This window comes from Proteobacteria bacterium CG1_02_64_396 (assembly GCA_001872725.1).
In the GTDB taxonomy this organism is placed as follows: Bacteria; Pseudomonadota; MNWR01; order CG1-02-64-396; family CG1-02-64-396; genus CG1-02-64-396.
Genome location: MNWR01000105.1, coordinates 574 through 42,462, shown reverse-complemented (window position 1 = coordinate 42,462; position 41,889 = coordinate 574). Strand labels below are relative to the sequence as shown.

Sequence of the window (41,889 nt, the reverse complement as noted above, 5' to 3'; positions counted from 1 at the left end):
GATCATAGTGGTGGCTATGTGACGAAAAACCGGGGGAATTTGGACCGATTACCCGCCGGCGCAGTAGGACGATCTCAAGTCCGACAGACTCCTAGCGGTTAAGCGGTGATCAATGGGGGGGATACAGCGGAAGGGGCTATTGCCCCCCCTCAGCCGAAGATTTCGCGCAGGCGCACCGCTCGGCGGATCTTGGCTTTTTCGTGCCACTTGATCTCTTCGGCGCTTTCGGGGATCGCCTCGGGGACTGCCACCTTGTTGCCCTGATCGTCGACCGCCACCATGGTGAAGTAGCAGGAGTTGGTCGTGGTGATCTCCCGGGTATGGATGTCTTTGGCCTCGATCATGATCCCCACCTCCATGCTGGTTTTGCCCGCCAGGTTCACGTTGGCGTAGCAGGTCACCAGCTGCCCCACATGGATGGGGTGTTTGAAGTTCACCCGGTCGACCGAGGCGGTGACGGTGGTGGTGCCGGCATGTTTAACCGAGCAGACGTAGGCGACCTTGTCGGCCAGCGCCAGGATGTTGCCGCCAAAGATGGAGCCTGCGAAGTTGGTGGCGTTGGGCATCATGAGCTCGGTCATGATGGTCTGGGAATCGCGCATTGGCTTGGGGGCGGGACGGGACATGGGGGCTCCTGGGCTTCGGGATCACTCCCGGCTGGCAAGCAGGTTTTTCATCTTATCGAAGAAGACATCCTTCTCGATCTTGATTTCGTGTTCTTGGTGTTGCCGCGAGCGACCCCGTCCCATGCCGGTCGACTCCATCCCCTCGTCGGGCAGCTCATCCAAAAAGGGGGAGGGATAAGCCGGACCGTATTCCCGGCCCCGGCGGCGACGCTGACACTGGCTAATCGCCAAGCGGTAGCGGGCGCGGGTGATGGCAACGTAGAACAGCCGCCGTTCCTCCTCCACGCTGTCTTCGGCCAGGGCGTTGCGGTGGGGGAGTAGCTCCTCCTCGACCCCGACGATGAAGACATAGGGCCATTCCAGCCCCTTCGAGGCGTGAATGGTCGATAGGGTCACCTCGTCCCGCTCCTCCTCTTTTCTCCGGTCCAGGTCGCTTTGCAAGCTGATGCGCTGCAGAAAACCGGCCAGGGTCGGAGGATCCTCGCTGGTGTCGCGGTAATAGGCGACCGATTCGAGCAGGCTGTCGACGTTGCTCAGCCGTCGCTCGATGGTCTTCATATCTTCGCCCCCCCCCAGGATCGACTCCTTCAGGCCGGAGTTCTGAAAAAGGTCGGCCATGGTGTCGACCAGATCTTCACGCTCGAAGCGAAAGCTGAAATTGGCCAGCAGCTCCCCTAGCGATTTGGCTCCCTCCTGACCCGCCTTGGGCAGTGCCGCCAGCGCCTCATGATCGTAAAGTCCCTCGACCGGAGAGATTTTCTTGCGGTGGGAGGCCTGCACCAGATGACCCACCGCCACCGCCCCCAACCCCCGCTTCGGGGTATTGACGATGCGCAGCAGCGCCGAGGTGTCTTTGTCGTTGGCGATGGCCCGCAGGTACGAAATCAGATCGCGGATCTCGGCCCGTTCATAGAAACTGATCCCCCCCGAGACCTTGTAGGGGATTCCTGCAGCGCGGAAGTGTTGCTCTAAAATGCGGGCCTGCTGGTTGGAGCGGTACAAAACGGCAAAGTCTTTGTAGCGGGCGTTGTCTTTAAATTTGAAGGTCAGGATCTGCTCGGCGATCCACCGCGCCTCGTCGTCGTCGTCCTCGGCGCAGTGCAGGGTGACCGCGTCGCCGTCGCCTCGCTGGCTCCACAGGCTTTTCTCCATCCGTTCGGTGTTGTGGGAGATCACCCGGTTGGCGGCCCGCAAAATCCGGTTGGAGGAGCGGTAGTTCTCTTCGAGTTTGATGATGCGCAGGGCCGGGTAGTCGTCGTGGAGTTTGAGGATGTTCTGAATGTCGGCGCCGCGCCAACCGTAGATCGACTGGTCGTCGTCCCCCACGCAGGTCAGGTTGCCGTGGAACGAGACCAGCTGGCGCATCATCTGGTACTGGGCGCGGTTGGTATCTTGATACTCGTCGACCAGCATGTGCCGGATCCCCTCAGCGAGGTTTTGACGGATCTCCGGCTCTTGTTCAAAAAGGCGCATCGGCTGAATCAGCAGATCGTCGAAATCGACCGCGTTGATCTGCTGGAGCGCCTGCTGGTAGGCGGGGTACAGACGGGCCGCCATCGCCTCGACCGGGTTGTCGCCGGGGGTGAAGTTTTCGGGGTGGATCCCCGCCCCCTTGAGGTTGCTGATGATGTGCAGCAGCGGATCGGCCGGTTGGCGCCCCGGGTCGATCCCCTCATCCTTCATCACGTCGGTCAATAGTTTCTTTTGATCGGCGCTGGGAAGAACAGTCACCGGGGGGTGGTAACCGAGTAGGCGGCCATGGCGTTCGAGAATTTGCAGTCCAAGGGAGTGAAAGGTCGCCACCCGGATCCCCTTGAGGCTGGCGGCAGGGATCATCTCCTTGAGGCGGCGGCGCATCTCGTCGGCAGCCTTGTTGGTAAAGGTGACCGCCACAATGTTTCGGGCCGACATGCCTTGGCCGAGAATCATGTAGGCGATTTTATGGGTGATGACGCGGGTTTTGCCCGACCCGGCACCTGCCAATACGAGCAGGGGGCCTTGGGTCGAGTGGACGGCGTCGCTTTGTTGGGGATTGAGATGATCGGACATGCCGATAGGGTAGCGGATCGCTCGCGCCTGTGGGAGCAGCAACGATGATGCCGCAGCGCATCCTGGGCTTTAATCCCGGCCAGTGGCTGGGGATTGTGTTGCTGTTGGCGATCATGGGGGTGGGGTTGGTGGCGGTCTCCTCGGCCTCCCAAGAGATGGAGGCCGATCGTGCGTTCGATCAATTCCTGCGTATGTTGCTGGGGCTGGGGGCAATGCTGGTGGTAGCCAAGCTGCCGGTGGAGTTTCTACGCCGCTGGAGCGTGCCCTTGTTCATGGGGCTCCTGGTGTTGCTGATCCTGGTCCCCCTAGTGGGGCAGGTGCGGCTGGGGGCGCAGCGCTGGTTGGTGTTGGGGCCGCTGGTGCTGCAACCCTCCGAGCCGATGAAGATCGCCCTGATTTTGATGCTCGCCCGCCTGTTCGCTTGGTCCGAGGGTCCCCCCGTGCCGTTGCGGACCGTCGCCACCGCCATCGCCGTCATGACGATCCCTACGGTTCTTATCGCGCGGCAACCCGATCTGGGGACCGCCCTGCTGCTGTTCGGGGTAGGGAGCATCATCTTATTTGCTGCCGGGGTCAGTCGGCTCTTTTTTATGATTTCGGGGGCGCTGGCGATCACGGCGGCTCCGGTGATGTGGATGTTCGGGCTCAAGGATTACCAGAAACAGCGCATCCTGACCTTTATCAACCCCGAGTCGGACCCTTTCGGCTCGGGGTATCACATCCTGCAAAGCAAAATTGCGGTCGGCTCGGGGGGGGTCTGGGGCAAGGGGTACGGGGAGGGGACCCAAAGCCACCTGCAGTTTCTGCCCGAACGCCACACCGATTTCATCTTTTCGGTGTTCGCCGAAGAGTGGGGGTTGGTGGGGAGCATGTTTTTACTGGCGCTCTTTGGGCTGTTGATCTTGTGGGGGGTGCGCAGCGCCTGGCTGGCCCGTGACCGGTTCGGCGCCCTGATTGCGTCGGGGGTGACCGGCATGCTCGCCCTCTACATCGTCATTAACGTTGCCATGGTGTTGGGATTCGCCCCGGTGGTGGGGGTGCCTCTGCCGTTTATTAGTTATGGCGGATCGGCGATGTTGACCTTGTCTGTGGGGGTGGGGTTGCTCCTGAATGTGCGGCGGGGGGAGGTTTGGCTGCGGTGATGTTTGCTGTGGCCCAAAAAATCGTCACAAGGCGGTTGACGTCGCTTGGGTGGTGTGAACAATACGCGCCGCTGGTTCGGGGGGTCGTAGTTCAGTTGGTTAGAACGCCTGCCTGTCACGCAGGAGGTCGCGGGTTCGAGTCCCGTCGACCCCGCCACTCACCAGAAAAAAATGCCCCCGCAGTGCGGGGGTTTTTTTTTGTCCGGTTGTCCTGTGGCAGGTATCACCTCTCTTGGGTTGCTTCCAAGGGGCACGTTGCCGATCATCCCTCCACTCTTTTGGGGGTGGGACGATCAGTTCAGTGTGCTGGTACCGTTTTTGCCGTGCGCAAACAATGTTACTAAACAATGCCGAATTACTCGGCATTTTCTGGGTTACAGGAGGATGGTTCCATGAAAAACGCGTTGGTTCGGGTTGCTGCGGTCTCCTTGGTTGCTTCCGGGTTGGCATTCACCCCCCTCGCTTCGGCCCAGGCTGCCGATTTCGAGGTGAAGAATATGTTCGAAGATGCCATCTACGGTGCCGGGATCGGCGCAGCGGTTGGTTTGGGCCTGATGCTGGTGCAGAACAAGCCGACCGATCACTGGAACTACATCGTGAAAGGGGCCGGTATCGGCATCATCGGCGGCGCGATTTACGGCGCGGTGGTTGCCAGCAACGCCCTGGTCGAAGTTAAGGATGGCAAGATGATCGCCTCCGTCCCGACCCCCAAGGTGGGCTTTATCGTGGCGGGCAACGACATGGTGCCGGTGCTTTCCGCCGATCTGATTCACGTCGCTTTCTGAGTTGGATGTGACGGTCGCATTGAATCGTCATCTCGATGGGCTTGATGCCTCGATCCTGGCCGCTTGGGCGGGCGAAGCGCTGACCGAGCCGGACGGCATCGCGCTGTGGATCTTCGCCGCCGACGGGGGCCGCTGGGACGAGGTCAACATCGACGAGCCCCGGTTTGTGCACGACGCAGAGACTCTTAAGAAGGCGATTGCTGCTCTGGTGGCGCGATACCCCGAGGGGATGGAGGAGGTCGTGGACAACTGCCATGTCTACGGCGAGCCGATGGGTTTCGAGGAGCGGGTCGGTTTTTTCTTGGAACGTACCCCCGACATGCTCTACGGATTACTTCCCAGCCGGATCGAGGTTCCCAAGTGGGGCGAGGTGACGGTTCTGGGGGGCGACGGGGTCGACCTCTATGAAATAACTGCCGAAGGCCGGATGGTGATCGCGGCTTGGTCCCGTGTGGTGTATTCCGCCTGAGGAATCCATGTACTGAGATGTCCAACAAAAAAGGCGCCGATGGGCGCCTTTTTTGTTGTTTTGGTGTGCAAGGCGACTAGGCGGTGGCCTGCTGCTCTTGGCGCTGACGTCCCAGTAACTCGTCGAAGATGTCCCTAACCGAAACAATGGCCTCATGGCGATGGGCATTGCTCCCGGCAAAGTGGAGTCCGCTGAAGGTGTCTCCCTTTTGGGCCCGGTTGAGTACATCGGCGATGCAAAAATGGGTTTCGTCGTCGCGACAGAAACATTTTTGCAGACAGTTGGCTAAGCACTTGTGGGGCACCTCTTCCCCCTGGAAAAGCGCCCCGGTGAAGGGGGTGCGGATGGCGCGACTGGGCAGGCCGACAGGGGAGTCGACGATGACGATGTCGGAGGCCTTGGCCTTGATGTACTGCATTTTGAAGGCGGGCGAGGCGTCACACTCGTGGGTGCAGATGAAGCGGCTGGCCATTTGCACCCCGGCAGATCCAAGGGACATCGCCCAGTCGATATCTTTGCGATCCCAAATGCCGCCAGCTGAAACCACCGGGATCGGCTCCTGCCACTCTTTTTCGAGATAAGCGACCAGATCGGGGACCACGTTTTCAAGGTTGTAGGCCGGATCGAAGAGCGATTCCCGGTCGACCCCCAGGTGTCCGCCGGCGGTGTTGGGATCCTCGACCACCAGGGCATCGGGCAGTCGTTTGTAGACCTTGGCCCAGCGACGACACAACACCTGGGCCGCCTTCACCGACGATACGATGGGGACCAGGGCGACTTCGGGATTATCGGCGGCGTATTCGGGCAGGCGCAAAGGCAGGCCGGCGCCACTGACGATCACCTGGGCCCCACCCTCGACCGAGGTCCGAACCATCGCCTCGTAATCGCGCACGGCTACCATACAGTTGGTGCCGATGACCCCTTCGGGGCTCAGTTCGCGGGCGATCCGTAATTCGTCGAGCAAGGCCAGCTTGTTGGCGCGGTAATAGTCGCCCGGTTTCTTGTAGTGGGGGGAATTAAGCGAGAGCGCGACCGACGCAACCAACCCGATCCCCCCCTCGTTGGCCACGGCAGCAGCCAACCCCGAGGCGGAGACTCGGACGCCCATCCCACCCTGAATGATGGGAACCGATGCAGTCCAGCGACCGATTTTTAATGGGGGCAGTGCGGGCAGGGACAAATGGGACATAAAACCCTCTATGCGCAGCGGTGCGTCGACTTGGACGCACGATGTTTTACAGACAATAAGCGACAGAAATCACTTTGGGACGGTACAGTCCCAGGGTCGGAATCACAAGCACCGTCATGGGCTTGAGGCACCATGTCAATGTCACCTTCGTGGTGGCCGCTGTTCCAGCTCGGCGGGCTCCGGTATGCTTTTGGTGCGGATGAACGGCATTTTCTTTTTTTGGTTAGATCAGGGCGGGCTCAATGAACTGGTTGTCAAATTTGATGCGACCCAAAATCAAGACATCCAAGGTGGAGCGTAGCGACCGCGGCGCTCCGGACGGTTTATGGACCAAGTGCGACGAATGCAAAGCGATCCTTTATCGCAAAGAGATGGATCGCGAGGCCAATGTGTGTCCCCGCTGCGGCGCGCACCATCGCCTTGGGGCGCGTGGTCGGGCCGCCTTGCTGCTCGATCCCCACTTTACCGAATGTGATGCTGCGCTGGTCCCGGGCGATCCCCTCGGTTTTAAAGACAGCAAAAAATACCGGGATCGGGTGAAAGAGACCCAGAAAAAGACCGGCGAGAAAGAATCGGCGTTGGCCTTTTCGGGGGCATGCGCTGGCGTGCCGACCGAATTGGTCGTGTTCGAATTCGCTTTTCAGGGCGGCTCCATGGGGTCGGTTGTGGGTGAGAAGATCGTTCGCGCGGTGAATCGAGCGATTGCGCGACGGGCTGGGTTGGTGGTGGTTTCGGCATCGGGGGGGGCGCGCATGCAGGAGGGGACCCTGTCTCTGATGCAGATGGCCAAAACCTCGGCTGCCTTGCAGCGGTTGGAGCAAGCCAAACTGCCCTACATCTCGGTTTTGACCGATCCGACCATGGGTGGGGTTTCGGCCAGTTTTGCCATGCTGGGCGATGTGATTGTGGCCGAACCCAAGGCTCTTATTGGGTTTGCCGGTCCACGGGTGATCGAGCAAACCATCCGTCAAACCCTGCCTGAGGGTTTTCAGCGGGCAGAGTATCTTCTAGAACATGGCAATATCGATTTGATTGTCGACCGCCGACAAATGCGTGACCAACTTGCCCAATTGTTGGCCACCATGTTGGGGTTGCCCGAGGCAGCAACCGGCGATCAGGGATTTTCGGTCCCCGCCGCGCAGGCTTGAGCGCCCCTTGTCCGTTCCAGGCGACTCCCCCCTTTTGAGGAGGCTCGATGCGTTGGGGATGGATCGCCCGCAACCCGGCTTGGACCGGATGAAGGCGGTTCTGAACCGCCTCAATCACCCCGAACGATGTGCCCCTGCCGTTCACATTGCCGGCACCAATGGCAAAGGATCAACCCTGGCGTTTCTTGACGCTCTGGCCCAAGCGGCCGGGCGAAAAACCGCCCGTTTAACCTCCCCCCATTTGATTCATGTCGGCGAACGGCTGCGCATCGACGGCCAGATCACCCCCTTGGTTACAATGGAACAAGCTCTGGAGGAGGCATGGTCGACTCCGGGCGGCGAAGATTTGACCTACTTTGAATCGGTCGTTGTAGCCTCGTTTTTGTTGGCGCACGCTGCCAAACCAGACCTGCTGTTGGTTGAAACGGGGCTGGGCGGTCGTTGGGATGCGACCAATGTTGTCGACACCTGCCTGCATCTTTTTTCCCCCATCGACATTGACCACACCGCCTACTTGGGTGAAACCCTGGGCGCGATTGCTGCCGAGAAAGGGGGAATCATTCGCTGTTCCTCCCCGGCCATTAGTGCGCCCCAGGTTGAGTCGGTAGGGGGTGTCCTGCACCAAGCGGCGCAAAACCATGGTGCCCCTTGGCGTCGGCTCCAGCCCCAAATCGATTTCGGCGGTTCATGGCAGCATGCCCGATTTTGTTGGCGTGCCGATTGGCTGCCCGAAATCGAACTGCCCCTTCCCGGCGATCATCAGGTAGAAAACGCGGCATTGGCGATTGCCGCGGCAGAGCATTTATTCCCGAATCTTGCCCCCGAAACGATCAACGCGGCCCTTGGCCAGGTTCGATGGGAAGGTCGATTGGAGCGGTATCGATGGCGCTCGCCATCCGGCGATGAAATCGAAGTCATATTGGATGGGGCGCACAACCCCGCCGGAATGGACGCATTGGCAGGATTTTTGAGGGGTTATCCTGCTCTGGGAACGACCCGTATCCTACTGGGGGTGATGGGAGATAAGGATGTATCCCAGATGATCCGAATCCTGGAAGGGCTTTCTGCCGAGATGGCGGCGGTGGGCTGGGACGAGACACGCGCTCTGGATCGACAGGGCTGGCAGCGTATTGCGCCGCAGCTTCCCTTTATGGGTGATCCGGTCCTTGCTTTGGCGCAGATCCTGGGCAACTGCAGTCGAGGGGATCGGGTCGTTGTTGCGGGATCACTGCACCTGTTGGGTTTCATCCGGCGTCGGTGGTCATGTTCAAGCGCAACGTAAGCGGTTGGGGTCTATCCGCCGCTACCTTGATGGCAGGGGGGCTCGCCTGGGGACAGGAACCGCCTCCGGGCATGATCGATTTGCAAGCGCAGCAGATAGTGCAAAACCAGGCCTCTATCGAGGCCCGGGGCGATGTGGTTTTGCAGCGCGATGAGACGACATTGTCGGGCGGCTGCCTTCAGTTCGACCGAGGATCGGGTTGGATAGAGGCAGGCCAGGATCTGCTGTTGCAACGCCCTGACATCACCGTTGCGGCGCCGAAAGGCCATTACCACCCGAAAGATCGAGTGGGATCTGTCGAGCAGGCGAGTGGTACGATTCACGGGGCCGACGACATCTACTTCAGAGTTGATCTTCTCGAATTGGGGCCGCAATCCTGGACCCTGACCAATCCCTGGATTACCACCTGCGATCCCGGACGCAGCGACTGGGCACTTCGCGCCTCGATGGCCGATATTGATCCCGACCACTCGATGACCCTGCAAGACCTTCGCTTCGAGGTCGAGGGGATACCGGTCGCCTATTTACCGTGGTTACGCACTACCCTCAAACCCCGCGATTCCGGGCTGCTCTTTCCCCTTTTTTCTTCGGGTAACCGTCGCGGCAGCGAAATCGCTTGGCCTCTTTATTGGGCGACAACCCCGTGGATGGACATCACCTACACCCCCCACTGGATGAGCCGTTTAGGGTGGGGGCATGAGGGGGAGATCCGCTTGGCCCAGCCGGGGGATGGGATGTTGTTGTTGCGCGGTTTTCTGCTCAACGATGGAGGCCAAAGCCGTTCGTTGAAGGGATGGGAACAGCGCATTGTAGGGCCTGGGTGGCATTGGGAAACGAGGGGAGAGCTATTTTCAGATGTGGGCATGGCCAGCGATTTCGTGCTCCCTCTCCAGCGCGATGCGACTGGACGTTATGCGATGCAAACCGCGACATTGGCAGGTGCCGGGGAATGGGGGAATGGGGGCCTGTTTATGAACCACCGCCAAGATTTAATCGGCAGCAGCCAGGGACAGGTGGTATCGGACGCAGGCTGGATGTGGTCGATGAGCGGCATTGTGGATGCTCTATCGTTCCAGTGGGATGTGGAGATGACCCAGAAGCGGTGGTATGCCCCGCAAGGGGTCGATTTAAGCCGGTGGCAGGCGACTCCTAGCGTAGGTCAATCCATCAATGTGGACGGGTTCGCTGCACAGTGGCAGGCCCGCAGTTGGTTGGCGCATTATCGAGAGCGAGATGGTCGAGTTGTGCAGCGGGTGGTGCCGGCGGTGTCTGCAGATGTTTCAACAGGATTCGAAAAGGTTTTTCATGGCTCGACACAACAGGGTTGGAATCGGGTAAGACACCGGCTTCAACCACACATGCAGGCTGTGTGGATTCCATACGAAGATCAATCAACCCTTCCCGCCCAGGAAGCGGGTCCCTGGCAGCTGGGTTGGTCCAATCTATGGGCGCTCAACCGCTATGCCGGGGAGGACTATATCAACGGAGCTCGAAGAATCACCTTGGGCTTGTCGCAAAACCTGGATGGCGGGTACGGTCCAGTGGATGAGCGCAGGACTCGCCGATTTGGGGCACTTGAGGTGTTGCGCTCTTTCGAGGCCGACCCGAGTCGGGTGCTGAGCGACAATACGGGGGTTGTGGATCATTGGTCCCCTTGGTTCGTCCGAGTCATGTTGGGTTCGGATGAGGGGTGGTCGGCGGGTGGGGATATTCGATGGGACAATAGTGGGGTGCTCGACCGCCACCGAATGTTGCAATGGCGCTCGCAGCTTGCTCAAACGCGGTTAAGCGAATCGTGGATTCCGAATGTGCAACACTCGTGGATGTGGTCGGGGGCAGTAACCTCTGATATGGGGACGTTTAAAGCTCGATATGAATGGGATCCCGAGGGGGCCGGTTTTTTAAACTCAGGCATTTCTTGGCGAGGTGACTTCGGTTGCTGGGCGGTGGGGTTGGTCGCCGAGCGGCTTCGGTTGTTGGATGGTGGGTTGGATGTCCGTTTTGGATTCGGATTGACCCTGTTGGGCTTAGGCGGAGGAGGCAAACTTCCGGAGTTGTCAGACCTCTGATGGGTAGCCTTCGACGCGTTAAAGAAAGAAAGTGAGCCGATCTTGGCCCATGTTTTGGTCGAAGCTTTTCGCTGGAATTAAAAAAATAATTGCATAACAACAACTTAAGAAAATGGCACTCAAGTTGCAGAGTGGAGGGCGAGATGGACGTATCCCCAACCAAGGTGGCCAAGATGCAGCAAGCACGTGGGTTTACCTTGATCGAGTTGCTGATCACATTGGCCGTATTGGGTGTGGTGGCGGGAATCGCGATGCCAACAATTTCCGACATCATGGCCAGACAGCAGTTGAAGGGGGCGGCTAGGTTTGTGCTGGGCGATTTTAACAATGCCAGAATGTTGGCCGTGAAGGAGCGGCATGACGTCAGCTTTTTGTTTAATCAGAGTGTCACAGCTGGAGGGGTTGGGTATACGGCCGATGGCACCCACTACATTATTTGGTCGGATAAAGATGGCGATAATGTGAAGGATAGCGGTGAAGTTTCGGTACGGAGTATCGGAGAGAGCTTTCCGAGGATAGCGATTACCCAAGCGTCTTTTGGTGGTGGGTCGGTCTTCACATTTAAGTACATGGGAACCGCCACGCCTAATGGCCATGTTCAATTGTCGGATAGCAACGGTACTACGCGCCTAGTCAAGGTAAATGTGGCGGGCTCGAGCCATGTGGAGTGAGCGATGCGCGTAAACCACAACATGCGGTCTCAACATTCGAGCAGCAATTCGGCTGCGGGTTTTACGCTCATTGAAATGTTGGTAGCAATGGTGATTGTTGCGATCGGCATGCTTGGGATGGCGGGGATGATGGCCAGTGTTGCTAGGGCGTCCGTTTTTAGCAAACAAATGACCAATGCCGCGACCATGGCTAATGACAAGATGGAAGAGGCAATCTCTGTGGCGACTGCTGGCTCCGATCTTTATGCGTTTTATTCTGGACTGATTCCCAACCAGATCTGCGATCCAACGAATAGCTATTCCGGAGCAGTATATTTCAAAAACGATGCTACCACGGGAGGTGGGCTGATCGAGGGGGCTGCAGGCGATTGGGATTACCGCAGGTGTTTGGAGATCCAGAGTGCGCCGGCCGTTAGTGGGATTACGCTCACACGCATTAGCGTTAAAGTACAGTGGCTGTGGAATGGAAAAACCAAGGCGAATGGTGAGCCCTATTCCATCACCCTGCTCAGGGACGTCATGCCATGAACGATCAAACAAATCATCGTGTTGGCGGGTGTAGGGAAGGTGGTTTTACCCTCATTGAGATGATGATTACATTGGCGCTGGCAGGGATTTTTTTTGCCGCGATCACAAGCGCCTTCATTGCACAAAATAAAGGGTATCAGGTTCGTGATGAAATCACGGATATGATGCAAGGCGCGCGGGTCGCAATGGACATGATGACCCGAGAAATGAGAATGGCCAGCAGTTTTTCTTTTCCAAATCAGTCTTACAAAAATCAAGACGGAAGCTACAGCAAGGTGATTTTTCAGGCGGATGTTAATGGCCCAACAAATGGAGTGCTCGTGCCTGAAACCATTGTGTATGACCTTTACGACAGCACGCTCCTTGGGGGGGTTAAAGCCATAGGGCGCAAGAGGGGTACGGAAACGAAACAGCCTTTGGCTTTGAATGCGAGTAGCCTGTCTTTCACAATGTATTCGGACCCGTTGGATTTATCACAACAGGCAACAAACGAGGCTGATGTGGTTTTGATTGAAATTAACTTGACAGTGCGTACCGCAAATAAAGATGAAGGATATAGCCTGAACAATGGCTACCGAACCTACACCTTGACGAGTTTTGTTTCGCCTCGAAATTTGGCATTCAACTAGCTGCTTCGCTTCTAAAGCCTTTGAACACAATTCACCCGAACCCCACAGGGGGGGGCGGGGCAGGGCGGTCCGGCAAGGGCCTATCAAATCGACATCGCATGAAGGAGAACGGCCATGAACAAGAATGAGAACGGTCAAGAGAGCCGCCGTACCCAATGGCTCCACGGGGATAATCAAGTCGATCAGAACGGTTTCATTCTGGCGCTTGGCTTGGTGATGCTGGCTGCTGTTTCTGTGGTCGGCGTGGTGGCGATGCAATCGTCGCAGACCGATGTTTCGATCAGCGCCAACTATCGTGATTCCCAAATGGCTACATCAGCAGCAGAGTCCGGGATTGAGCTTGCACGTGCAGCGATTGCCCAGTATGTCTCTGCAAACGGAACCGACGCTGTTTTTAATGCAACTACGCTTGGGGTGGATGGGGAGCATTCCATTGGTGAGGCTAAATACACCCTCCAGATCACCTCGACGGCCAGCAACGACGACAACGGCAAGGATAACGACGACAACGGCAAGGATAACGACGACAACGGCAAGGATAACGACGACAACGGCAAGGACCAGTCTTCTATTGAACGCCTGTTGAATTTCCTGGTGCCAACGGCTGTAGCCGGCGACAGCAGCAAGGACAACGACGACAACGACAGCAGCAAGGACAACGACGACAACGACAGCAGCAAGGACAACGACGACAACGACAGCAGCAAGGACAACGACGACAACGACAGCAGCAAGGACAACGACGACAACGGTACCAAGATCACTATTTGCCATGTGACCGGTAATGGCTCAGGGCAGCACACCATCAGCATCTCTGAAAATGCTTGGTCTGCACACGAGGCCCATGGCGACATTCAAGGCGCATGTCCTGCTGGTGTTGATGTTGCCGACGTGACCTCGGTCGGCACCTACAATGGCGCGACTGCGACCGTTACCGTGACGTTGCAGTATCTGACCCCGAGCGGCGCCGTTGTTGCGGTCCCCGGCACCTACACTGCGCAGTAAGATAACGCACAGGCCAAGAATATTGTTGATGGGTAGGTTTAAACTAGCGCCGTAACAGGCTGAATAACAATAGCTTGTCTTGACTTGAAGCGATTCTCTGATAGCCTGCCAATGGGTCGAATAGCCCATTGGCAGGCTTTTTTCTTGTCGGCGTTCCTACGGGGGAGCTATGGAGCTGTTTGGTGGTAGGGCCTCGCAGCTAGTGGGGCTCGACATTGGGACTTCCGCAATCAAGGCGGTCGAGATTACCCAAGCGCGTCGCTCCAAAGGTGCTTCGGGCGTTATCCTGCGAAATATTGGCATTGAATACCTTCCTCCGGACACGATCGTCGAGGGTCAGGTCATGGATGCTAATCTCGTCGCAGAAGCCATCCGCAACCTGTTCGCACGGCGCCATTTTTCTTCAAAAAACGTTGTTTTGTCCGTTAGCGGAACGGCGGTGATTGTTAAGAAGCTTACCCTGCCGGATATGGGGCCATTGGAGTTAGAAGCGGTGGTGACCGATGAGGCTGAAAAAGCGGTTCCATTCGATATAAAAGATGTGAATATTGATTTTCAGGTATTGGGTAAAAAGCCCGAGAAAGATGAAGTAGATGTTTTACTGGTTGCCTGCAAGCGGGAGGCTGTTGAGGATCGTTTGTTTGTAGTTCGAGAGGCTGGGCTTGTGCCCAAGATCATGGATGTCGATTTATTTGCGGTTCAAAACATCTACCAAGAAATTATCGAGCCGACCTTGGGGTTTGATGATCTATCTGTTGTAGCGCATGAAGATGGAGAAGAAACCAAGGACCAGGACTTTATCGTGGCCCTGGTTGATATTGGCATTTCGTTAATGAATATCAATATTTTGGTGAATGGTGTCAGCCAGTTCACGCGCGATACCAACTTTGGGTTGCGGCAGTTTATTGAAGAGATCCAGGGGGAACTGGGAATTTCATACGAAGAGGCCGAAAGCATCTTGAGATCCCAGGGGGGCATGGACGACATCATGAACTTGCTGGGGGGCTTTTATGAATCGATGGCGATGGAAATTATTCGTTCAATCGACTATTTCTCATCAAGTCACGGTGGTATGTCTGTGAGCAGGGTGTCTGTAAGTGGCGGCGGTGCGGTTTTGCCGGATGCGCAAGCGCAACTTACCGAGCGAATTGGCGTGCCAGTTGTAATCGGGAATCCATTCTCCGGGATGGATATCCGCGTGCCAGACATGGAAGACGATAAGGTTCAGTCGGTAGGGCCGCTGTTCAATGTTGCCGCAGGCTTGGCTCTTCGGGGCATTTCGTAATGATTACCATCAATTTGCTTCCATACCGCGAGGCTTCCCGAAGACGGCTTTTGGTTTTTCATATGTCGGGGATGGCAGGGTTGGCGTTGATCGCCACAATGGCGTGTGCCGTGGCTTGGTGGTTTCAGGATCAAGAGATCGAAAACTTAAAGTCACAAAAGAACCAACAGCAAACGCAATTAACCTTTCTTACGGCTAAGGTTAAGTCGGTGGATCGAATTGAAAAGACAAAGAAAGAGGCCGAGCAAAAAATCACGATCATTGATTCCCTCCAGGTTGATCGTGGGAGCATGGTAAATCTCTGGAATGTTCTTGTCGCAAAGACGCCCGACCAGGTTTGGTATAGCAACTTGGTTCTCAGGGGGCGCGATCTAACGATGACTGGCTACGCACGAAGTAGTCAGGAGGTGTCGGATTTGGTTCGGGAGTTGGATGAGTCTGGCCTTTTTAGTGATGTGCCAAATATCAACTCGGTGGAAAAACAAGAAGTTCAAGGGGTTGCTGTAAGTCGGTTCAGGATTCTGGCCGTTATCAAGAAGCCGGAGGCGTAGCAATGAACGACCAGATTTTACGCTTTCTATTTTTGCCGATGTGGCAACGAATGTTGATGCTTACAGTACCGGCAGTGGTGGTGGTTGTTGGGTTCTTTTTTCTTGTGGTTCAGTCTTCATTTGAGGAAATCGAATCGTTAACGGCGGATGTTGAAAAAATAAAGGTACAGGTTGGGGATAAACTTAAAAAAGCCCAGCGCATGAAGGAACTTGAAAAAGAGCTTGAGATTATCGATAAGAGATTAAGTGTAGTTGTTACTCAATTGCCGCAAAGTAGAGAAGTAGCGTCCCTTTTGCGTGAAATATCGCGGGCAGGGCAACAGGTGGGGTTGACCTTTACAAGCTTCAGGCCGCAGCTGGAATCTAAAGAAGATTTTTATGCAAAAATTCCAGTTCAAATCGCTGTGGAAGGGCACTTTCACGATCTGGGGGGGTTTTTTGAGGCGGTATCAAATATGCCGCGGATCGTCAATATTTATGATTTTTCTATTACCGGAGGGGAAAATGTTGGGGGGGGGCAACTCAAAGCCTCTTTCCAAGCGGTCACGTTCAGATTTCTTGAAGAGGGTGAGCGCAAGGCCGCGCAAGCTGTACCATCATCTCAGGCAGGTGGGGGGAGGCGGAGGTGATGCGTTTTTTTCAAGCCGTATTGTTTGCGGCGATTTTCTTCATTGAAGGTTGTGGAGATGATGAAGCCGTTACCACAGCGGTTGCGCCTGCGCCGATAAAAAAATCGGTCCAAGAAGAAGTTCAACCTTCAGACTCAGAAATCATGGATCCAGTCGAAAACGACATCCCTGATGCCTCCCTGCCGCAATATTCTTACACGGGCGCGGCGGGTCGCGATCCGTTTGTCCCGTTTTTTTCAAAAAAACCCATCATTCCAGATAGCCAACATCAAGGCGGTGAGAAGGAAGCTCCAAGTCGCCCGAAAGAAGCATTGGAACAGTTCGATCTTTCAACACTAAAACTCGTTGCTGTTATCGGAAGGCAGGGGCACAGAATTGCGCTTGTGCGAGACATATCGGGTAGAAGCTACCAGGTTTTTGTAGGGAATCATGTCGGCATAAACGAGGGGAAAGTCGTTCGGATCGGCGCGAATGAGCTCATTATTCTTGAGCCCTACGTGGATCAGTTTGGTCAGCAGCAAGAGCGGTTAATCACAAAGTCAATTAAGGGAAATTGACGTCCAACGATGGGCTTGGTTTGTCATTGCTTTGATGTGCATCATGAGGCGACCCATGAGTCGAATATTTGAATGGTTTAAACTCAGAACAATGACCGTGGCCCTGCTCGTAGGCTCAACGGCTTTGCTTGGCTCGTGCGCAACGACTCAGCAAGAAGAGGAGACGGTAGTCTCCGTTCCTGAGGTTACCAATCTTGCCTTCATGGAGGATGGTGTCAGTCCGTACGTCCGTATTGATTGGCATGGTGATCTTACGTTTCAAGCTTTTGAAATGAATCAACCCCGCCGTATCGTGATTAATCTTCCTGGGGCAAGACTTAGTGAGAATGTAAATGCATTGTCTCAGCCGACAACATGGTTGAGCAGTGTGGTGCCCCAAGTAAGAAAAGAGCTATCGGGCTCCTCTGTGCGCATCGAGCTTGCGCTGGTGGGGCCGGTCGATTTTTCGACAGAGCCGGTACCGGGTGGTGGGCTAAAGGTTCGCTTGCAGACCCGGGTTATGGGGGCCAATGGAGATGACCGCCTGCAAGTTGGTGAATTTAGGTTGCGGGATGTAGTTGACGGTACGGAGATCGTTCTTCCTGTTTCGGGACAGTGGAGGAGCGATCCAAAGGTTTTTCAGCTGAAGGGGCCTCAACGACTGGTGATCGACCTGGATCACGCCGTCAGTCGCATGCAAGGCAATCGTTTTGTGGTCGAGAGCCCCAGGGTGAAAACGATTCAAATTGGGCAATACGATGATCGATTGCGCATTGTCGTAAGCCTTGCAGAAGATCGGGAATTGCCGTTTCAAGTTCAGAAAGAGGGCAATAATCTCAAGATTCGCTTGGGCTTGGGGGCGACCGCTTCTTCGGGAGAGGTGGTTTCCGTTGAAGACGTCAAATTTAAAAAGGTCGACGGTATCGCTCAAATTGAAATCAGCCTTAATAAAGCTGGCCCCACTGTGGAAGCCAAAAGGGATGGCGAAAACCTAATTTTAAATATTAGTAATTCTCGTCTCGGGATGAGACCAAAACGCATGACCGTCGCCGACTTCGAAACCGAAGTTTCAACACTGGATGTTTACCAGTCAGGTGAAAGTGTGCAGTTGGTTGCCCAGGTATCCAATAGAAACGCTCAGCACCAGTTGTTCACTCAAGGCAGAAAAATTCTGTTGCGTGTAATGACACCACAAAAGGCGAGGGAGTTGGCAGGTCTTCCGCCGACACCCGAATATGTTGGAGAGCCTCTTTCTTTGAACTTCAATGATTTGGAGATACACGAGGCTCTCAAGATTATTGCCGAATATTCCGGTCTAAACATTATTGCCTCGGACGAGGTAACGGGGTCGGTGACGCTTAAGCTGGATCAAGTGCCATGGGATCAAGCCTTGGATTTGATTTTAAGTGCAAAAGATCTCGTCAAAGAACGAATAGGTAATGTTATTCATGTGATGCGGGCTGCGGATCTGCAAAAAAGAAAAGCGACTCAAGCTCAAGCAGAGACAACACTTGATGCGTTGTATCAGCCGATGGTGATCGAGGTTGTCCCGGTCTTTCGGGCTAAAGCATCGGATCTCAAAGATGTCCTTGATTCCTTGATCCAAGCTGGAGCTAAAACCAAGGGCAAAACAACGGTTCAAGCAGGGGGCGCCACGGCAACAGGTGCCGCTGACGGACAACCCCAAGACGAAACAAATTTTGAGAGCGCGGTGATATCAGTCGATGCGCGTACCAATGCGCTAATTATTCGTGATCAGCCACGAAATATTGCCAAGCTCAGAGAATTGATCTCTAAACTGGACTCTCCGACGCCTCAGGTGTTAATTGAAGCGCGTATTGTGGAGGCTAGAAACAACTTCAATCAACAACTTGGCATCGCCTGGGGTGGTCAATTTTCACGGCAGAATAGCGTGTTTAATTTTCCCGCGTCTGTAGGAATTCAGGGCATCAATGGAACCTCTAGTAGTTCTTTGTCTGGAGGCGGAGGATTGTTGGTAAATTTACCGGCTTCATCGGGAAGTAGCGCGCTGGGGATTAGTCTTGCGTCGCTTGATGGGAAGATCTCATTGGATCTGGAGCTTTCCGCCATGGAGTCCGCGAATCAGGCAAAGATCGTGTCGAGCCCACGGGTCATTACCACCCAAAATGTTGAGGCAACGATCACTCAAGGACAGCAAGTTCCCTACCAAACCACATCAGCCGCTGGAACCCAGACACAATTCGCCGATGCGACCCTGACACTCAAGGCAACACCCACGGTGACCCCCGACCACCAAATCAGCCTTGACCTGAGCATCACGAAAAATTCGGTGGATACCGCGACTGCGGCGGGAGCGGCAGGACCTTCAATCAACACAAAAACCCTGACAACCCATGTGCTTGTAAAGAACGGTGATACCGTGGTGCTGGGGGGGATTTTTGAGCAAAACAAGTCGGAGCAGACTGAGGGGGTTCCCTTGCTTTCCCGCTTGCCGTTCTTTGGTTGGTTGTTCAAGAGAAATACCGATGCGGACATCAAGAGCGAGTTGTTGATCTTCATCACACCGAAAATCGTCAACATCCCTCAGAAAGTCGAACGGGCGGATACCTCGTTGTAACCAAGCAATGGGACTTGCGCGCTGTTTGCTGAACTCACTAAGCAGGAAAAAGACAAGGTGGCGGCTATGAATCGTCTTCGTAATTGGATGGTGCAGGGTTGGGGTGTTGCGTGGGTTGCAGCGATGTTGGTCGCTTCAGGCTGCGGCAATCAGAACCCTACATCGAGTTCCGGCTCTGGCGGAACGACGACGCCAACGGTTGCAGCCTTGGTAATGACAGCGAACCCTGCCTCAATCCAGGGTGATGGCGTCACGACTTCGACCATCACGGTCCTAGCTCAGGACAGCACGGGGGCCGCGGTCTCTGGGGCCACAATTGCACTGACTACGAGCAGTGCGACGGCAAGCCTCTCACCGCTCTCGGGGACAACTTCATCATCCGGCGTTTTCACCGCCACGATTAAAGATAATGTTGCCGGAACGGTCACCGTCACAGCAACAAGCGGATCGGTTTCCAGCACAACAAGTGTCATTGTAACCGCTGCGGGTACAACGGTATCGGCCATACCTGCGACCCTGTCGTTGGGCGCCACCATCTACAGCGTTAAATCCGACAACAGCAATACCTCAACCGTTTCGGCAACCGTTCTTGATACCGCCAATGCGGTGATCGCCGGAGTCCCGGTGACTTTTACGACGGATGCGGGCCAATTAAGCTCAGCTTCAGCGACGACCGATGTAAATGGCGTAGCCAGCGTGACGTTCTCATCGGGAACAGGTAATCGAAACAACCAACTCGCGACGATCACCGCTAACGTCGGCACCCTCCCCCAACAAACCCTCCAAATCGCGGTCGGGGGCTCGACCCTTTCGTTGGCGACGACGACCACCTCGCTGACCACGGCGGCACCCCCGACCAACCCGATCACAGACACGTTGAAAGCGACCGCCTTGGATGCGGGGGGCAACCCAATTGCGGGAGCACTGATCGATTTCACGGTTACTTCCCCAAGCATCCCACTGCCCGCCACGGGTACGATCACGGACGTAAACGCCTCTGCGCCCCAGCCACTTCAGACCCTTTCGGCGCAAACAGATGGGTTTGGTGTGGCCACCGTTACGATTGAGGGAACCGGCACTGGGAGCACAGGGAGCTTGGTGATTGAGGCTAAGGGTCTTGGGGATCAAACCAAAACGCAGAACTACACGGTGAGTGCGGCAGCCAATGCTTTTAGGATTACCTCTCCGGTCGTGAGCGCGACGCCCCCCGCGTTAGAAACAGCCGGTGCCCCGGTGGTTTTATGGACCCCCGCCACACCCAAAGCCAATGCCATCAAAATAGCGGTGAATAAAGCCGCAACGGGAACTCCTGTTCAAACAAGGATTGCCTTTGCAACGACATTAGGGACTTGGACCGCAGTCACAGGGAACGCTCCAGCTCCAGCTGCAACGGGGCTAGGTACAGCAGTTGTGGTTTGCACCCTTTCGGGGACAAGTGCGACTGCAACCTTGGCCTCCACCACTTCGGGCGTGGCCAATATAAGGGTTTACGATCCCGATCACCCCGATGTGTACAGCGATGTGCGTACGGTAGTCATTGCATCCCCCTTTGTGGCAAATCCAAGCATGACCCTGCAGTCTGATGTTTCTCAATTGCCAGCTAGCGTTGGGGGGGCATCCAATTCGACCATCCTTCGAGCCACGGTTCGAACCCCAGCACCCTCGCAGCCCATTGCGGGGGTGCCGGTTTTATTCTCGATCACCAATCCGACCGGTGGAGGGGAAACGGTTTCCCCGACGGTGGGCTTTACCGATGCATCGGGCGTCGTCCAGGCGACCTTCAAGGCAGGTTCGTTGGCCAGTGGTGCCAACGGGGTCACGGTTCAAGCCCAGATCATCGATCCAACGACGAACCTACTTGGAACGGCACAGCAAACCTCGATCATTATCGGGGGGGTACCTGCATCCATTGTTTTGGGCAGAAGCACGGTCGGGACCGCATCCAGCGACGATACCTATTACACCATGCCCATGATGGCGCTGGTGGTCGACGGTAGCGGCAGCCCCATGGCCAACACCGCAGTGAGCCTCAAAATCTGGCCGTCCTACTACCGCACGGGCTATTGGGCACAGGTTCCTGATTCGACGATCACAACGACCTCGGGTGGGACCAGCACCAGCGTTTCCACATTAAAATGGCAGGTGTTTCGGTCCAATCCCATCCCCAACGAAGACACCAACAAAAACCTTATTCATGATCGATCTCCGGTAGACGAAGACACCAATGGTGATGGGGTACTGACACCGCCTAACGCAGCCGGGGGCACGATTCCCGCCTCGGTGACCACCGACAAAAACGGGCTAGCCTCATTCGTGCTGATCTATCCCAAGGCGATGGCGGCGTGGATCGACGACGATATCAAGGCCAGCGTGCGCGTTTCGGGGACCGAATATTTTTACACCTATCCATTTAGCCTTCCTGTCTTGCAATCCGATGTCGATGCTGGATTGGTTTTGAATTCACCGTTTATCAGCGGTGGCTCGGGGACGATGACGATCACGGGGGGCAGCGGGAGAACAGACACCCCCTTGAGCTTCACCGTTAACTTGACGGATGCCCTTGGAAACTCGGCATCAAACGTTCCGGTTAGCATTTCAACCACCATGGGTGTGGTTGCCCCATTCCCTCTGCCTGCAACCGATGCCAGTGGTAACGTCACTTTTACGATTCAATCCTATTTGCCAGGCTCTGGGGTCGTTTCGGTCGTGGCATCCGGCTACCAAACCGGGATTAAGACATTTACGGTTGCTGCGGGGATTCCTGCAAAAAGCAGTATTTCGCTGACATCAACCAACACATTGTTGGGAAGTTCGGTGGGTGTAAGTGCGGTCGTCTCCGATCAGTATGGCAATCCGGTTGAGGATGGCACGGTCGTCAATTTTCAATCGACTGGGCTAGGCGGCCTGTGGAGCAAGCAATATGGGCAAACCTCAGGTGGAATCGCCACGGCTACATATACCCCGACTTCGGCTGGCAATGAGACTTTGTCTGCCAGCGTGGTCCAAAATCTTCCGTTAGGCATTGTCACAATCCCGCCGGGAACGGCGTCACTGAAGGTCGCCGCCCCTGTGGTGGGGGCCATTTCACTTCAACTCAACAGCAATGCCCCCTTGGTTGCGAATGGCGCCGCCAGTGTCGTCCTCGATATAGCGGTAACCGACGCAACCGGGGCGCCAATTGTGGGGATTGTGCCTGTTGTCTCAACGAATCTGGGGCTATTGAGTGCGCCGCTAGCGACCGATTCGTTTGGTCTGACCAGCGTGACGCTAACGACTCAAAACACAATAGGAACCGCAACGGTCACGGTTACATCTGGCGTGGTACAAACCAGCGCCGATGTACAATTTGTGGGGGGTGTTGCTGCAAACGGTACGTTGAGTTTCAGTCCGAACAACGTGGCGGTTGGCGATCCGACCCTGCCCGTCGTGTCGGCGAGATTCGTCGATGTCAACGGGAATCCGATTCCGGATGGAACCCAAATCAAATTCTCGGTGACGGCCGGCAGCGCAACATTGGGGGCCGTCTACACCACCACAACCGGTGGCGTCGCTTCGACAACCGTGACCCCAAACGCCACGGGAACCGTCACCATTCAGGCAGACGTGACGGGAACAGCCGCAACCGCATCTAATAACCTTACGGTGATGTCGCCGCAGGTGACCTCCGTGACGTTGTTGGCGTCGCAGCTCAGCCAATACGCGGACGGCACCCCGGTAACCTTGACGGCGACCTTGAAAGATTCATTAGGGAACTCCGCATCTGGGGTGACGGTGAGTTTTACTTCGACCTTCGGTGCACTTACTGCCCTAACGGCAGTAACGAATGCGGCGGGTCAAGCGAGCGTCGATTTGTCTTCGGCAGTGACGGGGAATGCGGTGGTTACCGCCTCGGTCACGGGTACGTCTCCTCAGACTGTTTCAGTCGATTTTGTTGCGGTGACTACGCCAGCGGTGCCCACCTCCCTTGGACTGGGTACGAGCCAAGTTTCGGTGAAGTCGGACGGCAGCGACTTTGCGACCCTGACCGCCACCGTGCTGGATGCCAACAACGTCGTCATCCCCAATGCCACGGTCAGCTTTGCAGCAGCGGCAGGTCAACTCGGCTCAGGAAACGCCGTGACCGACGCGTCAGGCAAGGCGACGGTGTCGTTCTCTGCTGGATCGGTCGATCCGCAAAATCAGGTGGTGCTCATCACCGCCACGATAGGTGTTTTGTCACGCCAAATCCCGGTTCAGATCAGCGGTTCCACCGTGTCGGCAACCGCCTCGGCCCCTTCTGTAACCGATAACGGGAGCGATAGCTCCAGCATAACCGTGACAGTGCTCGATGCGGGCGGGAAACCGGTTTACAACACCGCTGTGTCGTTGAAGGCGTCCATCAACAACAAGGTCTTAGCTGGAGTTACTCCGCTCACGACGGCGGCCATTGCACTGGGGACAACCGACATCAATGGTCAGGTTCAAACCGCAATTACCGGTATTTCCGCAGGAACGGTGACATTAACCGCATCAGCGCTGAACGCCTCATGGAACCTCGATTTGACGGTCAATGCCGCTGCGAATGTTCTATCTGTAACTGCTCCGGCAACAAGCCCATTCCCGCAGACCATCGGTTCTCCAGTGACGGTCACAGTGAGTGTTCCCAACCCTGGATTGGGGGTCGGTCAGACTCACTTTGTCACCTTTGCAACCACTTTGGGCGAGTTGGATGGGGTTGCAGGCCAACGGGTGGTTTCGAAAGATGTGTCGGCCCTTGCGGCGCCCGCCTCCGTTTCGGCGGTCTTAACCTCCAGCGGTGCTGGGTTGGCCAACGTGCTGATTTATGACGACGCCAATTCAGCAAATAGGGCCAATACCCAGATCGCCTTCTCTGCTGATATCTCGACCGCAGCGACCGTACGTCTCCAGGCGACCGCCTCTACGTTGCCAATCAGCACCGCGGCGAGCGTCTACACAACCACACTGCGGGCCCAGGTTCAGACGAGCAGCGGACAGCCTGTCGGAAATGTGCCCGTGGCATTTTCGTTACCCAACCCCATTGGGGGTGGTGAGTCGGTCAGTCCCTCCATCGCTTACACAGACAGCAGTGGCATTGCCACTGCGACCTTCTCGGCAGGTGCTTTGAGTTCAGGTGCCAATGGGGTCACGGTTCAGGCCGACGTCTTCCGGCAGGCGCCTTTGACTACGTTGACCGGAGCGACCTCGATCATCATCGGTGGGGTTGCCGGGTCGGTAATTGTCGGCGAAGCAGCGTTGGATCAAGTCGTCGATGCTGGAGGAGGAAGTTCGGCCCTCTACAAAGTGCCGATGGCGGTTATGGTGGCCGATGCGGGCGGTAACCCCGTTGCAAACTCCATTGTGACCCTGAGTCTGTGGCCGTCCCAGTATTCAACGGGTTCTTACGTGGTATATGGCCAATTGCTCGATGGAACACCACTGACCAGTGCCCAAATTACCGGCTCCTATCCCAACGAAGATGCCAACGAAAACCTGGTTCTCGACGTATCAGAAGATGCCAACGGCGACGGTCTTTTGACCCCCCCCAACACGGCATCTGGCTCGGTTCCGCGTACCGTGACCACCGATGCCAATGGGGTGGCCAACTTCGAGATGATCTACCCCAAGGCCAACGCCAACTGGATCACCGCACGGCTTCGCGCCTCTGTATTGGTCTCGGGTACCGAGACATCCTCGGAGCATCTCTTCCGGTTGCCTGCCAACCATGACGATGCCCTTTACGGGAAGCTCGGCGATTCTCCCTTTGCAGCCCCTGGCGCGGCGTTCTTGACCGTAAGTCCCACCTCAATCCAAGCGGTGGCGGATGGCACAGCGCAGACCATCACTGCCAATGTGGTGCAAATCAGCGGTGGTCCGGTTGCGGATGGTACGTCGGTTGATTTTGCGACGACCTTCGGTACGTTGAGCGCTGCCTCAGCAACCACCACGGCAGGAGCGGCTTCGATTACCGTGAGTTCGACCGTAGTCGGTCAGGGTGCCGTGACGGCTACGACAGGATCGGCTACGCCGCAAACTACAACGATCTCGTTTATTCCCGGCAATGCGAATACGGCGCAGCTTGATGTCGCGCCCAATGCCACGGCTTTGGGGACGGCGGTCACCCTAACCGCCCGTGTGTTCGACGCGCAGGGCAACCCGGTGGCCGATAGCACTGGGGTCGATTTTTCCAGCAGTGCGGGCGGGACCTTCACGGCAATTCATGTGGGCACGGTCGGGGGCATTGCCACGACATCCTTCACCCCGACCGCGGCGGGTAATCACACCATTACTGCCACGGTGACCGGTGCGGGCGTATCGACCACCGGCGCGCTTTACGTAAGCGCTCTGCCGGTGGGCAGTATTAGTTTAACGCCCAGTCAAAATGTACAGATTGCAAATGGGTCTGCGGTGACCTTGACGGCCGTGATCACAGATACCTCTGGCAATTTGATGTCGGGGCAGCCGGTCAGCTTCTCCGGTAATTTCGGGACTTTGTCGGCGGTATCGGCAACGACCCTGGCTGATGGCACCGCCTCGGTAACCATAGCCTCCACAGTGGCAGGCAGTGCAAACGTCACAGCCAGTTCCTCCACAGTGACCGGGACGGCAGCAGTCACTTTCGTTCCCGGTGCGGCGGCAAATACCGCCGTGTCGCTTGGATCCAGCACGGTTTCCCTCGGCTCTTCAACAACCGTGACGGTAGCGGTAACCGACGCGACGGGTAATGCAGCTGCCGATGGAACAGGGGTCGATCTGGCATCCAGCCTGGGCGGCACCTTCTCAAAGACCCATCTTTCGACCTTGGGCGGTGCTGCTACCGCAACCTACACCCCCACCACTGCGGGAGCCCATACCCTCACCTCTACGGTGACAGGCTCGGCGCCCGCGGTGTCCGGGTCTGCAACATTGCAGGTGGGAAGCTTGCCGGTAGGAGCGGTGACGGTGGTCCCAGCGGTGACGCAGTTGGTGGCCGATGTTGTTTCAACAACAACGGTGAGCATCAAGGTGCTCGATACCAGTGGAGCGCCGGTGGTAGGGGTCATCCCAACGATCTCCGCCGACAATGCGGTCACGGTTGGTGCTGCGACTGCAACCGATGCCAACGGCGTCAGCACGGCAACATTGACGGCGGGTGCAACGGTGGGGGTTAGCACCATCACCGCATCCAACGGCGGTATCAGTGGTACCGGGACCGTGACCCTCATTGGCGGCGCTGCGGCAACAGTCTCGGTCGCTGCAACGCCGAACAATGTTGCATTGGGTCAAACCACAACGGTCACAGCACGCGTTGTAGATGCTCAGGGCAATGCTGTACCCAATGGGACTCAAGTGACCTTTGCAGAGACCACCGCCACCGGAGCGGTGTTGTCCGCCCTCAACGTGGTTACGGTTAACGGCAATGCTTCAATTACGGTGAATCCGGCAGTTGCAGGGGCCGTGACGATTGGAGCGACGGTTGGCGGATTGCCTCAGGTGACCACCAACATCACGGTGAACACCTTGAGCGCCGCTTCTCTGACGCTGGGGGCCAGCCAGACTTCACAGACCGCAGATGGCGCATCTCTGATTACCTTCACTACCACGGTTCAAGACTCCGCCGGTAATGGGGTCAACGGTGTAACAGTGACCTTCACCAGTAGCCTGGGCGCGTTGTCAGCTTTAACGGCAACGACGGCAGGGGGCGGTTTGGCAACGGTGACACTGAGCTCAACCACCATTGGCACCGCCGCTGTCACCGCCACTGCTTCGGGTTTGACCCAAGCCAAATCGGTGAGCTTTGTGCCGGGAGTCGCTAGCGCAGCAAGCACAACCCTCTCAGCGGGCAATGTGACGTTGGGGGGGAGTACGACAGTCTCTGTGCGAGTCACCGATGCCACCGGAAATGCCGTGCTCGATGGAACCGGCGTTGACTTGGTTTCGAATCTTGGAGGGGCTTTCTCGATAGCCCATGTGGCAACCTTCAATGGAATTGCCAGCACCGCCTTCACGCCTAGCGCCAACGGCACCCACACGATTACTGCCACGGTGACCGGTTCCGCTATTACAGGTACGGCGACCTTGCAAGTGGCTAGTCTGGCGGTGGGATCGATGACGGTCACACCATCTGCAAGCCAGTTGGTTGCTGATGGTGCTGCAACCATGACCGTTGCAGTCAGAGTGCACGATACCAGTGGGGCCCCGATGGTTGGGGTGACCCCCAGCGTCATCGCCAACAACGGCATGTCGGTTGGGGCTGTGGCAGCAACAGGGGCCGATGGCAGCAGTACGGTGACGTTGACTGCCGGTTCTGCTGTTGGAACTGCAACCATTGCAGCGTCGGCAAGTGGAGTGAGTGGATCGGTGACGGTAGCGCTCGTTGGCGGCGCAGCTGCCTCCACCACGGTGTCCTCGACCCCGAATAACCTTGCGTTGGGTCAAACCACGACGGTGACTGCACGTGTTTTGGATGCACAAGGTAATCCAGTGCCTGATGGCACTCAGGTCGCATTCGCTGAGACAACTGCCACCGGCTCGACTTTGTCGGCAACGTATGCCATCACGGCCGGCGGCAACGCCTCGATTACGGTGACCCCGGCGGCTTCCGGCACGGTGACGATTGGTGCGACGGTGGGGGCTTTGGCTCAGGTGACCACCAACATCACGGTGAACACCTTGAGCGCTGCTTCGATGACGTTGGCTGCGGATCAGACGGTTCAAACCGCCGACGGAGCTTCGCTGATCACCTTGACCGCGACGGTCAAGGATTCGGCGGGCAATGGGGTGAACGGGGTGACGGTGAGCTTTACCAGCACCTTGGGGACTCTGTCGGGGCTGACGGCTGTGACAGCGGGCGGCGGTGTGGCCACGGTGACGTTGAGCTCACCGGCGACGGGAACCGCGACGGTGACGGCGACCGCCTCGGGTCTGACTCAGAGCCAAGCACTGAGCTTTGTGGCGGGGAGCGCCAGCGGTGTGTCGGTGACGTTGTCTCCGAGCAATGTTCAGGTGGGATCCAGCACGACGGTGACCGCCGTTGTGACCGACGCGAAGGGCAACGCTGTGGTTGACGGCACTCAGGTGACCTTCAGCGGCGGAACCGGGACGTTTGGCGTAACAGTAGCCTCGACGGTGAGCGGCTCGGTGAGCACCAGCTTCGTCCCCAGTGCCTCTGGCGCTCATACCTTGACCGCAACCTCGGGTGCGGCCACGGCCAACGCCACCTTGACGGCCAATGCCCTTGCAGTGGGCAGCGTGACGGTGACCCCGTCGGCACCGACGCTGGTGGCCGACGGCGCCTCGACGATCACGGTGGATGTGACGGTGCGCGACGCCACGGGCGCTCCGCTTTCTGGGGTGACTCCGACGGTGAGTGTCGACAGTGACGTTACGGTGGGAGCGGTCGCGGCCACTGGCGTCACCGGTATCAGCACGGTGACCCTGACTGCCGGTTCGACGGTGGGAACGGCAACGATTTCGGCGACCGCCAGTGGTGTAAGTGCGAGCGGCACGGTGCAAATGATTGGCGGAGCGGCGGCTTCGGTGACGGTGTCGGCGACTCCGAACAATGTTTCGCTGGGCAACACCACGACGGTGACGGCGCGCGTGCTCGACGCCCAGGGCAACCCGGTTCCCAATGGGACCCAGGTGGCCTTTGCCGAGACCACGGCGACCAGCGCGACCCTGTCGTCCCTGTATGTGACGACAACCAGCGGCAACGCCTCGATTACGGTGACTCCGGCGGCTGCCGGCACGGTGACGATTGGCGCGACGGTGGGGGCTTTGGCTCAGGTGACCACCAACATCACGGTGAACACCTTGAGCGCCGCTTCGATGACGTTGGCTGTGGATCAAACCACCCAAACAGCCGATTTGGTGGCGGTGCCAGGCGCCGTTATCACGGTATCGGCAACCGTTAAGGATGCCGTTGGCAATGGGGTCAATGGAGTGACGGTGACCTTTACCTCAACGGTCGGCTCGTTGTCAGCGACCACTGCGGTGACCAATGCCAGCGGTGTGGCCACGGTGACCTTGAGCTCGACCACGGTGGGTGCTGGCGCGGTGACGGCAACCGCATCCGGCTTGACGCAGAGCCAAGCGATTAGCTTTGTACCGGGTACAGCAAGCAATGTGGCTGTGAGTTTATCACCCAACAACGTTCAGTCCGGAAGCAGTACGACGGTGACGGTCCGGGTGACCGATGCCACCGGGAATGCTGTATTGGATGGAACCGGCGTTGATCTGGCATCGACGTCTGCTGGGACGTTCGGAGCAAGCCACCTGTCGACCTCCAGCGGCTCGGCGACAACCATCTTCACCCCCAGTGCGGTGGCGACGCATACCGTTTCAGCAACGGTGACGGGTACGGCGATCACTGGAAGTGGCACGTTGACGGTCAATTCGGCTTCAAGCAGCACACTGACGCTAACGACAGCGGTCTCCCTCTCTCAGCTGACCGCAAACAACATCGACACGTCGACGTTGACGGCAACGGTGAAGGACAGCAGCGGCAATGCCGTTATCGATGGGACGGTGGTCAGTTTCGTGACCGACCGTGGAACGCTGACCAGTGGTGCGACTACGGCCAATGTCGTTACGGCGACGACCACAGGTGGTGTTGCAACGGTGACCGTTGATGCGGGTAAGGTTGCTGAAATGCGCACCATTACCGTGACCGCTTCTGGGCTGACCTCGACTCAGCAGGTGACCTTCAATCCAGGGGTCATGAACATCGGGGCAACCACCTCCCGAATTTTGAGTAATCCTTCGTCTGTAGCCGCCGGGGCAACCGCGACCTTCACGATTGTGGCGGTCGATGCCAACAACAACCCCTTGGCCAACGGCACGGTGTTCAACGTTTCGGCTACGGCCGGGACGTTGGCAGCAGTGACTGCCACCACGTCGTCTGGAATTGCGACCTTCTCCTGGACGGCCCCCTCGTCGGGTGTCACGAGTGTCACCTTCACGGCGACGGCCAGCGGTGGATCGTTGACTCAAACAGTAGCGATTACGGGTACCGCGACCGGTTCGTTCAACCCTGTCTCGATGAGTGTTGCGGTGAGTGGGGCTTCCATCTCTGTTCTGGGAGAGGGAACCGATACCACCACCTTGACGGTGACGGTGGTTGACGAAGCGGGCAATGCCATTACGGATCCGACCGCAGGAAACAACGTTGAAGTGAAGATTCTTTCCGGCCCCAACGGTGGCGAGTTGTTGAGCGATGGGGTCACCACCAGTGGGAATGGCGGGGCGGCTTTGCCGCTGACCACCGTAAATGGTCAGGCTTCGGTCAACCTGAAGGCGGGCACGATTCCAGGTACGGTTCGGGTTCAGTTTCAGGCTGTGAAGGATCAAACCGGAGCGCTGTTAGGAACCCCGGTAACCGCCATCAGCGCTCCCATCGCCATCAATTCGGGTGCTCCTAACTCGTTGGTTGTCTTGCTCAACAATGGCAATAGCGCCATTACCAACAACAACAATGGATCGTATAGCCGCGATGTTTCGGCCTTGGTCCTGGATCAGTACGGTAATCCTGTTCCGGATGGGACCGCTGTTTACTTCGGCTTGATCGATTACTGGACCATGGGTGCGCAAACCGACACGACCCGGACCTACCCGGCGGCAGTGACGCAGGGCAGCACGACAGCCGGTGCAGCGACCTTCACCGATGGCAGTGCGCTTCTGGACTATACGACGGGCAACAATGGCCAGGGTGGCGTGGCAGTAGGCGACAAAATTTACGTCAGCAGCAGCCCTGCAGGTACCGATATGGGGATTCACTACATCAGTGCCGTGAACAGCACGACCAACCTAACCGTCTTCAATAATTTCGCCGAAACCAGTGCTCTTGATCAGTATGTGATTGGACGGGCGCAGTACGCGAAGGTTGGAGGAAGTGCCACGACGACGTCCGGCATCGCCAAGGTTGTGCTGACCTACCCTGTCGCCTACATGTATTACCCCGTAATGTTGCATGCTGAGACGGCGGCTAATGGGGTGTGGAATGTCTATAACAACGCATCTTCATATGCGGCTTTGGCGCCGTTGACCCTGACGGCATCGCCAGCAACGCTTAAAAGTGCGCCTGGTACCGCCATTTCTGCGGTGGTTACGGTCAAGGACAGCGGCGGCAATATCGTTCCTCGGGTCCAAGCTAACGTATCGCAGGCGCCGAGTGCGGCGAGTGCAACCTTGACGGGTCTAACGCTCTCTGCAGCCGGTATTACCAATGCCAGCGGGCAAGTGACGGTGACGGCGACCATCCCGGGTACCGCGGCGCCGGCAGATACCATCGCGGTGACGGTCGATTGTGGTGGGTACACCGCAACCATCAATATCACGGTGAACTAACCCCCCCATGCACATCTTTCTGACCGGCATGATGGGCGCCGGAAAATCCACCATCGGCCGGGGGCTCGCAAGAGCCCTCGGCCTTTCTTTTGTCGACCTCGACACCTTGATCGAGCATCAAGCGGGGATGTCGATACCCGATATTTTTGCCGGTGAGGGGGAAGAGGGGTTTCGGCGGCGTGAACTGGAGGCCCTGCAGAAGGTGTGCAACGGTCCGGCTCTAGTGGTGGCAACGGGGGGTGGGGCGATACTGTCGCCAGACAACAGGGCCTTGATGAAACAAACCGGCTGGGTGGTTTGGCTCGATGCCCCCATCGAGTTGCTCATTCGGCGGGTGACCGGCAGTAGTCGCCCCCTTGTGGCGGGCAATCCTCAAGATACAGCCGAGCGCATGCGCAGGATTTTCACAGAGCGGGCTCCTCTGTACGCCGAAGCAAGTCATCGCCGAGTCGACGCCAAAGGTAAAATCCCGCAAATCATTCAAGAACTTGTGAGCGGATACCACGACGCGATACGAAGTTCGAACAACGCTGCTGGCCCTGATTGACCAACGCAGATAGGAGCTGCTGTGACGCCTCACGTTGCCCAAGTTTCAACCCGCCGTTGGATCCTCTTCTTAAGCGGCATCAATCTTTTCATCCTGCAGTTCGTAATGGTCCGGGAGTTCACCTCCATCCTCTATGGCGAGGAGGTGGTGATTATTCTGGTGACGTTGGCCTATTTTTTAGGCTTGTCGCTGGGGTACGCCCTCTCGGATCGTATCTCCCCAAAAGTTTTTTTCGCCTTTTCCCTCATCAGTTTTTTGTTGCACTGGAGCCTGCCGGTTTTGCCCCGGGTGGTGACCGCATACTTGTATGACATCGGGCTGAACGGGTGGGGTTTTGTGCTGTTGGTGCTGGGGTGGGCGCTTTTGCTTTCTGCCCTCTACAGCATTTTTTTACCCCTGTTCATCGACGAAGAACCGCGGGACGACGGGGAGGGGCTGAGTTTGCCCAGTGCTTATGCCCTGGAGTTGTCGGGGGCGGTGGCAGGCATTGCCCTGATCTTCACGGTAGGTCAAGCAGGATTCCTCTACGTAATGTTGGTCTACCTCGTCAGCCTGACCTTCATCTTGCACCTGCTCTGGCGTAACAAACAGGTGACGGCGGCGCTGGCCCTCTTCGTCGTGATTTATCCCTTCGACTTCAACGGCTTCGACTTTCCATCCACTGCGTACCTGTATGAAAAGAAACACGGATTTTCGAAAATTGAGGTGATGTACAGCGTTAACTCCCCCTATCAAAAGGTGGAGGTGGTGCGGGCCGCCGATGCTCGGGGGCGCATGATCTACCTCAATGGGCTGCGGAATTTCGACGAGCAAGATCTTGAAGCGCTCAACGTGTACTTGGCCGGGCTTCCGGCGGAGCTTCAATCCAAGAACGGCCCCATCGATGTGCTGGTGGTTGGTTCGGGGACGATGGCCTCGGTCGATCACGTTTACCCGTATGCCAGGGAGGTCACCACCGTGGAGCTGGACGGGGCTGTGGCCGCCGCAGGGATGGAGTTCTTCCCCGATTACAACCACCTGGCCGACAAAAAGCGCTGGCACCTTGAAGTCGACGACGGCAAACACTTTTTGATGACCCACGACAAGCTGTACGACTTGGTGGTCATGGATGTGCCGTCGCCGTTGGTGATTCAGGAGGCGATCCTTCACTCCGAGGAGTTCTACCGGATGGTCAAGAGCCGATTAAAGCCCGATGGGGCCATTGCGGTTCAGCTCTCGGGCTTGCTGCAGCGCAATGATCGCAGTCCTGCCCAGATTTCGGCAGCGTTGCTTCGGGTCTACGACCAGGTCTTCGTGGTTTCCAGCAGCTGGGCCGACCGGGGATTTGCCTATGCAGGCGACCACCTGCGTTTTGACATGAAAGATCTACAGGCTGGGGTCAACCGGCGCGAACGGGGTCAGGCAACCCTATATTCCACCGAACAGGTTCGGGATATCACTGCCGGGGTCGAGCCGATCTCCATTGACCACCTCAACACGGTCTTGGAGCGGGGGTGGGAGCGTTTTGTGTCTCGGTATGGAGCTAAGCCATGAGTGATTCAGCGGCAGTTGTTCACCCCCCCCGTAGCGGGGCTGGATTTGGTGCGGCGGCGATCTTCTTCGGGATCGGTTGGATGTTCGCCGTGCTTCAATTCAGTTTTTTCTTCACGGTGGAGTTCTACCTCTCCAGCGCCTACACCACCTATTTAACGGTCACCGTTGCCTGGTTGGTGGGCAGCGTGCTTGGCCTAGCCTGGCGCAAGGGTGAGGATCTTGAGGTTTGGGTTTTGCTGGGCGGAACAGCGTCCTATTACCTGGGGGCCGCACTCTTAAGTACCTTCCAGTTTCAGGGTTGGTTGATGCCGGTGCTTTGTCTGCTGATTGTGGGATCGGGGCTTTACGCGGGGCTCTTCTTCCGGGCACGGCAACACGTGATGCGGGCCAAGTGGCTCTTCTTCTGGGAGAATAACGGCTTCGTGACCGGGATTGTGACCACCTTTGTGGCTTTTACCTTGATCGGACGCGATTTCATCCTGGTGACGCCTGCCGTTTCGGCGTTGCTGATGGCGCCGTTGATCCTGTGGATCGGCCGGCGTTATCCCTCCCCCTCTTCTTAAATCTGCGAGATCGTTGCTCCCCATGAACGCTCCCACGGTAGTCCATCTTTCTCTGGGCGAACGAGCCTACGACATCGTCATTGGCCAGCACCACCTCGACGGGCTGGGGGCGCGATTGGCGGCTCAACACGCCGGTCGCAAGGCGGTTGTCGTCACCAACGCGGTGGTTGGCCCCCTCTATGGCGCTCGAGTGGAGGCAAGTCTGAGTCGGGCCGGTTTTCAGGTGGGGACGGTCACCATCGACGATGGCGAGACTGTTAAACACTTGGGGACGGTCTCCGAGATTTACGATCAATTGCTCGAACGTTTTCGAGCTGATCGCCAGACCTTATTGGTGGCATTGGGCGGGGGGGTCGTCGGAGACATCACCGGCTTTGTCGCGGCGACGTATTACCGAGGTGTTCCATTCGTGCAGGTGCCGACCACCATTTTGGCGGCGGTTGACTCATCGGTGGGGGGCAAAACCGGGGTGAACCATCCCCTGGGCAAAAATCTGATCGGTGCGTTTTATCAACCCGTTTTGGTTTGGGCCGATTTGGAGGTGTTCCAGACTCTGGAGCCCCGGGAGCGGTCCGCCGGTTTGGCCGAAGTGGTCAAATACGGATTGATTCGCGATCCGGCATTGTTCGATCTGCTTGAAAACCACGTCGAGGCCATTGCCGCCCTTGATCCCGAAATGATGGCCCGCATCGTGGCCGATTCTTGCCGGATCAAGGCCGAGGTGGTTGGCGAAGACGAGCGCGAAGGGGGGGTTCGGGCGCTTTTGAATATGGGCCATACGGCAGGGCACGCCGTGGAGGCCTTGACCGGATACTGCCAATTCCGGCATGGGGAGGCGGTAGCTATTGGTCACTGTGTGGCGGCGTTGATTTCTCGCAATCGGGGTTGGTTACCCGATGCCGATTACAGTCGAATCGCACCTCTACTACGGCGTTTGAATCTGCCGGTTGACCTGCCTTCGTTCAGTGTGGACGAATACCTGAAGGCGATGGGGCGCGACAAAAAATGGATCGGCGGGAAGGCACGCTGGATTTTGCTCAAGGGGATCGGCCAAGGGGTGATCGCCGACGATGTTGCCACCGAGGAGGTGATTTCGGCGCTGATAGCCTTGGGCGCTTCGGAGTAACGTCAGTCGTGAAGGGAGGGGTGCATCGCCCGCCATTGTTGCCGCAGTAGCACCAGCGTGATGGGACGGCGCAGCGTCAACGAGCCCCGGTGCAGATCATCCATCAGGGCGATCAATTCGCCGATGCGCCGTGGACCCTGTTCGGTAAGCCAACGCTCACTTCCCTCTGGTAGGTTGAACCCTCGCTCTTGGGCGAGCTGCGCCGCAATGGCCAGCTGCTCCTCCTCCTCCGGCTCGAACAGCGGCAAAACCGGTCCCCACAAAAGCCGAGAACGTAGGTCGGGAAGCAGATCCAGCTCCAAAATACTGCCGCTGCTGGCATACAGCAGCATCCCCCCTTGGTTCTTCAGACGGTTATACAGGTGGACCATTCCCTCCTGCGCTGTCGTATTCAACCGCTGCACATCGTCCAACACGACGCTGCCCGCCGTTAGGTGGTGAAACACAAACGGCTCAAAGGCCTCGTCAACCGGGGAGGGGACCTGCTCCGGTCGGGTGACCTCGACCCCGCGCACCGCAGCGAAGGCTTCAAGCAAATGGCTCTTGCCGCTGCCGGCCGGTCCGACGATGCCCAGGGAATGGAGCGGCATCCGTTCTTGCCCTCGGGCCAAGCGTTCCAAAAAGGCGACGGTGTTTCGGTTGTGGGAGGAGGCCAAAAAACTCTCGAAGCGCCGCGGAGCACGTCCCAGGATGTCAAGGGTCGGTTGGGCCATAGTTTAAACCTGGGGGCGGACACGGCGCGGCGGGACCGCCTGCATGTCGCCCCACCAGATGCGGATGTAATCCAGCCCTGAAAAGATGGTCAGCGCCACAATCGGGGCAATCAAGATCGGGTTTTGACTCAGCGCCACCATGCCCAACCAATTGAGAATAATCAGGCAGACCCCGTAGAAGATCTGGGCTGCGGTAGTGGTTTTGCCCAGCAAGGTCGGTCGCATCGGCAATGGACCGCGGGTAAGGAAAAAATGCACAACGCCGTAAAGGATCAATCCGTCGCGCCATAACACCAGAAACGCCAGCCACGTGGGTGCGGCGCCATTGGCGGCCAGGGTGGCGAAGGCGGTCATCAGCATCAATTTGTCGGCCAATGGATCCAGCGCCGCACCAAACCGGGAGCGCCAGTGAAAGCGCCGGGCCAAATAACCGTCGAGGGCATCGCTCAGGCCAGCGGCCAGCAGGATCCCCAGCGCCCAACTCCACTCGCCCTTCCAGAGGGTCCAGCCCAGCCAGGGGACCATCGCGATCCGAAGCAGGGTCAAGGTGTTGGGGATGTGGCGATAGGGGGAGGGATTCACCGTTCCTCGATGACGGGGCTGGAGCGCAAATGGTTGATGGCGAGCCGGTCGGTTTCATCCTCAGGTCGTCCAAACCCCAGCCGTTCGAGGGCGCGAGGAAGGTCGATGGCCGGACCGTGGGCGTCGATGGTCAGGGTCAACCCCTCGTCGTCGTACCGTAAAAAGCGGCAGTCGTCGACCTGGGGCAGGCGGCGCAGCTGCGCGGTCATGCGATAGACAGTTGAGATATCGTCGAATCCGCGAACCAGAAGCAGCCTCGAATAACGCACTTGCCCCTGACTGCCCTTGAGTTCCAACCAACGATCCAGCAATTCGTTGAACTGCTCTTGTACCAATGCCTCTACGCCCCCTTCGCCCACCAGTTGATCCAAGGAGTGGACTTCTCCCTGCCCGTCTTGGTCTATCCAGCCTGACCAACCGGTAAAAAGGGGGCCATTGCGGGACTCTACTGTGGTTCCGACAACAACCCAGCCCAACTCCCCGGTGCGAATCCTTGGAACCAACAACGCCTCTAACCATTCGGGGGTCGGCGGTTCGATTGAAAAATCAGAAAATGCCAACGGAATCGTCGTTGTAGGCCACCCGTGCTCCTTGCTCAGGTCGCTCAACATCGCAGGAAGGGGTTTCGTGGGGGGGGATGGTTCGACGGGGTGAAGGGGGTCTGGGGTGAGGGAGCGGAACGGCTCTTGAATGAGCAAGGCCATATTGAGATGGGGAAACGGGGGGAAGACCAAGTAACCGATCGATCCTAGAGCCTCGGCCAATTTCTGGGGATGAAATTGAATGGCCAGATCGACAAAAAGGGTTTTTGGGCGCCATTCCACGGTTCGAGGATAGAGGTTTTTCACCAATGGGGCCGGGGCGATGCGGGCGATTTTGGTGTCAAGATCGCTCCAGCGATAGCGGGGGGCAAAGCGGTGGACAACCTGCAAAAAGCCGGCCCGGATGGCCGCCTCAAACGCCTCCTTTTGGGGATCGGAACTGTTGCCCAATTCGATTTCAGCGGTGGCGTGGCCAACCGTTAAACCGCCGTCGGCGCTCCAAGCCGTAAAAGGCGTCCAGAACATGGTCAGAAACAATCCGAGCAAACGGAGCGAATGGGGAATCATACCCAAGGCGATATTCACGACGGTTCGCCCCAGGCTGGAACCAAGGTTTGGGGGAGCGCCAGCGATTGCAGAATTCGGGCGACAACAAAGTTGATCAAATCGTCGATCCCTTGGGGGTGATGGTAGAATCCTGGCATCGCGGGCACTATGCGAACCCCCAGCTCCGCGAGGCGTAGCATGTTGCCCAAATGGATGGGCGAAAGGGGGGTCTCACGGGGCACGAGGATCAAAGGGCGTTTTTCCTTAATATGCACATCCGCGGCCCGTTCGATCAAGGTGTCGGAGGCTCCGTGGGCGATGGCCGACAGGGTTCCCATCGAGCATGGGCAGACCACCATTCCCCGAGAGGGGGCGGAGCCCGATGCGGGAGGGGCGAACCAATCCCGTAATCCGTAGGGGGTAATAAGGGTTGCCCGTTCTGCCCAGCGCGATTGAAGCGCTTGGGATGTGCCAGCCGGATCATCGGGAAGCACCCAATCGCATTCGGTTTTCAAGACCACGCGAGCCGCGTCCGAGAGCAGCAGCGATACAGGAATATCCTGGCGAATCAGGGTCTCAAGCAGGCGTACCGCATATGGGGCGCCGGAAGCTCCAGTCACGGCCAGAACGATGGGATGAGTTTGTGGGTTCATGGGTAGATGGTAGTCAAAGCGACGAAGGGCGGCCACTGACCGTCCCGTCTCATGCAACCTTGGAGGGGTAGGTGGAAAAACGCATCCTGATTCTTGGGGCGGGTGAAGTTGGTGCCAATTTGGCGCTGTCGCTCTCGCGCAATCGCGACATCATGGTCACGGTGGTCGATCGCAATAAGGCGTTGTGTGCCGATCTGGCCGAAAAAGCCGATGTTGCCACGGTGGCGGGTGATGTGCTGCGGCCCAGTGTTTTGGAGCGGGCAGGCGCTCACGAGATGGAGACGGTCATTGCGGTGACCGACAACGAGGCGGTCAATTTGGTCGCCTGTCGGTTGGCTCGGGCTATTTTTCATACACCAACGACGGTGGCGCGGTTGGAAACCGACGAGTTGCTCGAATTCGCCGACGAGCTCTTCGGGCGCGATGGCGCCGGAATTGTGGATTTGGCGATTTCCCCCGAACGGGAGGTCGTCCAGGCGATCATGCGTTTGGTGATGACCCCCGGCGCCTTCGAGGTGCAGTACCTGGCGGATGGTCTTCTGGCATTGATCGGGGTGCGACTGAATGTCGGCGCCTACATTTTGGGCCATGCGCTGCGCGACCTGCCCGCCTTGCTGGGAGAGCTTCCATTCACGGTTGTGGCGGTTTTTCGGGGCGAAGAGATCGAGATGCCCACGGGGCGCACAGTGCTCCAGGACGACGACGAGGTCTATTTCATCTGTCCAGTTGATCAACTTCCACGCGCCATGGGTTTGATGGGCAAACCGGAACACGCGGCCCGTTCGGTTCTGATCGCAGGTGGAGGGCAGGTTGGGGCTAAGTTAGCCCAACAATGCCGCGAACAGGGGGTCCGGGTGACGTTGGTTGAACTCGATGAGGAGCGGGCCCGTGCAATCCTAGATGCCTCAGAAGAAGACTTTACGGTGGTCATGGGTTCGGTGCTGGATGAAAAGCTCTTGGCGGAGGAGGCCCATGGCAAAGATCTCTTCATCTCGGTGACCGACCGCGACGAGATCAACATTTTCTCGGCGCTGCTTGGTAAGCGCAGCGGTATTCGCAAGACCGTTGCCTTGGTCAACAATGCCACCTACATGCACTTGGCCCGCCAGATGGGGGTCGATGTGCCCTTGTCGCCGCGGCTCATCACGGTGTCGCAAATTTTGCTGTTGATGCGTGAAGGGCTGATTGCTGCTTCGGTGACCCTGCGGGAGCGGGCTGAGCTATTGGAGGGGGTGATTTCGTCGGGCTCCTCGCTTGAAGGGGTCAACATCGCTGCGTTGCCGGTTCCCAAGGGTACGGTGGTGGGCGGGATTGTGCGGGCAGGAATCAGCATCCCGGTTACAGGTGCAACCACACTCCAGGCGGACGATCACCTGCTGATCGTGACTTCGACAAAAAACGTCGCCAAAGTCACGGAACTGTTCCGTTTGGAGGGGGGGGATTTATGGTGAAAAAGGGGCGCTACGATTATTGACGGGGTAGGGGGGGCTCCGTATAGTTCGCGCCCCCTGGAGATCCCGGCCCAAAAGCCGAGTCTGGGGGCTCACGGATGGGACGGGGCGTAGCGCAGTCTGGTAGCGCATCTGCTTTGGGAGCAGAGGGCCGGAGGTTCGAATCCTCTCGCCCCGACCAACCTTGGCTTGAAAGTCCCCTCAGGCCTGCAAGCCGAGCAGGAGGCATTTGAAGCGTTGTGATCGACCGGCAATGTGAGCGCCTGTAGCTCAACCGGATAGAGCAACGGCCTTCTAAGCCGTAGGTTGCAGGTTCGATTCCTGCCAGGCGCGCCAATTTAAATGTTGTGTTGTATGGTGGGTGTAGCTCAGTTGGTAGAGCCCCGGATTGTGGCTCCGGTTGTCGAGGGTTCGAGTCCCTTCACTCACCCCATTCATTGCGTGTATCCATAGGCCCCCACTTATTTCTGGCGCCACGAGCCGGTTAAAGTGGGTGGTCATCGAGGTGTGGGCCGTTAGCTCAGTTGGTAGAGCAGCTGACTCTTAATCAGCGGGTCGAAGGTTCGAGTCCTTCACGGCCCACCAATACCTTGCCACGAACCCCGTCCGGGCTTACCTCCGGCGGGGTTTCTTCTTTTGTGGGTTGCCGCGGATTTTTGCGGCACGTAAGTGGGCTCTGTCCCGACATCAGGGGGTGACGATGGCACAACCGGTGGAAGCTGTTCCCCAGGTAGAGCAACTCAGCGTGGGTCTTCATCTCATTGGGGATCTCTATGAATGCCAAGGTGAAGACCGTTATTTCTTCGATGCCGACTTCCTTCGCGATTTTTGTGTCGAGCAGGTCCAGACGGCGGGATTGACCGTGGTTGGTAATTACTTCCATCAATTTGGCGAGGATGGAGGTGTGACGGGGGTGGTTGTTTTGGCTGAATCGCACCTGTCGATCCACACTTGGCCAGAAAAGCGTTACGTCACGTTGGATGTGTACGTCTGCAATTACACCAGCGACAACAGAGCCAAAGCGCGCCGGTTGTTTAACTCTCTGGTCGCAACCTATCAGCCGGGCAATCCCAAGTTTCACTGCGTTGAGCGGGAATAACGACCGTCGAATCGCCGCCCTCCGGGTGTAGAAGGAGAGAAAAGGCATGGCCGACTCGCACGAGCGCTTCCTCCTAGAGCAGCTCAATCCCAACTACGGCTATTTCCTGCGTGTCGGCAAGCGGATTGTGCAAAGCGCAACCGAGTTTCAGTCGCTCGAAGTATTCGAGACACCGATGTTTGGTCGGTTGCTTCGCCTGGATGGGGTCTTCCAGACCTCCGAGCGGGACGAATTCTTCTACCACGAAAACATCGCTCATGTCCCTGCCATTGCCCACCCCCGGCCCCGGTCTGCGCTGGTGGTGGGTGGGGGTGACGGCGGGACGGTCGAAGAGCTTCTTAAGCATGCCTGCATGGAAAAGGTGGTCATGGCGGAACTCGACGGTGGTGTTGTCGAGGCGGCCAAAGAATACCTCGGCGAAATCCACCGGGGCGTTTTTTCAGATCCACGGCTTGATGTTCGCATCATGGACGGCAAGGCCTATATTGAACAGACCTCTGATCGATACGATCAGGTAATCCTCGACCTTACCGATCCTTTCGGCCCATCGCTGGCGCTGTATACCCATGAGTTCTATGCGGCATGCAAGCAGACGCTCAATCCGGGCGGGGTGTTGTCGCTTCATGTCGAATCACCCATATCCAGGCCGAACACTTTCAATCGGATCATCAAGACCTTGGAGTCGGTGTTTCGCGTGGTCTGCCCCTATTTGGTCTATGTGCCGCTGTATGGCACTTGGTGGGCGATGGCGGTGGCATCAGACGATGTCGACCCCTTGGCGCTGAGCGAAGGAGAAGTGGATCGGCGTATTGCCGAACGAGCCCTATCAGATCTTCAGTATTATAACGGCGCCACGCACAAGGCTGTGTTTGCAATGCCGAACTTTGTGCGTGAAGTGTTGAAACAACCGGCTGAGATTATCCACGTGGGCTCTCCAGCCTTAGAAGATGAGATCGCGCTTAATCTGGACCACAGCCTAGGAGTCTGTCGGGCTTGAGCGTCCGTAGCGAGCCGAGTG

General features: G+C 57.4%; 32 protein-coding genes and 5 tRNA genes. 28 read left to right on the top strand and 9 right to left on the bottom strand.

Going from position 1 to position 41,889, the window contains the following annotated elements; all coding sequences use genetic code 11:
- Nucleotides 1–149: 149 nt before the first annotated feature.
- A complete protein-coding gene (locus AUJ55_12730; GenBank protein ID OIO54052.1) occupies nt 150–602 on the bottom strand; it encodes a hypothetical protein in 453 nt (150 codons plus the stop codon).
- Nucleotides 603–647: 45 nt separating this feature from the next.
- On the bottom strand, nt 648–2,675 hold the full coding sequence (locus tag AUJ55_12725) for a hypothetical protein (protein OIO54018.1): 2,028 nt from the start codon (nt 2,673–2,675) through the stop codon (nt 648–650).
- Between the two features lie 44 nt (nt 2,676–2,719).
- Here AUJ55_12725 and AUJ55_12720 point away from each other — a divergent pair, with 44 nt between their 5' ends.
- The 4 genes from AUJ55_12720 to AUJ55_12705 all read left to right on the top strand — a co-directional run bounded on the left by AUJ55_12720 (nt 2,720) and on the right by AUJ55_12705 (nt 5,071).
- A complete protein-coding gene (locus tag AUJ55_12720) occupies nt 2,720–3,817 on the top strand; it encodes a rod shape-determining protein RodA (GenBank protein ID OIO54017.1) in 1,098 nt (365 codons plus the stop codon).
- A gap of 80 nt (nt 3,818–3,897) precedes the next feature.
- Nucleotides 3,898–3,974, top strand: a tRNA-Asp gene (locus AUJ55_12715).
- Between the two features lie 235 nt (nt 3,975–4,209).
- Nucleotides 4,210–4,602, top strand: a complete 393-nt coding sequence (locus tag AUJ55_12710; protein ID OIO54016.1) for a hypothetical protein — start codon at nt 4,210–4,212, stop codon at nt 4,600–4,602.
- 7 nt (nt 4,603–4,609) lie between these two features.
- The gene (locus tag AUJ55_12705) at nt 4,610–5,071 is read left to right on the top strand and encodes a hypothetical protein (protein OIO54015.1); all 462 of its coding nucleotides are present in this window, start codon (nt 4,610–4,612) and stop codon (nt 5,069–5,071) included.
- A gap of 76 nt (nt 5,072–5,147) precedes the next feature.
- Here AUJ55_12705 and AUJ55_12700 read toward each other — a convergent pair whose 3' ends face one another.
- Nucleotides 5,148–6,260: a 2-nitropropane dioxygenase gene (locus tag AUJ55_12700; GenBank protein OIO54014.1), complete on the bottom strand. Its 1,113-nt coding sequence runs from the start codon at nt 6,258–6,260 to the stop codon at nt 5,148–5,150.
- Between the two features lie 242 nt (nt 6,261–6,502).
- Here AUJ55_12700 and AUJ55_12695 point away from each other — a divergent pair, with 242 nt between their 5' ends.
- The 12 genes from AUJ55_12695 to AUJ55_12640 all read left to right on the top strand — a co-directional run bounded on the left by AUJ55_12695 (nt 6,503) and on the right by AUJ55_12640 (nt 19,192).
- Nucleotides 6,503–7,408 (top strand): acetyl-CoA carboxylase subunit beta, encoded by a 906-nt coding sequence (locus AUJ55_12695; GenBank protein OIO54013.1) that lies wholly within the window; start codon nt 6,503–6,505, stop codon nt 7,406–7,408.
- Nucleotides 7,409–7,466: 58 nt separating this feature from the next.
- Complete coding sequence (locus AUJ55_12690; protein ID OIO54012.1) at nt 7,467–8,690, top strand: hypothetical protein; 1,224 nt, start codon at nt 7,467–7,469, stop codon at nt 8,688–8,690.
- Nucleotides 8,691–8,761: 71 nt separating this feature from the next.
- Nucleotides 8,762–10,759: a hypothetical protein gene (locus tag AUJ55_12685; protein OIO54011.1), complete on the top strand. Its 1,998-nt coding sequence runs from the start codon at nt 8,762–8,764 to the stop codon at nt 10,757–10,759.
- A gap of 143 nt (nt 10,760–10,902) precedes the next feature.
- Complete coding sequence (locus AUJ55_12680; GenBank protein OIO54010.1) at nt 10,903–11,430, top strand: hypothetical protein; 528 nt, start codon at nt 10,903–10,905, stop codon at nt 11,428–11,430.
- A 3-nt stretch (nt 11,431–11,433) separates the two neighbouring features.
- Nucleotides 11,434–11,958 (top strand): hypothetical protein, encoded by a 525-nt coding sequence (locus tag AUJ55_12675; protein OIO54009.1) that lies wholly within the window; start codon nt 11,434–11,436, stop codon nt 11,956–11,958.
- Complete coding sequence (locus AUJ55_12670) at nt 11,955–12,587, top strand: hypothetical protein (protein OIO54008.1); 633 nt, start codon at nt 11,955–11,957, stop codon at nt 12,585–12,587. The genes AUJ55_12675 and AUJ55_12670 overlap by 4 nt, the downstream gene beginning before the upstream one ends.
- 114 nt (nt 12,588–12,701) lie before the next feature.
- Nucleotides 12,702–13,592, top strand: a complete 891-nt coding sequence (locus AUJ55_12665; GenBank protein OIO54007.1) for a hypothetical protein — start codon at nt 12,702–12,704, stop codon at nt 13,590–13,592.
- Nucleotides 13,593–13,761: 169 nt separating this feature from the next.
- Nucleotides 13,762–14,877: a hypothetical protein gene (locus tag AUJ55_12660; protein OIO54006.1), complete on the top strand. Its 1,116-nt coding sequence runs from the start codon at nt 13,762–13,764 to the stop codon at nt 14,875–14,877.
- On the top strand, nt 14,877–15,428 hold the full coding sequence (locus tag AUJ55_12655; protein ID OIO54005.1) for a hypothetical protein: 552 nt from the start codon (nt 14,877–14,879) through the stop codon (nt 15,426–15,428). The genes AUJ55_12660 and AUJ55_12655 overlap by 1 nt, the downstream gene beginning before the upstream one ends.
- Nucleotides 15,429–15,430: 2 nt before the next feature.
- Nucleotides 15,431–16,057 (top strand): hypothetical protein, encoded by a 627-nt coding sequence (locus AUJ55_12650; GenBank protein OIO54004.1) that lies wholly within the window; start codon nt 15,431–15,433, stop codon nt 16,055–16,057.
- Entirely contained in the window at nt 16,057–16,614 is a 558-nt protein-coding gene (locus tag AUJ55_12645) for a hypothetical protein (protein ID OIO54003.1), read from the top strand. The genes AUJ55_12650 and AUJ55_12645 overlap by 1 nt, the downstream gene beginning before the upstream one ends.
- Nucleotides 16,615–16,669: 55 nt before the next feature.
- Nucleotides 16,670–19,192: a hypothetical protein gene (locus tag AUJ55_12640; GenBank protein OIO54002.1), complete on the top strand. Its 2,523-nt coding sequence runs from the start codon at nt 16,670–16,672 to the stop codon at nt 19,190–19,192.
- A gap of 278 nt (nt 19,193–19,470) precedes the next feature.
- On the opposite strand, the gene AUJ55_12635 is transcribed toward AUJ55_12640, so the two are convergent.
- Both AUJ55_12635 and AUJ55_12630 read right to left on the bottom strand, forming a co-directional pair.
- On the bottom strand, nt 19,471–19,728 hold the full coding sequence (locus AUJ55_12635) for a hypothetical protein (protein OIO54001.1): 258 nt from the start codon (nt 19,726–19,728) through the stop codon (nt 19,471–19,473).
- Entirely contained in the window at nt 19,729–20,175 is a 447-nt protein-coding gene (locus AUJ55_12630; GenBank protein ID OIO54000.1) for a hypothetical protein, read from the bottom strand.
- Between the two features lie 757 nt (nt 20,176–20,932).
- Here AUJ55_12630 and AUJ55_12625 point away from each other — a divergent pair.
- From AUJ55_12625 to AUJ55_12605, 5 genes are read left to right on the top strand one after another with little or no spacing between them, the layout of a single operon-like run.
- Nucleotides 20,933–31,516, top strand: a complete 10,584-nt coding sequence (locus AUJ55_12625) for a hypothetical protein (protein ID OIO53999.1) — start codon at nt 20,933–20,935, stop codon at nt 31,514–31,516.
- Between the two features lie 7 nt (nt 31,517–31,523).
- Nucleotides 31,524–32,063, top strand: a complete 540-nt coding sequence (locus AUJ55_12620; protein ID OIO53998.1) for a hypothetical protein — start codon at nt 31,524–31,526, stop codon at nt 32,061–32,063.
- A 21-nt stretch (nt 32,064–32,084) separates the two neighbouring features.
- The gene (locus AUJ55_12615; GenBank protein ID OIO53997.1) at nt 32,085–33,596 is read left to right on the top strand and encodes a hypothetical protein; all 1,512 of its coding nucleotides are present in this window, start codon (nt 32,085–32,087) and stop codon (nt 33,594–33,596) included.
- A complete protein-coding gene (locus tag AUJ55_12610; GenBank protein OIO53996.1) occupies nt 33,593–34,159 on the top strand; it encodes a hypothetical protein in 567 nt (188 codons plus the stop codon). Before AUJ55_12615 ends, AUJ55_12610 begins: the two co-directional genes overlap by 4 nt.
- 22 nt (nt 34,160–34,181) lie before the next feature.
- Nucleotides 34,182–35,285: a 3-dehydroquinate synthase gene (locus AUJ55_12605; GenBank protein ID OIO53995.1), complete on the top strand. Its 1,104-nt coding sequence runs from the start codon at nt 34,182–34,184 to the stop codon at nt 35,283–35,285.
- A 2-nt stretch (nt 35,286–35,287) separates the two neighbouring features.
- On the opposite strand, the gene AUJ55_12600 is transcribed toward AUJ55_12605, so the two are convergent.
- Genes AUJ55_12600 through AUJ55_12585 form a run of 4 tightly spaced genes read right to left on the bottom strand, consistent with a single transcriptional unit; the run spans nt 35,288 to nt 38,321 of the window.
- Nucleotides 35,288–35,998 carry a hypothetical protein gene (locus AUJ55_12600; GenBank protein ID OIO53994.1) on the bottom strand — a complete coding sequence of 237 codons (711 nt, stop codon included), beginning with the start codon at nt 35,996–35,998 and terminating at the stop codon, nt 35,288–35,290.
- Between the two features lie 3 nt (nt 35,999–36,001).
- On the bottom strand, nt 36,002–36,523 hold the full coding sequence (locus AUJ55_12595; protein OIO54051.1) for a hypothetical protein: 522 nt from the start codon (nt 36,521–36,523) through the stop codon (nt 36,002–36,004).
- A 53-nt stretch (nt 36,524–36,576) separates the two neighbouring features.
- Complete coding sequence (locus AUJ55_12590; GenBank protein ID OIO53993.1) at nt 36,577–37,707, bottom strand: hypothetical protein; 1,131 nt, start codon at nt 37,705–37,707, stop codon at nt 36,577–36,579.
- Entirely contained in the window at nt 37,704–38,321 is a 618-nt protein-coding gene (locus tag AUJ55_12585; protein ID OIO54050.1) for an aromatic acid decarboxylase, read from the bottom strand. Before AUJ55_12585 ends, AUJ55_12590 begins: the two co-directional genes overlap by 4 nt.
- Nucleotides 38,322–38,392: 71 nt before the next feature.
- Between AUJ55_12585 and AUJ55_12580 the strand changes: the two genes are divergently transcribed.
- The 7 genes from AUJ55_12580 to AUJ55_12550 all read left to right on the top strand — a co-directional run bounded on the left by AUJ55_12580 (nt 38,393) and on the right by AUJ55_12550 (nt 41,868).
- On the top strand, nt 38,393–39,772 hold the full coding sequence (locus AUJ55_12580; protein OIO53992.1) for a hypothetical protein: 1,380 nt from the start codon (nt 38,393–38,395) through the stop codon (nt 39,770–39,772).
- 104 nt (nt 39,773–39,876) lie between these two features.
- Nucleotides 39,877–39,953, top strand: a tRNA-Pro gene (locus tag AUJ55_12575).
- Between the two features lie 78 nt (nt 39,954–40,031).
- Nucleotides 40,032–40,108 (top strand) — tRNA-Arg (locus AUJ55_12570).
- Nucleotides 40,109–40,129: 21 nt separating this feature from the next.
- Nucleotides 40,130–40,205 (top strand) — tRNA-His (locus AUJ55_12565).
- Nucleotides 40,206–40,281: 76 nt separating this feature from the next.
- Nucleotides 40,282–40,357 (top strand) — tRNA-Lys (locus AUJ55_12560).
- Between the two features lie 115 nt (nt 40,358–40,472).
- The gene (locus AUJ55_12555) at nt 40,473–40,871 is read left to right on the top strand and encodes an S-adenosylmethionine decarboxylase proenzyme (GenBank protein OIO53991.1); all 399 of its coding nucleotides are present in this window, start codon (nt 40,473–40,475) and stop codon (nt 40,869–40,871) included.
- Between the two features lie 46 nt (nt 40,872–40,917).
- Nucleotides 40,918–41,868, top strand: a complete 951-nt coding sequence (locus AUJ55_12550) for a spermidine synthase (GenBank protein OIO53990.1) — start codon at nt 40,918–40,920, stop codon at nt 41,866–41,868.
- The last annotated feature ends 21 nt before the right edge of the window (nt 41,869–41,889 follow it).

Coding starts and splice junctions, on each gene's coding strand:
- AUJ55_12730 (OIO54052.1), bottom strand. CDS start 602: ATGCGCGATTCCCAGACCATCATGACCGAGCTCATGATGCCCAACGCC.
- AUJ55_12725 (OIO54018.1), bottom strand. CDS start 2,675: ATGTCCGATCATCTCAATCCCCAACAAAGCGACGCCGTCCACTCGACC.
- AUJ55_12720 (OIO54017.1), top strand. CDS start 2,720: ATGATGCCGCAGCGCATCCTGGGCTTTAATCCCGGCCAGTGGCTGGGG.
- AUJ55_12710 (OIO54016.1), top strand. CDS start 4,210: ATGAAAAACGCGTTGGTTCGGGTTGCTGCGGTCTCCTTGGTTGCTTCC.
- AUJ55_12700 (OIO54014.1), bottom strand. CDS start 6,260: ATGTCCCATTTGTCCCTGCCCGCACTGCCCCCATTAAAAATCGGTCGC.
- AUJ55_12695 (OIO54013.1), top strand. CDS start 6,503: ATGAACTGGTTGTCAAATTTGATGCGACCCAAAATCAAGACATCCAAG.
- AUJ55_12690 (OIO54012.1), top strand. CDS start 7,467: ATGGATCGCCCGCAACCCGGCTTGGACCGGATGAAGGCGGTTCTGAAC.
- AUJ55_12685 (OIO54011.1), top strand. CDS start 8,762: ATGATCGATTTGCAAGCGCAGCAGATAGTGCAAAACCAGGCCTCTATC.
- AUJ55_12680 (OIO54010.1), top strand. CDS start 10,903: ATGGACGTATCCCCAACCAAGGTGGCCAAGATGCAGCAAGCACGTGGG.
- AUJ55_12675 (OIO54009.1), top strand. CDS start 11,434: ATGCGCGTAAACCACAACATGCGGTCTCAACATTCGAGCAGCAATTCG.
- AUJ55_12670 (OIO54008.1), top strand. CDS start 11,955: ATGAACGATCAAACAAATCATCGTGTTGGCGGGTGTAGGGAAGGTGGT.
- AUJ55_12665 (OIO54007.1), top strand. CDS start 12,702: ATGAACAAGAATGAGAACGGTCAAGAGAGCCGCCGTACCCAATGGCTC.
- AUJ55_12660 (OIO54006.1), top strand. CDS start 13,762: ATGGAGCTGTTTGGTGGTAGGGCCTCGCAGCTAGTGGGGCTCGACATT.
- AUJ55_12655 (OIO54005.1), top strand. CDS start 14,877: ATGATTACCATCAATTTGCTTCCATACCGCGAGGCTTCCCGAAGACGG.
- AUJ55_12650 (OIO54004.1), top strand. CDS start 15,431: ATGAACGACCAGATTTTACGCTTTCTATTTTTGCCGATGTGGCAACGA.
- AUJ55_12645 (OIO54003.1), top strand. CDS start 16,057: ATGCGTTTTTTTCAAGCCGTATTGTTTGCGGCGATTTTCTTCATTGAA.
- AUJ55_12640 (OIO54002.1), top strand. CDS start 16,670: ATGAGTCGAATATTTGAATGGTTTAAACTCAGAACAATGACCGTGGCC.
- AUJ55_12635 (OIO54001.1), bottom strand. CDS start 19,728: ATGGTGGCGCCCAACGACAGGGTCGCAGGTATGGCCGATACCGTTGTA.
- AUJ55_12620 (OIO53998.1), top strand. CDS start 31,524: ATGCACATCTTTCTGACCGGCATGATGGGCGCCGGAAAATCCACCATC.
- AUJ55_12610 (OIO53996.1), top strand. CDS start 33,593: ATGAGTGATTCAGCGGCAGTTGTTCACCCCCCCCGTAGCGGGGCTGGA.
- AUJ55_12605 (OIO53995.1), top strand. CDS start 34,182: ATGAACGCTCCCACGGTAGTCCATCTTTCTCTGGGCGAACGAGCCTAC.
- AUJ55_12600 (OIO53994.1), bottom strand. CDS start 35,998: ATGGCCCAACCGACCCTTGACATCCTGGGACGTGCTCCGCGGCGCTTC.
- AUJ55_12595 (OIO54051.1), bottom strand. CDS start 36,523: ATGGTCCCCTGGCTGGGCTGGACCCTCTGGAAGGGCGAGTGGAGTTGG.
- AUJ55_12585 (OIO54050.1), bottom strand. CDS start 38,321: ATGAACCCACAAACTCATCCCATCGTTCTGGCCGTGACTGGAGCTTCC.
- AUJ55_12555 (OIO53991.1), top strand. CDS start 40,473: ATGGCACAACCGGTGGAAGCTGTTCCCCAGGTAGAGCAACTCAGCGTG.
- AUJ55_12550 (OIO53990.1), top strand. CDS start 40,918: ATGGCCGACTCGCACGAGCGCTTCCTCCTAGAGCAGCTCAATCCCAAC.